At 47.0% G+C, this 57,671-nt stretch carries 52 protein-coding genes and 1 riboswitch (2 of these 53 running past the window's edge); of the genes, 9 read left to right on the top strand and 43 right to left on the bottom strand.

Annotated elements, in window-relative coordinates; all coding sequences use genetic code 11:
- From NSQ58_RS20770 to NSQ58_RS20750, 5 genes are all read right to left on the bottom strand, one after another.
- Positions 1-126 carry the beginning of a queuosine precursor transporter gene (locus NSQ58_RS20770; protein ID WP_023987659.1) on the bottom strand. The gene continues 573 nt to the left of window position 1, outside the view, so the window shows 126 of its 699 coding nt (coding positions 1-126); its start codon is at positions 124-126; the stop codon falls past the left edge of the window.
- 250 nt (positions 127-376) lie between these two features.
- A complete protein-coding gene (locus NSQ58_RS20765) occupies positions 377-1,774 on the bottom strand; it encodes an L-cystine transporter (protein WP_341058130.1) in 1,398 nt (465 codons plus the stop codon).
- 243 nt (positions 1,775-2,017) lie between these two features.
- Positions 2,018-3,922 (bottom strand): beta-glucoside-specific PTS transporter subunit IIABC, encoded by a 1,905-nt coding sequence (locus NSQ58_RS20760; RefSeq protein ID WP_068939932.1) that lies wholly within the window; start codon positions 3,920-3,922, stop codon positions 2,018-2,020.
- Positions 3,923-4,092: 170 nt separating this feature from the next.
- Entirely contained in the window at positions 4,093-4,926 is an 834-nt protein-coding gene (gene licT / locus NSQ58_RS20755; protein WP_023987656.1) for a BglG family transcription antiterminator LicT, read from the bottom strand.
- A gap of 205 nt (positions 4,927-5,131) precedes the next feature.
- Positions 5,132-6,403, bottom strand: a complete 1,272-nt coding sequence (locus tag NSQ58_RS20750; RefSeq protein WP_341058129.1) for a PTS transporter subunit EIIC — start codon at positions 6,401-6,403, stop codon at positions 5,132-5,134.
- 502 nt (positions 6,404-6,905) lie between these two features.
- Between NSQ58_RS20750 and NSQ58_RS20745 the strand changes: the two genes are divergently transcribed.
- Positions 6,906-8,606 carry a methyl-accepting chemotaxis protein gene (locus tag NSQ58_RS20745; protein WP_341058128.1) on the top strand — a complete coding sequence of 567 codons (1,701 nt, stop codon included), beginning with the start codon at positions 6,906-6,908 and terminating at the stop codon, positions 8,604-8,606.
- Between the two features lie 219 nt (positions 8,607-8,825).
- On the opposite strand, the gene NSQ58_RS20740 is transcribed toward NSQ58_RS20745, so the two are convergent.
- The 10 genes from NSQ58_RS20740 to cobD all read right to left on the bottom strand — a co-directional run bounded on the left by NSQ58_RS20740 (position 8,826) and on the right by cobD (position 19,292).
- Positions 8,826-10,445, bottom strand: coding sequence for a cobyric acid synthase (locus NSQ58_RS20740; RefSeq protein ID WP_028543011.1), 1,620 nt, complete (start codon positions 10,443-10,445; stop codon positions 8,826-8,828).
- A gap of 38 nt (positions 10,446-10,483) precedes the next feature.
- Positions 10,484-11,353, bottom strand: coding sequence for an adenosylcobinamide-GDP ribazoletransferase (gene cobS / locus NSQ58_RS20735; protein ID WP_023987652.1), 870 nt, complete (start codon positions 11,351-11,353; stop codon positions 10,484-10,486).
- A complete protein-coding gene (cobU, locus tag NSQ58_RS20730; protein WP_023987651.1) occupies positions 11,350-11,916 on the bottom strand; it encodes a bifunctional adenosylcobinamide kinase/adenosylcobinamide-phosphate guanylyltransferase in 567 nt (188 codons plus the stop codon). Before cobU ends, cobS begins: the two co-directional genes overlap by 4 nt.
- Positions 11,913-12,983, bottom strand: coding sequence for a nicotinate-nucleotide--dimethylbenzimidazole phosphoribosyltransferase (gene cobT / locus NSQ58_RS20725; RefSeq protein ID WP_028543012.1), 1,071 nt, complete (start codon positions 12,981-12,983; stop codon positions 11,913-11,915). Before cobT ends, cobU begins: the two co-directional genes overlap by 4 nt.
- A gap of 43 nt (positions 12,984-13,026) precedes the next feature.
- Positions 13,027-13,860 (bottom strand): ABC transporter ATP-binding protein, encoded by an 834-nt coding sequence (locus NSQ58_RS20720; protein ID WP_028543013.1) that lies wholly within the window; start codon positions 13,858-13,860, stop codon positions 13,027-13,029.
- Complete coding sequence (locus tag NSQ58_RS20715) at positions 13,857-14,903, bottom strand: FecCD family ABC transporter permease (protein WP_209941360.1); 1,047 nt, start codon at positions 14,901-14,903, stop codon at positions 13,857-13,859. Before NSQ58_RS20715 ends, NSQ58_RS20720 begins: the two co-directional genes overlap by 4 nt.
- The gene (locus NSQ58_RS20710) at positions 14,900-15,907 is read right to left on the bottom strand and encodes an ABC transporter substrate-binding protein (RefSeq protein WP_071559002.1); all 1,008 of its coding nucleotides are present in this window, start codon (positions 15,905-15,907) and stop codon (positions 14,900-14,902) included. The genes NSQ58_RS20715 and NSQ58_RS20710 overlap by 4 nt, the downstream gene beginning before the upstream one ends.
- 209 nt (positions 15,908-16,116) lie before the next feature.
- Positions 16,117-16,310: riboswitch (cobalamin riboswitch) on the bottom strand.
- 121 nt (positions 16,311-16,431) lie between these two features.
- The gene (locus NSQ58_RS20705) at positions 16,432-17,184 is read right to left on the bottom strand and encodes a histidine phosphatase family protein (RefSeq protein WP_339201655.1); all 753 of its coding nucleotides are present in this window, start codon (positions 17,182-17,184) and stop codon (positions 16,432-16,434) included.
- A 43-nt stretch (positions 17,185-17,227) separates the two neighbouring features.
- Positions 17,228-18,199, bottom strand: coding sequence for an adenosylcobinamide-phosphate synthase CbiB (gene cbiB, locus NSQ58_RS20700; protein WP_023987645.1), 972 nt, complete (start codon positions 18,197-18,199; stop codon positions 17,228-17,230).
- Complete coding sequence (cobD, locus tag NSQ58_RS20695; protein ID WP_053324909.1) at positions 18,189-19,292, bottom strand: threonine-phosphate decarboxylase CobD; 1,104 nt, start codon at positions 19,290-19,292, stop codon at positions 18,189-18,191. The genes cbiB and cobD overlap by 11 nt, the downstream gene beginning before the upstream one ends.
- 164 nt (positions 19,293-19,456) lie before the next feature.
- On the opposite strand from cobD, the gene NSQ58_RS20690 reads away from it, so the two are divergent.
- Positions 19,457-20,458: a lipoate--protein ligase gene (locus NSQ58_RS20690; RefSeq protein ID WP_053324908.1), complete on the top strand. Its 1,002-nt coding sequence runs from the start codon at positions 19,457-19,459 to the stop codon at positions 20,456-20,458.
- A 162-nt stretch (positions 20,459-20,620) separates the two neighbouring features.
- The gene (locus tag NSQ58_RS20685) at positions 20,621-21,421 is read left to right on the top strand and encodes a Cof-type HAD-IIB family hydrolase (protein WP_023987642.1); all 801 of its coding nucleotides are present in this window, start codon (positions 20,621-20,623) and stop codon (positions 21,419-21,421) included.
- Between the two features lie 138 nt (positions 21,422-21,559).
- On the opposite strand, the gene NSQ58_RS20680 is transcribed toward NSQ58_RS20685, so the two are convergent.
- Entirely contained in the window at positions 21,560-22,471 is a 912-nt protein-coding gene (locus NSQ58_RS20680; protein WP_013309297.1) for a DMT family transporter, read from the bottom strand.
- A gap of 132 nt (positions 22,472-22,603) precedes the next feature.
- Here NSQ58_RS20680 and NSQ58_RS20675 point away from each other — a divergent pair, with 132 nt between their 5' ends.
- Positions 22,604-24,097 carry an aminotransferase-like domain-containing protein gene (locus tag NSQ58_RS20675; protein ID WP_339201654.1) on the top strand — a complete coding sequence of 498 codons (1,494 nt, stop codon included), beginning with the start codon at positions 22,604-22,606 and terminating at the stop codon, positions 24,095-24,097.
- A 3-nt stretch (positions 24,098-24,100) separates the two neighbouring features.
- Here NSQ58_RS20675 and NSQ58_RS20670 read toward each other — a convergent pair whose 3' ends face one another.
- Both NSQ58_RS20670 and NSQ58_RS20665 read right to left on the bottom strand, forming a co-directional pair.
- A complete protein-coding gene (locus NSQ58_RS20670; RefSeq protein WP_339201653.1) occupies positions 24,101-24,871 on the bottom strand; it encodes an MBL fold metallo-hydrolase in 771 nt (256 codons plus the stop codon).
- Between the two features lie 165 nt (positions 24,872-25,036).
- Positions 25,037-26,098, bottom strand: a complete 1,062-nt coding sequence (locus tag NSQ58_RS20665) for a sulfate/molybdate ABC transporter ATP-binding protein (RefSeq protein WP_023987638.1) — start codon at positions 26,096-26,098, stop codon at positions 25,037-25,039.
- Positions 26,099-26,318: 220 nt separating this feature from the next.
- Here NSQ58_RS20665 and NSQ58_RS20660 point away from each other — a divergent pair, with 220 nt between their 5' ends.
- Positions 26,319-26,720, top strand: coding sequence for a secondary thiamine-phosphate synthase enzyme YjbQ (locus tag NSQ58_RS20660; protein ID WP_023987637.1), 402 nt, complete (start codon positions 26,319-26,321; stop codon positions 26,718-26,720).
- A 173-nt stretch (positions 26,721-26,893) separates the two neighbouring features.
- Here the strand turns inward: NSQ58_RS20660 and NSQ58_RS20655 are convergent, their stop codons facing one another.
- The 3 genes from NSQ58_RS20655 to NSQ58_RS20645 all read right to left on the bottom strand — a co-directional run bounded on the left by NSQ58_RS20655 (position 26,894) and on the right by NSQ58_RS20645 (position 29,617).
- Positions 26,894-27,475, bottom strand: coding sequence for a TetR/AcrR family transcriptional regulator (locus NSQ58_RS20655; RefSeq protein WP_023987636.1), 582 nt, complete (start codon positions 27,473-27,475; stop codon positions 26,894-26,896).
- A gap of 5 nt (positions 27,476-27,480) precedes the next feature.
- Positions 27,481-28,113 carry a YigZ family protein gene (locus NSQ58_RS20650; protein WP_023987635.1) on the bottom strand — a complete coding sequence of 211 codons (633 nt, stop codon included), beginning with the start codon at positions 28,111-28,113 and terminating at the stop codon, positions 27,481-27,483.
- A 148-nt stretch (positions 28,114-28,261) separates the two neighbouring features.
- Entirely contained in the window at positions 28,262-29,617 is a 1,356-nt protein-coding gene (locus tag NSQ58_RS20645; protein WP_013369975.1) for a glucose-6-phosphate isomerase, read from the bottom strand.
- A gap of 250 nt (positions 29,618-29,867) precedes the next feature.
- Between NSQ58_RS20645 and NSQ58_RS20640 the strand changes: the two genes are divergently transcribed.
- The gene (locus tag NSQ58_RS20640; RefSeq protein WP_071639971.1) at positions 29,868-30,767 is read left to right on the top strand and encodes an NAD(P)-dependent oxidoreductase; all 900 of its coding nucleotides are present in this window, start codon (positions 29,868-29,870) and stop codon (positions 30,765-30,767) included.
- 108 nt (positions 30,768-30,875) lie between these two features.
- Here the strand turns inward: NSQ58_RS20640 and ppnP are convergent, their stop codons facing one another.
- The 4 genes from ppnP to NSQ58_RS20620 form a co-directional block, all read right to left on the bottom strand.
- Positions 30,876-31,190, bottom strand: coding sequence for a pyrimidine/purine nucleoside phosphorylase (gene ppnP / locus NSQ58_RS20635; RefSeq protein WP_341058124.1), 315 nt, complete (start codon positions 31,188-31,190; stop codon positions 30,876-30,878).
- A 213-nt stretch (positions 31,191-31,403) separates the two neighbouring features.
- Positions 31,404-33,449, bottom strand: coding sequence for a transketolase (tkt, locus tag NSQ58_RS20630; protein WP_028543021.1), 2,046 nt, complete (start codon positions 33,447-33,449; stop codon positions 31,404-31,406).
- Positions 33,450-33,865: 416 nt separating this feature from the next.
- Positions 33,866-34,765 (bottom strand): formyltetrahydrofolate deformylase, encoded by a 900-nt coding sequence (gene purU, locus NSQ58_RS20625; RefSeq protein ID WP_023987631.1) that lies wholly within the window; start codon positions 34,763-34,765, stop codon positions 33,866-33,868.
- Between the two features lie 22 nt (positions 34,766-34,787).
- Positions 34,788-35,915 (bottom strand): deoxyribonuclease IV, encoded by a 1,128-nt coding sequence (locus NSQ58_RS20620; protein ID WP_023987630.1) that lies wholly within the window; start codon positions 35,913-35,915, stop codon positions 34,788-34,790.
- A 297-nt stretch (positions 35,916-36,212) separates the two neighbouring features.
- Here NSQ58_RS20620 and NSQ58_RS20615 point away from each other — a divergent pair, with 297 nt between their 5' ends.
- Positions 36,213-37,127, top strand: a complete 915-nt coding sequence (locus tag NSQ58_RS20615) for a TIGR01777 family oxidoreductase (RefSeq protein ID WP_340981466.1) — start codon at positions 36,213-36,215, stop codon at positions 37,125-37,127.
- A gap of 201 nt (positions 37,128-37,328) precedes the next feature.
- On the opposite strand, the gene NSQ58_RS20610 is transcribed toward NSQ58_RS20615, so the two are convergent.
- The 15 genes from NSQ58_RS20610 to NSQ58_RS20540 all read right to left on the bottom strand — a co-directional run bounded on the left by NSQ58_RS20610 (position 37,329) and on the right by NSQ58_RS20540 (position 54,638).
- Positions 37,329-39,131, bottom strand: coding sequence for a DUF6382 domain-containing protein (locus NSQ58_RS20610; RefSeq protein WP_068939890.1), 1,803 nt, complete (start codon positions 39,129-39,131; stop codon positions 37,329-37,331).
- A 63-nt stretch (positions 39,132-39,194) separates the two neighbouring features.
- Positions 39,195-39,707 (bottom strand): A24 family peptidase, encoded by a 513-nt coding sequence (locus NSQ58_RS20605; protein ID WP_028543024.1) that lies wholly within the window; start codon positions 39,705-39,707, stop codon positions 39,195-39,197.
- Positions 39,708-39,801: 94 nt separating this feature from the next.
- On the bottom strand, positions 39,802-40,797 hold the full coding sequence (locus NSQ58_RS20600; protein WP_068939888.1) for a TadE/TadG family type IV pilus assembly protein: 996 nt from the start codon (positions 40,795-40,797) through the stop codon (positions 39,802-39,804).
- Positions 40,766-42,982, bottom strand: coding sequence for a hypothetical protein (locus tag NSQ58_RS20595; RefSeq protein WP_341058122.1), 2,217 nt, complete (start codon positions 42,980-42,982; stop codon positions 40,766-40,768). The genes NSQ58_RS20600 and NSQ58_RS20595 overlap by 32 nt, the downstream gene beginning before the upstream one ends.
- A gap of 40 nt (positions 42,983-43,022) precedes the next feature.
- Positions 43,023-43,691: a TadE family protein gene (locus tag NSQ58_RS20590; protein ID WP_023987624.1), complete on the bottom strand. Its 669-nt coding sequence runs from the start codon at positions 43,689-43,691 to the stop codon at positions 43,023-43,025.
- Complete coding sequence (locus NSQ58_RS20585; protein ID WP_023987623.1) at positions 43,691-43,882, bottom strand: Flp1 family type IVb pilin; 192 nt, start codon at positions 43,880-43,882, stop codon at positions 43,691-43,693. Before NSQ58_RS20585 ends, NSQ58_RS20590 begins: the two co-directional genes overlap by 1 nt.
- Before the next feature lie 13 nt (positions 43,883-43,895).
- Entirely contained in the window at positions 43,896-44,780 is an 885-nt protein-coding gene (locus tag NSQ58_RS20580) for a type II secretion system F family protein (RefSeq protein WP_081391235.1), read from the bottom strand.
- 6 nt (positions 44,781-44,786) lie between these two features.
- Positions 44,787-45,578 carry a type II secretion system F family protein gene (locus tag NSQ58_RS20575; RefSeq protein WP_028543029.1) on the bottom strand — a complete coding sequence of 264 codons (792 nt, stop codon included), beginning with the start codon at positions 45,576-45,578 and terminating at the stop codon, positions 44,787-44,789.
- Positions 45,575-46,822 (bottom strand): CpaF family protein, encoded by a 1,248-nt coding sequence (locus NSQ58_RS20570; RefSeq protein WP_341058120.1) that lies wholly within the window; start codon positions 46,820-46,822, stop codon positions 45,575-45,577. Before NSQ58_RS20570 ends, NSQ58_RS20575 begins: the two co-directional genes overlap by 4 nt.
- 15 nt (positions 46,823-46,837) lie before the next feature.
- The gene (locus NSQ58_RS20565; protein WP_160789642.1) at positions 46,838-48,004 is read right to left on the bottom strand and encodes a ParA family protein; all 1,167 of its coding nucleotides are present in this window, start codon (positions 48,002-48,004) and stop codon (positions 46,838-46,840) included.
- Positions 48,005-48,521: 517 nt separating this feature from the next.
- Positions 48,522-50,849 carry a histidine kinase gene (locus NSQ58_RS20560; RefSeq protein WP_028543032.1) on the bottom strand — a complete coding sequence of 776 codons (2,328 nt, stop codon included), beginning with the start codon at positions 50,847-50,849 and terminating at the stop codon, positions 48,522-48,524.
- Positions 50,850-51,068: 219 nt separating this feature from the next.
- Positions 51,069-51,956 (bottom strand): metal ABC transporter permease, encoded by an 888-nt coding sequence (locus NSQ58_RS20555; RefSeq protein WP_053324904.1) that lies wholly within the window; start codon positions 51,954-51,956, stop codon positions 51,069-51,071.
- Positions 51,953-52,882 carry a metal ABC transporter permease gene (locus tag NSQ58_RS20550; protein WP_023987615.1) on the bottom strand — a complete coding sequence of 310 codons (930 nt, stop codon included), beginning with the start codon at positions 52,880-52,882 and terminating at the stop codon, positions 51,953-51,955. The genes NSQ58_RS20555 and NSQ58_RS20550 overlap by 4 nt, the downstream gene beginning before the upstream one ends.
- A gap of 5 nt (positions 52,883-52,887) precedes the next feature.
- Positions 52,888-53,652, bottom strand: a complete 765-nt coding sequence (locus NSQ58_RS20545) for a metal ABC transporter ATP-binding protein (RefSeq protein ID WP_023987614.1) — start codon at positions 53,650-53,652, stop codon at positions 52,888-52,890.
- 14 nt (positions 53,653-53,666) lie between these two features.
- Positions 53,667-54,638, bottom strand: coding sequence for a metal ABC transporter solute-binding protein, Zn/Mn family (locus tag NSQ58_RS20540; protein WP_341058119.1), 972 nt, complete (start codon positions 54,636-54,638; stop codon positions 53,667-53,669).
- A 236-nt stretch (positions 54,639-54,874) separates the two neighbouring features.
- On the opposite strand from NSQ58_RS20540, the gene NSQ58_RS20535 reads away from it, so the two are divergent.
- The gene (locus NSQ58_RS20535) at positions 54,875-55,651 is read left to right on the top strand and encodes a DUF3153 domain-containing protein (protein WP_075153921.1); all 777 of its coding nucleotides are present in this window, start codon (positions 54,875-54,877) and stop codon (positions 55,649-55,651) included.
- A 192-nt stretch (positions 55,652-55,843) separates the two neighbouring features.
- On the opposite strand, the gene NSQ58_RS20530 is transcribed toward NSQ58_RS20535, so the two are convergent.
- The 3 genes from NSQ58_RS20530 to NSQ58_RS20520 all read right to left on the bottom strand — a co-directional run bounded on the left by NSQ58_RS20530 (position 55,844) and on the right by NSQ58_RS20520 (position 57,269).
- Entirely contained in the window at positions 55,844-56,269 is a 426-nt protein-coding gene (locus NSQ58_RS20530) for a thiol-disulfide oxidoreductase DCC family protein (protein ID WP_023987611.1), read from the bottom strand.
- A gap of 130 nt (positions 56,270-56,399) precedes the next feature.
- Positions 56,400-56,726, bottom strand: coding sequence for a hypothetical protein (locus NSQ58_RS20525; protein ID WP_025722703.1), 327 nt, complete (start codon positions 56,724-56,726; stop codon positions 56,400-56,402).
- A 123-nt stretch (positions 56,727-56,849) separates the two neighbouring features.
- Positions 56,850-57,269 carry an organic hydroperoxide resistance protein gene (locus NSQ58_RS20520; RefSeq protein ID WP_341058118.1) on the bottom strand — a complete coding sequence of 140 codons (420 nt, stop codon included), beginning with the start codon at positions 57,267-57,269 and terminating at the stop codon, positions 56,850-56,852.
- A gap of 137 nt (positions 57,270-57,406) precedes the next feature.
- Here NSQ58_RS20520 and NSQ58_RS20515 point away from each other — a divergent pair, with 137 nt between their 5' ends.
- On the top strand, positions 57,407-57,671 hold the 5' portion of the coding sequence (locus NSQ58_RS20515) for a manganese catalase family protein (RefSeq protein WP_341058554.1). 5 nt of this gene lie beyond the right edge of the window; 265 of the gene's 270 nt are visible here — the first part of the coding sequence; the start codon lies at positions 57,407-57,409; the stop codon falls past the right edge of the window.

Raw genomic sequence — 57,671 nt, 5'->3', positions numbered from 1 at the left:
GTTGGCTAGTACAGTAGCAACACCAATCCAGGCGTACAGCCCTTTTTTACCGAACAACCGAAAACATAACAAAAAGAACATAAAATTGACGAGGACAAAAGCTGCCCCCCATAACAGATTAAACATGAAATCCTCCTAGTTTTGATAGCGCGGGATGGTTGCGAACCGCGGTTCATCCGAAGCAAGCCGGAAAAACATTATTTTAATGTATCATAGATTAGGATTCGTGAACAGCTATAATTTACACTGTCCTAAACTCAATACAAAGAGCCGACCTTATGGCCGGCTCTTTGTATTGAGTACATTCTGTACGTGTGTTATATAGGCTACAGATGCGATAGGGGAATGCATCGTACACCTTTCGTTTATCATTCACTTAGGAGTGTGCCGTTGCATCCAAATCCATGCCATGATTGTTGAACACGTCTTGATCGTTCTCCTTAAGCACCTTGCCTGAAATGAGACCTGCGGTAATAGAATCATTGACATTTAACGCTGTGCGTCCCATATCAATCAACGGTTCGACTGAGATGAGCAATCCTGCCAATGCCACTGGAAGATTCATGGTGGAAAGCACGATCAGGGAAGCGAAAGTGGCACCACCGCCTACACCCGCCACGCCAAACGAGCTGACCGTAACTACCAGAATAAGCGTGAGGATAAAATCCCAGCTCGTTGGATCAATACCCACGGTTGGAGCAATCATGACCGCCAGCATTGCCGGATAAATACCAGCACAGCCGTTTTGCCCAATAGTCGCTCCCAAGGTCGCAGACAGATTCGCGATGCCGTCGGACACACCAAGCTTTTTCGTTTGTGTTTCAACATTTAACGGAATGGTCGCCGCACTGGAACGAGAAGTAAAAGCAAAAACCAGTGTAGGCAATACCTTTTTCACATACGTCACCGGATTGTAGCCGAACAAGGCCAGCAAAATAAGATGAATGATAAACATGACCAACAGAGCCACATAAGAAGCGAGCACAAACTTGATTAGCTTCAAAATTTCATCCGGATTGGTCGTAGCTACTACTTTAGTGATCAGTGCTAAAATGCCGTAAGGAGTCAATCTCAGCACCAGAGTTACAATCCGCATCACTACAGCGTACACTGCATCGATCACTTTACGGAAGGTTTGCGCCTGTTCTGGTTTTTTACGATCCAATCCAAGCACAGCCACACCGATAAAGGCCGAGAAAATGACCACCGCCAGCGTCGACGTACGACGTGCTCCCGTCATATCCTCAAAAGGATTTGAAGGAATAAATTCCAGCAACTGCTGTGGAATGGTCATGTCCTGAACTGTTCCAAGGCGCTCTTCCATCTTCAACCCCTGTGCTTGTTCCTTCTCCCCACCTTGAATCTCAATTGCCTTTAGATCAAACGACAAGCTGGTTACAATACTAACTGAAGCAGCAATTGCCGTTGTAATCAGTAGTACTGCAATAATGGACACGCTGATTTTGCCAAGGTTCTGTCTTCCCTTCAAATTCATAATAGCCGAAATAATCGACACCATGATAAGCGGAATAACTACCATTTGCAGCAAACGGACATAACCATTACCTGCGAGGTTGAACCAATCAACTGATTTTGTAATGACCTCTGCGCCTGCACCATAGGCATATTGTAGAACAGCCCCGTAGATCAGTCCGAAGCCAAGTCCGGCAAATACCCTTTTTGTAAAGGAGATGTGCTTTTTCTGCATCCAGACCAATACGCCTAGCAGCAAAAGCAGCACGATTACATTTAAAATAATAAAGAAGGTATCCATGTATTATTTCCTCCAAACTTATACTTAATATGTTTTATAAGGTGATCCTTCAATCCGAAGATTACTATATCACAAAACCAACTATTTTTGTAGGTTTTATTACAATAAAATAGTTAAGCAACTTCCACTTTGGGTTTTATTAAAAATGCCAAACAGCAAGCCTTCATCTTTCGAAGGCTTGCTGTTTTTTGTCCTGAACACAACGACATGTATTCAACTTAGGCGTAAAATTTTTATCAGCCGTTAGACGATCACTGTGTATAACAGTTCCTGTTCCTTAACCACTTTATGCTGATTATCAGCGGACTCCAACTCGCTAAACTGAGCTACATTCGTAACAATAACAGGCGTTATCGTTTCGTAACCAGCCTTGCGGATTTCCACCAGATCAAACTCCAGCACGAGGTCTCCTACCTTCACGCGATCTCCTGCTTTAAGATGAGGCGTAAAATGAAGTCCTTTTAGTTTAACCGTATCCATCCCAACGTGAATGAGCATTTCAAGTCCTGAATCACTCACCAATCCAACAGCATGCCCACTTTTGGAAATGGAGAACACTGTGCCATCCACTGGGGAAACAACCCGGCCTTCGGATGGTTCAATAGCCCAACCTCTACCCATGATTTCTTGAGAAAATGCAGGGTCATTGACTTCACTGAGCGGCTTAACTTCACCCATAATCGGGCTGTATACCGGGATTTTCTCACCTTTCGGCAGTGAGGACACAGCAGATTGTGCTATTTCATCAGTAGAGATGTTTCCGGCAGCGTCTGTTGTTGCTTGTGGTGCTTCTTCGTTCTTTTCATCTGTAAAGCCGATCAAATAGGTAACAATCGTAGCAACCACAAATGCAATAATGAGACCAAGGATTGCGTATAAGAAAGTCGGTCCAATAAACATCGCCAGACCAGGCACACCAACCAATCCACCCATGACATACGCTTTTGTACCAAACAAGCTCATGAAGCCCCCGCCGACAGCTCCGCCGATCAACGCAGCAGTAAATGGTTTTTTAAACCGCATATTTACACCATACATTGCAGGCTCAGTTACACCCATAATAGCTGTCAAGCTCGTCGAGAAAGCCACTGTTTTGACTTTGGCATTTTTTGATTTTAAGAATACACCCAGTGCAGCACCAGCCTGTGCCAAGTTGGCTGCTCCCATAATTGGAATCATGTAGTCAAAGCCCAACGTTGCAATCGATCCAATCATAATAGGAACCAACGCATAGTGCATACCTGTCATAATGATCAGGGAGAAGGTACCGCCTAGCAGCAGACCTGCAAGTGCACCTGTATTTTCAAACAACCAAGAGATACCGCCTGACAGGCCATTACCAATAATGGAGCCGAGCGGCCCTACAGCAACCAAAGTCAAAGGTACAATAATCAATAAAGTCAATGTCGGAACAACGAGCAACTTCAGTGATGCATGTGTATACTTATCAATGAATTTTTCAACATAAGATGCCAGCCAGACCGCAATAACGATTGGAATAACGGTCGAAGAATACGTGGCCGCTGTCACCGGAAGACCAATAAAGCTAACCTTCACGTTAGATGCCAGTAAAGCTGTAATCGTCGGGTGCAAAATGGAAGCACCAATCGCCGCACCAATAAACATATTACTGCCGAGTTTTCTAGCAGCACTGACAGCCAGAATAATAGGCAGGAAGTAGAACGCACCGTCACCTATTGCCGCTAAAATCGTATAGGTTTGACTCTTATCGGACATCCAGTTCATGGCCACTAAAAGAGCAATGATCCCTTTGATCATACCTGCGCCGGTGATCGCTGGCAAAATCGGTGTAAACATACCCGCTATAAAGTCGAACAGTTTGCTGATCGGGTTTTGTTTTTTCTTAGATGCAGTACTTGCTCCTGAGTCACTTTGCGGAGCCTTGGACATGTTGCTCACCAACGATTTGTACACGTTAGCTACATCATTACCGATAATAACCTGAAACTGGCCGCCACTCTCCATGACTCCCATGACGCCATCCGTTTTCTGCAACTGCTCTTTCTGAGCTTTCTTATCATCATGAAGGTTGAAGCGCAAGCGGGTCATGCAGTGAATGACCTGCTCTACGTTTTCTTCACCACCAACCAGTGTAAGTATCTCTTTGGATAATTGATTTCGATCCATGAGGTGTTCCTCTTTTCTTTTAAGGTATAAAATAAAATGCGCAAATGGGCAATAAAAAAACCTGAATACAGAAAGCAGACAGCTTTATAAAAAGCCAATCTTCTTTCAGCATTCAGGTTTTGCCTTCTGGTTTAGAAGTAGCAATCCTAAATCCCTGATCATACATAAAATCATTGATTTTTAATGATACGCTCGATATGAATGGTGAGATACAACATCTCATCCTGGGACAAGCTTCGACCATAGATTTTAGTGGTATAATCTCTTATTTTTTCCGCGCAGGCGTAAGCATTCTTATACTGAACCTTAACCATATCATGAAGGGAATTATCTGTATTTTGTACAGGGGTCCCATTCATTACCCGTTGAGCAAAAAATTTGAGATGTGTAATAAAGCGGTAATAGCTTAACGACTCTTCATCCAGATCCATTACAAAAAAGCGACTTACAATATTTATGATATCCTTGACAATGTTAGTCAGGGTTATCGTTTCGCGCATTTCGCTATTAAGCTGTGCATTCACCAAATGTAAGGCGATAAATGCTCCTTCATCATCTGGAAGTGTAACTCCCAGCTTGTCCTGAATCATGTGCAATGCTTTGGTCCCAATCGTGAATTCCTTACGGTACATTCGCTTGATTTCCCAGTAAAGTGCATTTTTGATATCCATACCCAAGCGATAACGCTCTATGGCAAAATGGATATGATCCGTCAGCGAAATATAGATGCTGTCATGCAACTCTACACCAAGTATCGTTTTGGCATATTGGATGATTTCATCAGAAATTTCAACATATTCAATAGGGATATCAGACATCAGGGTCATGAGTTTGCGGGAAACCTCGGTACTTTCAAGTTTGAAAATTTTCTCGATTTTCTCTTCTTCAATCTCATCGCCTGTGTTTTTTTTAAAAGCAATTCCTCTTCCCATAATGACTAATTCTTTCTGCTGTTCATCAATGACCGTTACGACGTTATTATTCAGCACCTTTGCTATCTTCATTCCATCACCTTAAGCCGCTTGGAGTAGTAAAAAAAGGCAATACCAAAACTGACACATAGTGCCTGCTTATGGTTTTGCCCGATACGCTCAGTAACAATCCACGATTGTGCAGTTTTGAATAACTGACACCATAATATCATATAAAGACTGAGGTGACAAGTTTTTTTGTAAACACTTTCATGAGGCTTTTGGGCGTTGGCACGCCTTAGCTGCCAGGGCTCTTTTCCACAACCGAGTTCGGAGAAGGAGAAGCATTCATGCCAGATGTGGACACTACTTGCGAATGCTCATCTTTTTCATCCACAAAGCCCATAAAATACGTAATTACGCCAGCTGTAACTAGTGAGATTAACATTCCCAAAATAGCATATATAAATGTAGGACCGACGAATAATCCCAAGCTGGGCAGACCTGATATACCACCAATAGCCGTTGCTTCAGTTTCAAATAAACTCATAAATGCACCACCGAGAGCCCCTCCGATCAACGCCGCAACAAAAGACTTCTTAAAGCGCATTGTGACTCCATACATCGCCGGCTCAACCACCCCCATCATGGCAAGCAAGCCTGTCCAAAAGGCCAGCGTTTTCACTTTGACATTTTTGGATTTAAAAAGCACGCCAAATGCTGCACCTGCCTGGGCAAGTACCGCTGCCACTACCACAGGAAAGACATGATCGTAGCCCAGTGTTGCAAGCGAGCTGATCATAATCGGTACCATTATATATTGCATACCTGCCATAATAAGCAAAGACATCGCGCCCCCGAGCAGCAGCCCTGCAAACACTCCTGCATTATCAAATAGCCATGCGAGTCCATCCGATAAATGTTGACCGAGATAACCCCACAACGGGCCAAGAACGAACATCATCAAAGGTATAAAAATCATCAGAGTCAAAGTCGGGACAGCCACTACTTTAAGCCAATAGGGGGTATGCTTGTCTAACCATTTTTCCACATACGACGCCATCCAAACGACAACAAGCATTAGTATTATGGAAGAAGCAGACTGCCCGTCTATGACTGACAAGTCGCCAAAGCGAACCTCCTCACCAGACTGGAACAACTCTGTCAGGCGGGGATGCAATACTGATGCTCCGATGGCAGCCGCAACAATCATATTGCTGTTCAGCTTTCTTGCCGCACTTGCCGCAAATAGAATGGGCAAAAAATAGAATACCCCATCGCTGATAACCAATAAAATGGTATACGCCTGTTGATCAGATAACAAACTACTAAATACCTGTTGGTCTGAAAACAAAAAACCTAAGGACATGAAAATAGATATTAATACCTTGATCATTCCCGCCCCAATCATTGCCGGCAAGATCGGAGTGAATACGCCTGATACATAATCTAATAGACGACTTATCGGATTTCTCCCTGTGGCAGCTCTGTAACTTCCGGAAGTCTGCTCCTGTTCATCTTCTCCCCTGACCTGCGAAATCATTTCTTTGGAAAGTAAATCCCGATTCATAACTACCTTTTCCCCTTTTTATATGTATATTGAAGACCACTTTCGAACTTACCAAACCAAGCTTAGAAGAATATTGTAATAAAAGCGGTATTCCTTATGCTACTTATATTACTTCTTTTTTACAATAGTTTTAAAGAAGGAGTAATCTATTCGTTTTTATGCACCTGATAATTTACATCTAACTTACATCTAAACACCTAAGACCATAGTTATATATTTTTTGTTTGTTTTTGGGCAAATATGACTATTCAACCGCCTGTTAATTATGTAAAATAGGTCTAACCTACTTTTTAGTAAATCATGGATTACTTCCCTTTCACATTCTTGTCCCTTGAATACAGCTGAAATATACATAGAATCCGAACATTTTCAGTCTTTTCTTCAAGCAAGGAGAGGAAAACAAGTAGATCATGGCGTGCCTAGTATCTTATTGGACAAGCGGCCTACATCAAGCAGGGGAATTCGTCTGATTTTATTACCATCATGTGAGAGGAGAATTTTCATGAAGAGTTTTAATCGTTCCATTGGCGCGAAATTACGAATTATGTTTTTGCTGATTCAGCTCTTTGCATCCCTTTTGTTCAGCATCAGTTTCTATGCAATATCCATGAGTATCATTAATAACAGTGTCATGCCTCAGGTAGACCAATTGCTAGAAACTGGAGCTAAAAATGTGTATCAGGATCTCAATATTTCCTTAGCCGTTCAGGCCCAACAAGGAAGCGGTTCTGATTCCGGCTCCGCTATACAGATGGAATCCTATCTTCAGGACAAGGTCGATACTCTCAAATTAGAATCGGCATATATCGCGCTAGTAAAGGATGGTAAAGCCGAAGTCGTCGCACGGAATGTAAAATCAGTATACAAGGTCAAGGATGCACTCATTCCTGTAGAGGATATTAAAAAAGCAAAACAAGGCGAGATGAATATCAGTGAAATTTACAGCGATTCGTACGGAGTACACAAAACCGCCTTCTTTGCTATATCGGGTAGTAATCTAGTTCTGGGTGTGAACGAAGATGTCGGATTCGTACAGGAAAAATCCCAACAAATTTTATGGATTTGCATAGGTATTACAGTGGCAACGCTCCTGCTGGGCGGAATTATTTCTACCCTCGTGATACGTAAAGTTGTAGAACCCATTGCTGAATTGGTTCGTCATAGCGAAAAAATCGCTCAAGGTGATCTTTCACAAGAAGCGAAGGTTCATGGAGTCAATGAAATTGCCCAACTTGCCCGCAGCTTCCAATCAATGTCTCATAACTTGAAAGAAATGATCGGCCATGTGCTTTCTACATCCAGTGCGGTTGTTGAAGGATCGGACGAGCTGCTTCGTCGGACTGAGGCTATGAGTGTAAAAGTGCAGGACTCTACAGTTGCCGCAGAGGAAGTAGCAAAGGGCAGTACCAGCATAGCTACAACTGCTGCTGAAAATGCACAGGCTATGGAGGAAATCGCTCAAGGTGTTCAGCACATCGCCTCCTCTGCCAATGATGTATCCGATCAAATCAGTGAAGCAACCAAAGAAACGGTTAACGGTAATACGCTCGCTCAAAAAGCTGTAGCTCAAATGTCACAGGTAGGACATGCTGCCGATGAATCGCTTCGATACATCCATAGTATGAATGAGCGCTCAGAAGCCATTGGCAGTATCGTTTCGGCTATTTTCGATATTACGAAGCAAATTCAAATGTTGTCCCTGAATGCCTCCATTGAAGCTGCCCGTGCGGGCGAACATGGACGGGGCTTCGCCGTAGTAGCTGGAGAAGTACGCAAGCTTGCCGAGCAATCTAAAGAAGCCACACAAGAAATTTCTGACTATTTGGTTACCATTCAAGAAGTATCGCAACAATCTGTGGACTCTGTGACCCAGGTTAGCCGTGAAATTCATTCAGGAACGGAAATGGTTCAACAAGCGAGCTCAGCCTTTAACCAGCTAAGTGAGCTTATGCAAAAGATCAATGCTACGATTCAAACGGTATCTGCAGCAACGGAGCAAGTATCCGCCAGCTCGGAGGAAGTATCTGCTTCCGTGGAAGAGACAGCTCTCATCGCTGCCAATGCACAGCATATGATTCAAGAAATCGGTTTTAACGCCGATGAGCAACTGAATGAAATGGAAAGCCACAGCGAGGTTGTTCGCCAATTAAGCAAACAAGCAACCGAGCTGCAAAAGGCAGTTCAAAAATTTAAAATTACGTAAGCCGATACAATAGAGGATTTTGCAAAAATCCCATAAGCGACTTCCAATGGACAAGATGTAGATCGAAATGGTTTAGTTCGTCTATATCTTGCACTTCAGAGCGACTGGAATCGAATTTTGCAAAATCCTGAATAAAAAGAGGTATCTCACAGTCTTGAAAATGGCTGTAGAGATACCTCTTTATTTTTTAAAAGCGATTTTAATAATCATCCATGAAGTTTATGAATTCATTCCCATAATACGATAAATTTGCTCCATATCTAAATGAGCCCGTACCACCTCTGCGACACGGTCAAACTCTCGTTCCTTGGCTTCACGTACAGTAAAAGTGCTTTCTAAAGGTGCCAAGCCCTTAGCTTGTCGCAATCCATCCAGCCAGCACCGGCGAAAACGGTCATTATCAAACACACCGTGCAAATAGGTTCCCCATACTTTACCGTCTGTCGTACCCCAGCCTTCCTCAAAAGCTGTTCCTTCGCCACGCCGGATATGGAATAGCCTTTTCATTTCGCTTAGGTTAAAAGTTATATCTGTAGGTTCGTATGGTTCCGTAACATACTCCGTAACGCCCATATGTATTTCATAGCCTTCAATGCTTGGCTTAGAGGCAGAACCCGAATCAGGCGCAGTACTAAGCAAAAGCGGGCAATGATTAGACAGGGTTCCCTGTACGCGTACGGTTTGCTTTTCCTTTAAAAAGGTCGTGGATAGAGCCAGCCAACCTAACCCTTCTGCCTGCTGCGGCAACCCAGATTCGACGGCTTGGGGATCAAATAGCGCTGTACCCAGCATCTGATAACCTCCACAAATGCCAACTAGCTGTGTGCGTCCAGTATTCATAGCCTGCCGAATGTCTTTCTCCAGACCTCTCTCACGCAATTCCAGCAGGTCTCCAATGGTGTCTTTGGTCCCCGGTAAGATAATGGCGTCCGGTACGCCCAACTGTCCGGATTCTGTGACATAACGAACACTCACATCCGGCTCTGCGGCCAGAGCATCCGTGTCCGTAAAATTGGAAATCCGCGGATATCGTATCACTGCAATATCCAGTTCTTTATCCTCTGCTGATCGCTTGGGCTTCTTATCCAGTACTACCGAATCCTCTGCTTCAATGCGAATGTCTGGTAGATAGGGCAATACACCGAGTACAGGAATGCCCGTCCGTTCTTCCAGCCAGTCTAATCCCGGTTGAAGCAGAGACAGATCACCTCTGAATTTGTTAATGATAAATCCGCGGATACGCTGTACTTCATGGGGTTCCAGTAACTCGATGGTTCCTACGAGAGAGGCAAAAACACCCCCCCGGTCGATATCTGAAATAAGCAACACTGGTGCATCCGCCCAACCTGCCAAATTCATATTTACGATATCTCGGTCCTTCAAATTAATCTCTGCCGGGCTGCCTGCCCCTTCCATAAGGACAATATCATAGGTATCACGCAACCGATTCAGAGCATCCATAACGGTCTGTTTGGCTTTTGGCAAAAAATCCTTCCGGTAATCGGAGGCGCTCATATAGGCATAAGGTACACCGTGTACAACAATTTGTGAGTGCATATCTTTGACTGGCTTAATCAGAATCGGATTCATGTCAGTCGTGGCCTCAATACCGCAGGCCTCAGCCTGCACCCCCTGAGCGCGTCCAATTTCCTTGCCGTCCTCAGTAACATAAGAGTTTAACGCCATATTTTGCGACTTAAACGGTGCGGGACGATATCCGTCCTGCGTAAAAATACGGCAAAGCGCAGTTGTCACCACGCTTTTGCCCACATCCGACGCTGTTCCTTGAAGCATCAATACGGCTGCCGGGTTCGTGCAGGACGGTTCGAAAGTTGACAATTGCCTCTTCCCCTTTAACGAATTCATTTCAAATCTGGTCACAACCCGTACAAAATTACAATAAACAACAATAAAACAGTCTCCAGCAATTCGTTTAAAGTTCCGTATATATCTCCCGTAAGTCCACCCAAGCGGCGGTTAATACGGTTTGCCGTGAAGGTTCCAACACCGTAAGCCAAGACCGGAATCAACACAAAACCTATCGAGATTGGAAGGCTCTCAGAATATGAAAGGAACGTCTGTATGGTTGATCCTGCCAACGACAGATTCCCAGTATCCCTTGTTGCTGTAGCCAAACCTGCCAGAAGATATTGTCCTACGGCAGCACTCAGGGTCACTAATACAGCCCAGAATACGGCTAACCCTACGCGGCCACCACTCATATCAGCAAAACGCGCAGCCAGCCCATCATCATTACGGGCTTTAGGCCAGCGCTTCATTGCATGTACCATAAACCAGCGGCTCCAAACCATCGGAAGCAGCAGTAAGCCAGACACATTCCGTTCAACCAACACTGTATACAGCAAAGAAGCCTTGAGCATGAGTAGCAACACACAAGCAATAACGCCCATTGCTCCTACACGGCTATCCTTCATAATCTCCAGCATCCGCTCACGGGATCGGTAGCTGAACAAGGCATCAGCCGCGTCCATCCACCCGTCCAAATGCAATCCGCCCGTCAACCAAACCCAGACAACAAGCGTAAGAATCGCACACGGCAACGGCGGCAACACCATAGAAGTAAGCGCCGCAAAGCCCCAGACAATGATGCCAATAACCACTCCGACCAGCGGATAATAACTTGCACTGCGTTTAAGCAAATCCGGGGAAAAATCCAATTCCGCCTTCACCGGAAGACGCGTTAAAAATTGAAAAGCCGCAGCAACAGCCTGACGTTCGCGGCTCATAGCTTATATTCCAACTGTTTGAGTTCTACGGGAATGCCCGCCGTCACCAAAAATACTTCATCACAAAGACGGGCAATCCGCTGATTCATAACCCCACTCAAATCCCGATACAGCCGACCAAGCGGATATTCGGGCACAATACCGTCACCAACCTCGTTGGTCACGATGACGAGCTGCCCCGGATACTGCTCCACAGCTGCCGCCAGTTCATTAATGGCAGCTCTGGACGCAGCTTCGCCGTCCTCGCCTGCGGCCAGCAGCACGTTCGACAGCCACAGGGTCAGGCAGTCGACTAGCACCATAGGCGCGGGTGATGGCTGCGACGCTTGATCGCCGCCAAGCCGTCGCAGCAGCTCCGGCAGCGCCTTCGCTTCCTCCAGCGTCTGCCAGTCGTATCCGGCAGACTCGCGCTGGACCCGATGAAGGGCGATGCGCTCCTTCATCTCCATGTCATAGGCTTGCGCCGTTGCAATGTAGCAGGCGCCAGGCGCGCGCGACATGCATAATCGCTCGGCAAAGCCGCTTTTCCCGCTGCGTGCCCCGCCAGTCACGAGCGCTTTCATCGCTGCGCGGCTCCCTGACCGTCCGATACGCCTGCATCGGCAAAGGTCGCCATTTCGCGCATAATGCGGCACGCCGCATCAATCAGGTGCAAGCTAAGCGCACCGCCTGTGCCCTCCCCGAGCCGCATGTCCAAATGAAGCATGGGCTCCAGCTTGAGCTGCCGGAGCACCGCCGCGTGCCCGCGCTCGTCCGAGGCGTGCGATGCAAGCATGTACGCAGCGCTTGCAGGCGCAAGTGCACGCGCTACGAGGGCGGCTGCGCCTGAAATAAAGCCGTCCAACACAACTGGACAGCGATGTGCGGCTGCCCCGAGGATGACTCCTGCCAAGGCGGCAATCTCTAGACCGCCGACCTTAGTGAGTACGTCGAACGCATCATTTGCATCTGGCTGGTTCACGTCCAATGCGCGGCAGACAACCGATATTTTACGGGTAAGCCCAGCCATATCTACACCCGTCCCCCGGCCTACGATAACTTCCGGCTCCAGTCCGGTGAGAGCACATACGACCGCAGCGCTGGCTGTCGTATTCCCGATGCCCAGCTCTCCGGTAACGAATAGCCGTGTGCCACCTTTGACCGCTTCTGCTACGGCTTCTGCTCCGGCCAAAACCGCCTGTTCCGCTTCTGTACGCAGCATCGCTGGCCCTTTAGCTATATTCGAAGTACCCATGCGTACCTTACGGTCCACCAGATTCGCGTGAGCGACATCCGCATTCACGCCAACATCTACCACCTTGACATCTGCGCCCGCATGGCGTGCCAGCACATTAATTGCCGCGCCACCTGACAGCATGTTATACAGCATTTGCTGTGTAACCTCAGCCGGAAAGGCACTGACTCCCTCTTCACACACCCCGTGATCCGCAGCCATGACCATAACCGTTTTACGATCAAATTCAGGCTTGTCCACTCCTGTAATTCCTGCTAGCTTGATGGCCACACTTTCCAACTTTCCAAGACTTCCCGGTGGCTTTGTTAATTGGTCCAAATGGGCTGAAGCTGCCGAGGCCGCCACCCCATCCGGCTGGGCAATGCTATCGATCAGCTGACGCAGCTTGTTGTTCATAACTTCCACTCCCTGCTCTTTTTAAGTGTGTTTCATCGTTTATTTAATCTGCTGTATCCGAAGCACTCCTGCGCAGCAAGAGCTGCGGCACACCGCTATCGGGATGCGGAAGCATCACAGGCTCAACACCGTATACTCGTCGAATCCGATCCTCGGTTAATAACTTCGATGAAGCTCCCAATCCTTCAACCATTCCATCTTTGAGTACAAGCAAATCTTCGCAAAATTGGGCTGTCAAGTTAAGATCATGCAAGACCGCAATAATCGTCACACCCGTTTCTTGGCGCCAATCTGCCAACAGTTCCATAAATTCAAGCTGATAGCGCAAGTCCAGATAGGTCGTAGGCTCGTCCAGCAGCAATATTCGTGGCTCCTGCACCATTACTTTTGCCAAAGCTACACGCTGTCGCTGTCCCCCACTCAAGCGGTCCAATGCTCTGTCCGCCAGCGTGGTAAGACCCAATCGCTCTAGCACGCGATCCGTGATCGCCTCCACATCAACACCCTTTTCCCTGCCTAGCCAGTCCTGATGAGGAAAACGTCCCATTTCTACGACTTCCCTGACGGTGTATCCCACTGGAGGAAGCCCTTCCTGTTGGAGTACGGCTATGAGTCGGGAAAGCTCTTTTCTGCTGTAGCTACCGACCTTTTTGCCATAGATATGAACGTTTCCCGAAGTTGGCTGATCTACACCGGAAAGCAAATGCAGCAAGGTGGATTTTCCACTGCCGTTCGGACCAATAATCCCCCACCAAGTTCCTTCGTCGACGCTCCAGCTTATATTCTTTAACGCATGGAACTCTCCATAGGCACGTGTTAGACCCGCTACCTCTAACGCCCGATCACGTACCTTCTGTTGTTCACTTTGTTCTGTCACAGCATTTCCCCCCTGCGCAGCTTCTTGTTCCGGTACAGGAGATATGCGAAGAACGGTGCCCCAACAAAGGCCGTCATCACGCCCAGAGGAATTTCCGTGGGGGCTAACAACGTGCGAGCCGCCGTATCTGCCCAAGCCATAAAAATAGCTCCACCGAGCGCAGATAATGGAACAATCATCCGGTAATCAGGCCCTGTCACCAGACGAATGATATGCGGTACAACGAGTCCCACAAAGCCAATCACTCCACATACCGAGACAGCGGCTGCTGTCAGTAGCGTGGAAATGATCAGAACAGATAGCTTCGTCGCATCTACATGAACTCCCATGTGAGCCGCCTGACGTTCACCCAAAGCCAAAATATTCAGCACACGTGCCCGATTCCATAGAAATACCAGTCCTATGACCACATAAGGTAAAAGGATTCCTGTATATGACCAACCGCGCAGGCTAAGACTTCCCATCGTCCAGTACAATATTTCATTGACCGTCTCCTTCGACATGGCTGTCAGAAAGGAAACAACCGCCCCCAGAAAGGATTGCATCACCACACCCGACAAAATGAGACTTTGTGTCGGAATTTTTCCACCTTCCCGTGCCAACGTCAGCACCATCCACAGCGTCAGCATTCCGGTCGTAAATGCCACTAGCGGCAGCGTCCATATGCCAACAAATGAAAATTGAAGGCCCCAATAAATCAGTACTGCCGCTCCTACCGAAGCCCCCGAGGATACCCCCAGTGTATACGGATCAGCCAAAGGATTACGCAGCACACCCTGAAATCCGGCTCCCGCCAGCGCCAGCGCTGCTCCTACCAACATTCCCAGTAACACTCGTGGCAATCTGACCTTCAAAATAATTTGCTCTGAGGATGTATTCCAATCCGGTGTAAACGTATCGCCTAACCACGGAAGGTGGTTAACCAGAATGCCCGTGATCTGGCTGACCGGAAGCTTGGCCGAGCCGATGCCAAGACAGAGCAGTAGCGTCAGTAACAGCAGGACAAGACCTGTTCCTCCAAAGCCGATCAGTTTACGGTTCATTTGAAAATTTCAGGATACACGCCCTTGGCCACTTCCTTGAGACCTTCCGTTACGCGTGGACCCGGACGACTAATCAAATTATCATCCACGGCAAATACCCGGTTGTGGCGAACAGCCGATATTTGATCCCATCCACTGCGAGCTTTAATGATTTCGCCGAGCGTTTGACCAGTTTTGTCGTCCTTGACACTTTTGCTGTACAAAATCACGTCAGGGTTCGCAGCAATAATATTTTCCTCACTAATTTGGTACCACCCCTTCTGCGTGGCACCTACATTTTCGCCGCCCGCTAACGTGATCAGCTCGTCCATAAACTCGCCTTTACCAACTGTCCAGCCTGGTGAAAACTCGACGTATACCCGCAGCTTCTGCCCTTTACCGATATTTTTAATTCCTTCTTTCACTTCAGCTACATCTGCTCTCATCTTGTCAGTCACCGCTCTCGCTTCTTTCTGATGATCGGTGATTTTCCCATACAATTCGATGTTAGCCATGACATCTTCAACTGTCTTCGGTTCCGTTTTAAAAATCATAATTCCCATGTCGCGCAGCTTGGTCGTAGCCTGTTCACTAAGTGATATCCCTGCAAAAACGACTTCCGGGTTAGCAGCAATGATCGCCTCTTCGTTCGGTTTCATAATACCGCCCACTTTAGGCTTTTTCGTAGCTGCTTCCGGGTAATCAGAGTAGTCGGAGACGCCAACAATTTCCTTATCCAGCCCGATGGCGAACAGCGCCTCGGTTTCTGCCGGGGAAACGGAAACGATTTTATCCGGCGCTTTTTTGAATGTAAATTCCTGTCCTGTTGTATCCTTAACCGTGAGTGGGTAAACTGTTTTGCCCGGAGGCTCTTGTGCGGTTACGGTCTTTCCTGGCTGCTGTGAAGAAGTCTGATTCTCTTTATTTTCAGCATTTTTCCCATTAGCGCCACATGCACTCAGCACAACTGCCAAAATCAGAACCAATAGACCTGTTGTCCAAACCTTTATTTTTTTTCCTGCCATGATTTGCACCCCTTCATAAAAAAAATCGTTAAGAGCGTTACTTGAGCATCATCAGATATCTTCTAAATCCAGCCTTCTTTTCCTATCAAAAAACCCCCGCATCCTCATATCAGGACACAGGGGTCACGTTAGCGCAGATCGTGCGCAGGCGGCAGCTTCTTTCCGCATGGACAGTCACTGCGAACACGTCATCCTTTCCTCGAAGGATTATGGTGACAGGCGGACGGGCAGGTATCCTGACTTATGGTAAGATGCATGTCCTGAAATTCTTTCATATGCTTAGTAGCACATAAAGCAGGACTAACGGGCATGTTTCCATTTACAGTGGCGGGACCGCGCCGGACTCACACCGACTTCCCTTTTAACAGCGCAGGCAAGGGAAACCATAGTTTCATCACGCTGCGCCGACCTCGTCTGCTGGATATTTGATAAGTGGTAGTCAAGCCGTTCTTTTACTTGATGATTATAGGTTAAAAAGAGGCGGCTTACAACCCAAACAGCCTCTTTATCCGCAGGTGTCTAACCTAATGAGGAAGCATTTCTGCTATGTAATTGTGCCGTCCTGCCAGCCTCAATTGAATCCTAAATGCTTCTCCCGGCCTCGGATTCAGACTCCAAAAATCATGACCCGGTATCAGCATGCAAGCCAACTGACGAATTACGCCACCATGCGTAACGACCAAAACAGAGAGCGGCGCAGCAGTCAAACCCATGGGTTGAACTTCCATAGCAACACGCCATTCATACAGAGAGTCAAGAAATTTCCGTAGACGATTCACAAAATCTGTCCAAGACTCTCCTCCAGGAGGGGTTATCCGTTGTGGCTCATCAATCCAAGCGCGATACAAAGACACATCCTTGAGCATGTCATACGTTTTTCCATCCCACTCGCCAAAATGAAGCTCTCGCAGACGTGGTTCCATCATAGGAGACATAGTAGATAGGGAATCTCCAGACGTCAATTCTGATTCTGGCACAATGATCTGCAAGGTCTGGCGACATCGCATTAAATCGCTGCAATAGATTCGAGCAAAGGACTGCCCTTGCAATTTTTCTTGCAAAGGCTTTAATTCCTGCTCTGCTCCCGGTAGCAAACCTAAGTCGGAGTGTCCCAGATATCGACGTTCCTTGTTCCATAAGGTTGTGCCGTGACGAACTAACACGAGTTCCATGTCCCAATGCAGATCTTCTTTAGCATCATACGGCACCTTATCCTCCTGTGAGTTCGGACTTTGTGCGTATTCTACTCTCCTTTTTGCTGCTATATCTTGTTTCAAGAAATGTCACTTCCTGCTCGATCATTATTCAGTGTGTCACTCCTCACCGCACCCATCCCAAGGCAAAACAACCTGCGGCTCCTAACAAACACAATCCTACAAACATACTGGACACGGCGAACATCAGCTGGATCGTATGCCGTATATCTTTCGACTCTAGCGGTCGTATCCAATCGCCCATGTATGCACGAAAGGAGCGCACGCCATGATACACATTATAGCCTCCAAGACGAATCCCCAGTGCACCAGCAACAGCCGATTCCGGGAAGCCACTGTTCGGGCTTGGGTGCAGACGAGCGTCTCGCTTGACTGTGCGCCAGCTTCTTGCAGCATCTCGCTTGTACATCCACGCCGCTACCACAAGCATTGCCGCTGTCAGGCGTGCCGGAATGTAGTTAGCGACATCATCCAGACGTGCTGAAGCCCAGCCTAAATGCAGATACTTTTCATTTTTATAGCCAACCATGGAATCGAGCGTATTCACAGCACGATAAGCCAGCGCCAAGGGTGCTCCCCCGATCAGGGCATAAAAAAGCGGGGAAATAATCGCGTCCACGATATTTTCAGCGACCGTTTCAACCGTACCGCGTACAATCTCAGGCTCATCAAGCTGTTGCGTATCCCGCCCAACTATCATGCCCAGCTCCCGCCGTGCCGCAGCCAGGTCATCCGCCTGCAACGCTCGGTATACTGCCATTCCTGCGTCCTTTAGTCCTTTGGAAGCAATCGTGGTCGCAATCAGCACCATTTCTACGCCGACAGACAACCACGGATGGATCCAGGCAAGCAAGTGCAATAGCGCCCAGGCGAGCGTAAAGGAGCCTCCCGCCACAATGAGTGGAAGCAGTATACCCGCACGTTTCAACCCCCGGTCACTTCGGGCCTGGCGGCGAATCACTTTTTCCAATGCTGAAATGGCATGTCCCATACCGATGACTGGATGTGGCAACCACCTCGGGTCACCGATCAGCCTGTCCAAAAGATAGGCTGCCAGGATAATCAAGCTAACTGTCACGCCGCTGCTCCTCCTCCAGCACTTCACCCAATACAGACAGCAGCCTGTCGTTGGCTTCTGCATCCTTGACCGCAATTCGAAAATGGCTCGTCGTCAGTCCCGGATACATAGCACAGCTACGTATAAGAATTCCGCGTTGTCCAAGCGCCTGCTGAATCGCCGATGCGCTCCACGTACCCGGCGCCCTTGCCAGCACGTAATTGGCTTCGCCGGGAACGACACCGCAGCCCCATTCCGCCAAGGCGGTCAACAGGCGGTTGCGCTCCGTAGCAATCAGCTCCTGTGTTTGGTGCTCATATGCTTGCCCACTTCTCAAACACGCTTCCCCAGCCAGCAACGCCAATCCATTCACACTCCAGGTCACCTGTTTGGCCGTCATTCGCCGGATATAATCTGGATGAGCAATCGCATAGCCCAATCGCAAGCCAGGAATGGCATAAAATTTGGTCATTGACCGGATCAAAATCACATGAGGATAACGATCCAGCACAGGCAGTAGTGAGATTCGCCGTTCCAGCGGGATAAAATCAATGAATGCTTCATCCACCACCAGCACGGTACCCGTTTTGCCAGCCGCTTCTGCCAGTTCGCACAGCTCCTGCTTACCATATTGCACACCGTTTGGATTATTCGGCTGCCCAAGAAACAAAACATCTACCTGCTCCATGAGCTGAAGGATGTCCTCCACGTCCGCCTTCCATTGAAGCGAGGCCTTCCCGTACACCCGGTTGACCTCAGCTCCGAATTTGCCAGCCAGCTCCGCATATTCTGAAAAACACGGCTCCACTGTACCCACACGCTTAGGAGCCAGTCCCAATAGCAGGAGCGCCATACTTTCAGCCGCTCCGTTTCCGATACTTAACGACTCCGGTGGAACATGCAGTCGCCGTGCGAGCATATTTTTAAAATTCCGATGCCCAGGGTCTGGATAGCGAATCACAGTGTCAAATGAGTGTTGCAGCGCCTCAAGCACCTCCGGCGGTGGACCAAGCGGATTAATATTTGCACTAAAATCTACAAAATCAGCAGCAGCCCCGCCGAATGTCGCCGCAGCTGTTTCCCTGTCACCGCCATGACCGTAAACCTCTATCATTACCTCTCATCCTTTCCGGCCGTTTCCAATCATTTAGCTCCATTATGAGGCTGCTTTTTGCGTCCCGTCAATGCAAATGAGCTTTTGTGTACATGGCTCACTTGGGTTACAATAGAAGGAGGCACACATAAAATTACACAGTTTGTATATACGGAGGAATGGACATGCTGTTCATCGACAACCAGGGCATACACGATCCAGCCATTAATCTTGCCATTGAGGAGTACGCGCTCAAGCATCTTCCGCTGGACGACAGCTATCTGCTGTTTTACATTAATCAGCCTTCTATTATTATAGGCAAGCATCAAAATACCATTGAAGAAATCAATGCCGAGTTTGTCAGAGATAACAATATTCAAGTCGTTCGTCGCCTGTCCGGCGGCGGTGCTGTATATCATGACCTCGGTAATTTAAATTTCAGCTTTATTACCAAGGATAACGGGGAGTCCTTTCATAATTTCCTCAAATTTACGCAACCCGTTATTGATGCTCTGCGCCAAATGGGAGTAGAAGCTGAAATGACAGGCCGCAACGATCTGCAGGTCGGAGAACGTAAAATTTCAGGAAACGCCCAATTTGCCACACGCGGACGGATGTTCAGCCACGGTACATTGATGTTTAACCTGAATCTGGACAATGTGGCTGCATCGTTGCATGCCAATCCCGAAAAATTCAAATCCAAAAGCACTAAATCCGTCCGCAGTCGCGTGGCTAACATCAGCGAACTGATGGACCGTGAGATGACCATAGAGCAATTTCGCGAGGAACTGCTGCGTTTCATATTCGGTGCAGAATTGGATCAGGTACCTCAATATAAGCTCACCGATACCGATTGGGCCAAAATCCATGAAATATCCAAAGAACGCTACCAATCGTGGGATTGGAACTACGGTCTATCCCCCGAGAGCAATATCAAGCACACACGTAAATTTCCGGTCGGCATTATTGATATCCGCATGGATCTTAAGGAAGGCTATGTCCGTGATATTAAAATCTATGGGGATTTCTTCGGCGTGGGTGACGTTGCTGATATTGAAAATATCCTGCGTGGCAAGCGCTATGATGAAGGTGAGGTACGTCAAGCCTTATCCTCTCTCGATTTGAAGCACTATTTTGGTAATATTGAGCTGGACGATTTTGTTGGACTTGTATTTTTGGAAGACTAACCGTTACTTTTTCCCATCGTTTCAAGCCAACACTTCAGTGGTTATAAGGGGACAGGCTCTTATAGGGGCCGTCCCCTTTTCATTGCGATATTGTCATTTTGAATATTATAAGATACAATTTTAACATTGCCCCATGATAGAGATAAAGGAGAGAATACCGATATGTATAAATTAATTGCCATTGATATTGATGATACACTCATTAACGACCAGAAAGAAGTTACACCGGCGACACAACAGGCATTAGAAGCTGCTGTAGCGAAAGGTGTGGTGGTTACCCTCGCTACTGGACGAGCTTATGCCTCCGCACACAAAATTGCTCGACAAACTGGTTTGAACGTGCCAATCATTACGTACCAAGGAGCTTTGGTTAAAAACCTGCTGGACGAAAACGTGCTGTATGAGCGTTATGTTCCACTCGTGGCTGCACGTCGCCTGTATGAATTCTGCGTAGAACGCAATCTGCATCTGCAAACGTATATAGATGACAAATTGTACACACGTGAAGATAATCAGAAAATCAAAGATTACACAGAACTGAACAACACGGAATATTTTGTAGAGCCTGTATTCAGTAAAGTTATAGAGCAGCCGGCTCCTAAACTGCTGATCATCGACGAGCCGGAAGTGTTGGATGAATTAATTCCTGAACTTCGCGAACTGCTTGGCAATGAGGTTCACATTACAAAATCCAAGCCTCATTTTCTGGAAATTATGCATCATGAAGGCACCAAGGGCCATGCGCTTACCTTCCTTGCAAACCATTTTGGCTGTGAACTGTCGGAAACGATTGCTATCGGCGACTCTTGGAACGACCATGAAATGCTTGAATGTGCTGGTCTCGGCATAGCGATGGAGAATGCCATTCCTGATTTGAAAAAGCTGGCTGATTACATCACTCGTAGCAATAACGAAGACGGTGTTAAGCACGCCATCGACAAATTCGTACTCAATGTTGAATAAGCAAAAAGTGCCTGCTCCCATAATACTTAAATAAAGTAATACAACAACAAAGCCTCCAAACGTCGCATGATCAGTAACATACGACAGTTTGGAGGCCTTTTCTGTCAGATCATATAATAACCTGACCGCTATAAAATATCAGGCAGCAGAACGTACCTTGCGCCTGTTCACCAGACGGATAATTCCATTGTTCATAAGGATTAGTCCGGTCACAATGAGCAGCACCCCAGCCAGCATCCACCAGCTTACATGCTCTCCATACAACAACGCTCCCAAGCCCACCGCAATCGGCGGTGATATATACAGCCACGTCGTCGGAAACAGGGGATTTGTACGCTCCATGAGCCAGTAGAACAGTGTATGTGCAATCATTGAACCAAACAGGATCAGATAAAGTAAAGACCCCATGGCAGGAAGGTACTGCCACCCCTCAGAACTCCACGGTTCCGTGATCGCAGACAGTAACAGCAGCATCCATCCCCCATGGATCATTTGCGCCGCATTCAGGGCAATTGGGTTCGTTTCACGAAATACATCCATCACTCGCTTGGAATAAAGAGCTCCCCCGGAATAACACAGCTCCCCCAGCAAAATGACAAGGCATCCCGCCAGCCACAGACCACTGATCTGAACCGCCAATCCGGGCAGCACAACCAGTACCACACCAAGAAAGCTGATCATGCAGCCAACGACCGTAATCCGTGACGTTTTTTGCCGTAGCAGTACAGATTGCAAAATGACGATCATCATCGGCCCGGTAGCTGACAAAATAGCTCCGATCCCCGAGCTGACATATTGCTCTGCCCAATACAAGGCTGAAAATGTACCGAAGGTCGTTCCTGCTCCAATCAGCAACATTTCCTTACGCCATAATAACGACCATCGTACTTTTCCGGTCAGCTTCATAGCAATGAACAATATCGCCCCTGCCGCGAAAAAACGTACACCTGCCGATAGGAATGGTGGAAGTCCGGCTTCCACTCCCACTTTTATGGCCAAAAACGTTGTGCCAAAAATAAGACACATTACTGTAAACGCGATACCTATCATGATACGTCCCTCTCCCTTCAGTTGCTTTTAAGCATACAGGGGGACGAACAGAACAGATGTATAACTACAGAACAGTTGTATACGTTTTTAAAGTGCTATATAGTACAATACACAGAAAGGAGCGTGGACAGCATGGGTAAGAACAACAGCGAACTACTCTTTCCAGCCGATCATGCCTTAAAGCTGTATGAGCAGGTTATCCATTATGTAACTGTGCGGATTGATCGCGGGGATTGGCAAACAGACATGAAGCTGCCGTCCGTACGAAGCTTGGCTCAGGAGCTGGGTGTACATCGGCTAACTGTTTTCCGGGCATATCAGGAGTTGAAGCAACGGGGACTGGTCTATGTAAAAGACAAATCAGGATATTACGTTCATGCTTCCCAAGCGACTGGGCATGCAAAATATGCTGGCTACTCGGGACATTCGTCCATTGACCTCACGATTCACTCCGAATCTGCCCATGCGGCAGATGATCCGTCAGTTTCAGCCTGGAGAGGAATGGATGGACTTAGCCGCGTTCAATCGGTAAATGCGAATTTCCAGTTTTCCAAAGCGCTGATTGACCCCTCTCTCCTGCCCAACCGATTTTGGGGAGAGCTGATGATACAGGTATTTGAAAAGCATCCGAAAGTAGCGGCCACCTATTCCGCTGTACAGGGCGATGCCGAGCTTCGGGAGGCCATGGCGCAGCATTTTAGCGTGGATAAGCATTTTGCTTTATCACCGGATGAAGTGCTGATTACCTCCGGAGCACAGCAAGCCATTGATTTAATTGCCCGATCTCTGCTCCGTACAGGAGACCGTGTATTAATCGAACGCCCTGCCTATGGCCCCGCTATGGAAATATTCCGTAGACTAGGCGCACGTCTGACTATGACTGATATTCGACCAGAAGGTTATGATATGGACCAGATTGAGTGGTGCATGAAAACGGAAAAACCACGCCTCTTTTATATGAATCCAACATTCCACAACCCGACGGGCTTTACGGTCCCCGATGAGCAGCGCAAACGACTGCCTGAACTAGCCGAGCGCTATGGCTGCCTTATTGTTGAGGATGACAGCACCTATGACATTAGCTTTGGGCAAAAGCCCCCTTCTCCGATTTTCGCCTATGATGTTTCGGGAAGCGTCGTCTACATTCGAAGTTACAGTAAATATGTCGCACCCGGTCTACGAATCGCAGCCGTGACCTGCCGACCACAGCTCATGAACAGCCTGCTGAACGTCAAAGCGTTAGTGGACAATGGATCGCCACTGCTGAATCAAAAGCTGTTTTTAGAATACTTTCAATCTCCACGTATGCAGCAGCATATTAAAAAGCTATGTATCGCGCTCCAGATTCGTAAGGAAACGATGGAAGACAGTCTCCGCGATTCCGGTTGGACGTGGACCAGCCCGGCAGGGGGACTCAACCTGTGGCTCCAGCTGCCTTCTACGTTGAAACCTAATGAATTACTTGCCAAAGGTATACAAGAGTCCGTATCCTTTGTCACCGGCAATGTGTTTGATCCCATCGGCGCAGAGGGTAAAACGCATATACGGCTGTCTTATTCATACGCCAACGAGCTACAAATCAAAGAAGGAATCTCCACACTTCTACGTATCAGTCAAACGATGTAAAGGCTATTCTAACGGCAAACTCATGCCGGTGTGTGCCAAGCTAATCCCTTCCAGAAGCCCATAGTTGCGTGTGACATCCACATCATGGGACATATGTGTAAACACTGTGCTTTCGGGTTTAAGCCTTCCTATAAGCTCCTGAGCCTCCAGCATGTCATATACGGAACGGGTGGCATACTCGGCCTCCTCATGATAAAAACTCGTTCCCAGGACGAGCAAATTCAGATTGTGCAAGGGCAGAATTTCCGCCTCATTCAATCCAATCGAATCCGAACAGTAAGCCCACGAGAAGCCGTCCTTTTCCAGACGATAAGCGTAGGCATATCCGTTCTTCCCGTGATTCACACGCCATCCCCGGATATTCCATCCGCCAAGTTGGGCTCCCTGGTCTACTGGAATAAGATCCAAGTTTCCAGAGAGCCAGGAAAATTGACACAAGATCGTGTCAATCACTTCCTGTGGCGCGTACAAGCGACCTCTGTTCCCAGTCCAGCGACAGGCATCTGCCCATTCTGGTAATCCTCCAATATGGTCAAAATGTGCATGTGTCACAAGGATCGTAGGGATATAACGCAGACCGCGCAATTCTAGCTGTCTGCGCCAGTCCGGGCCACAATCAATCATAAAGTCCTCCGTCGCGCTTTCGATCAGCACAGACGATCTCAATCTTACATTCGCCCCTGTCGTGCGAGCTTCTGTGCATACGAGACAATCACAATATACACGCGGAACCCCCATTGCATCCCCCGTGCCAAGAAAAATAAGCCGATTCATGGTTTAACTCCTATCTATATGGGTCTTTTTACTACTATTATAACGAACAGACCGATTCTACGTAAATCATCTGCGTAAATCCTTCCAGCGTCCAACGCCAAAAGGAGCATGCCCAAAGCCGTGAAATCCGGCTAGACATCCCCTCATGCATGATCGTATTTATTTTTAGATGATGATAGGCATTGGATCTTCCTTCAGGCGGTTTTCCACCATCCAGCTGGACTGGTCATTATAGAGATAGGCTCGATGCACCAACACTCGCACCTGCTGACCAGGTTCCAGCGTAGACTTCTCCAGTGAGCGGTATGTCATGAGACGATGATCCCCGACCTGTACTTCAACCATCCACTCACTTCCACGAAAATGCAAATGCTTCACTATGCCTTCCTCGGTCGCCGACAGAAGCGTAAATTCCTCGCTTGGCCCGACATCAATATACTCCGGACGGATCAAGGCACGTGTTCCCACTCCAGCAGCTTCTTCGAAGCCTCTAAGACTGCCTGCCTGTTCAATCACTGTAGATTCCCCAATAAAGGAAGCCACGAACGGGGTACCCGGTTTTTTATAAATATCCCAAGGCGTTCCTTTCTGCTCCAGTCGTCCCTGATTAATCACCATAATTTCATCCGCTACTTCAATCGCCTCATCCTGATCATGGGTGACAAAAATTGAAGTAATGCCCACCCGCTCAATCAACTCTCGCAGCCAGGTGCGCAGCTCCTGACGAATCTTGGCATCAATAGCCGCAAAAGGCTCATCCAGCAGCAACAGTTGAGGCTCTGGTGCCAAAGCACGCGCAAAAGCAACCCGCTGTCGTTGTCCACCTGACAACTGATGCGGATAACGATGCTCAAAACCTTTGAGCCCCGTTAGTTCGACCAACTCTGTGACCCGTTCCTTGATGCGGGTTTTGGAGCTTTTTTTCACTTTCAGGCCAAAGGCAATATTGTCGTAGACGCTCATGTGCTTGAACAAAGCATAGTTTTGAAATACAAATCCGATTCCACGTTCCTGCGGGGACAGCTCGTTTACCCTTTTTCCATGAAAATGAATTTCTCCCGCATCCGGTTGCTCCAGACCCGCCAAAATGCGAAGAATGGAAGTTTTCCCCCCACCACTTGGACCGAGTAAGCCAATAAGATGGCCCGCCTGAATATCAAAAGATACGTCCTTTACTGCATGAAAATTACCGAAATGCTTGTTTAATCCTCTTACTTCCACATGCATATTCGTACACTTCCTTTCCGCTTCTGGACCTGTTCAGGCACAGCAGCAGCCTTGCTTACCGCAAAGCACGTACCTCATTTGAAACATTTAATTATTCCAATGCATATACTTTGTTTTTTCTTATGTGATACTTTATCAAAGGAAAGTAATTTTCGTCAACTCTATATATTATCTTAGGAATTAAAAGGGTAAAGTATTAAGAAGAAAGGAGATGGAGTCATTGCTGCATACTTTAGAATTATCCACTACACGGCGAGATGAAATGCGCGATATTACACGAGAGGTTGCTTCATTGATCGAAAAAAGCGGGGTACAACAAGGAACCGCACTTGTTTATTGTCCACACACGACAGCCGGCATCGCCATTAATGAAAATGCAGACCCAGATGTCAAACATGATGTGATGTTAAGACTAGATGAAGTTTATCCGTGGGAGCATCCCCAATATCGCCATATGGAGGGAAATACAGCGTCCCACTTAAAATCCATTACGACAGGCCCCTCACAAACAATCATCATCCATGATGGAAAGCTGTTGCTCGGACGATGGCAGGGACTTTATTTTTGTGAATTCGACGGACCACGCAGACGCCAATACCATGTAAAGATCATGGAGGGCTAAAGGACCGGGTAAAAAAAACAGACCATGATGTTTTCCTACTGGATGCATCATCGTCTGTTAAATCCTTAGTCGCTTTCGCAAAGTACCGTAATGATAAGTTACCGTCATGAAGTGCATACACCCAGAAAAGCGCCCTACATGTTCATGGCTGAAGCGTGTGAATGCAGGTACGCTCATAGGTGTCTGCACAGCAGCTTTACATGTGCTAAAGCAGCGGGCCTAATTTCTTCAAATGTTAAACCGTCCTGAATATAAAAGGATACAAAGCCATGCATGGATAAAAACAGGCTTTTCGGTACCCTTGAGCAATCTTCCTCCGAGTGCCCCTGACCACTCAATTCTTGACGGATCATAGACGCAAATAGTTCCACACAACGATTTTGCTCTGTGCGACAGTATGCAAATAGTTCTTCATCGTGCATCATAAACATAATTTCGTACTGATATGGATTTTCCAAACCAAAACGGATAAATTCCAGCATCAAGTACTCCAGTCTGCTCAAGCCATCATCAGACGTACCTGTTGCTGCTTGCAGTAGAATCCCACGCAATGTATTAAAATCTTCAATCACAATGGCATAGAACAGTTCAGCCTTCTCTTTAAAATGATAATATAACGAACCATGACTGTAACCCAGATGCTGGCCAATGCTGCGCATTGAAATCGCACGGTAGCCCTTGGTAATAAACAAGTGCCTGGCCGCTTCCAGAATCCGCCCTCTTGACAACTCCTGTTCTACTGCTCTTCTAGCCATATTATTTATTCCCCTTCAATAAAGTAAAGCTGCTCTCCCTCCGACACAAGCGATTGCCCCTGCGTCAAGTCTGTTATCCAGTTGCTGAAGGATTCCGCATCACCAGCCAGCGGCAGACAGGTTAAGGTAACTTTATCCGTAAACATTGTTTCTCCAGTGCGGATGCTGCGATTGCGTAATTCATTTTCCACTTTGCCCAACCAGGTATAATCCAATTCTACAAAAACTTCGCGATGCAGCACACGCGTAATTGCATCCCCTGCCTCGATTGCTGCAACAGCACCATCTGAATATGCGCGAATCAGACCGCCTGCTCCCAGCAAAATCCCACCAAAGTAACGGGTAACAACAATAGCGACATTTTTCAGCTTCTGGTTGCGGATCACCTCCAAAATAGGCTTTCCAGCCGTACCACTCGGTTCTCCGTCATCCGATTGCTTTTGGATTTCGTCTCTTTCCCCAATCATGTAAGCAGAACAATTATGGGTAGCGTTCCAATGCTCTTTTTTGATACGTTCTATGAAAGCAGTTGCTTCTTCCTCAGTTTGAACAGGCTGAATATGACCGATAAAACGGGATTTTCGGATCACAATTTCCTTGTTGCCGGCACCGCGTACGGTTCGGTATTGTTCCAACATACACGTATAACCTTCCTTACTTCATTTTACAAGAAAGCAGTCCCCCGCTTCTGGCAGCTGGTGAACTGCTTTCCTGTACTTTAATTGATGCTATACACTATAACACTTCTGACCGAAATCCTGTTTCGCATCAGAGATTACAGCACTCTTATTCAGACAATCTCGCTTCAAGCTCAGCTTTTTCTTTTTCGAAGCCTGGTTTGCCAAGCAGCGCAAACATGTTCTTCTTGTAAGCTTCTACGCCCGGTTGATCGAACGGATTTACGCCCAACAGGTAGCCGCTAATGCCGCAAGCTTTTTCGAAGAAATAAGCAAGATAGCCGAAAGAGTAAGGGCTCAAGTCAGGAATATTTACAATCAGGTTCGGTACTTGTCCGTCTGTGTGAGCCAGCAATGTACCTTGGAATGCTTTTTTGTTTACAAAATCCACAGTTTTGCCTGCCAGGAAATTCAGTCCGTCCAGATCATCCTCATCTGCTTCGATGGTGATGTGACTAGGTACATTTTCAACTTGGATTACCGTTTCGAAAATGTTGCGGCTGCCTTCCTGAATGAATTGTCCCATGGAGTGCAGGTCTGTCGAGAAATCAACAGAAGCAGGATAAATGCCTTTGTAATCCTTGCCTTCGCTTTCTCCGTACAACTGTTTCCACCACTCGGATACAAAATGAAGAGACGGCTCATAGTTTACGAGAATTTCAATTGCTTTACCTTTGCGGTACAAAGCGTTACGAACAGCTGCATATTGATAAGCCTCGTTCTCAGCTACATTCGGGTTGCTGTACTCTTTGGAAGCGTCTGCCGCCCCCTGCATCATTTCCTCGATGTTAATGCCTGCAGTAGCAATCGGCAACAAGCCTACTGCTGTCAGCACGGAGTAACGACCACCCACATCATCAGGAATAATGAAGGATTCGTATCCTTCCTCGTTAGCCAGTTTTTTCAAAGCGCCACGTTCTTTATCCGTCGTTGCATAAATACGCTTGCGTGCTTCTTCTTTACCGTATTTTTTCTCCAGAGCTGCACGGAATACGCGGAATGCGATAGCTGGCTCTGTTGTCGTACCTGATTTAGAAATGACGTTCACTGAGAAGTCTTTTCCTTCAATCAGTTCCAACAGATGATTTACATATGTAGAGCTGATGTTGTTGCCTGCAAAATAGATAGCTGGACCCTTGCGTTGATCTTTAGGCAGCGCATTGTAGAAAGAATGCGACAGCATTTCGATAGCAGCACGTGCTCCAAGGTAGGAACCGCCGATACCGATTACGATCAGTACCTCGGAATCGCTTTGAATTTTAGCAGCAGCCTTTTGGATGCGCGCAAACTCTTCTTTATCATAATTAGTAGGCAGGTCAATCCAACCCAAGAAATCGGAACCTACACCGGTTTGGTTGTGCAGTTGTTCATGAGCCAACTTGATAGGCTCTGCAAAATAATCAATTTCGTGCTGACCTACAAAGGAGAGTGCTTTAGTGTAATCAAAAATAACTTTTTTAGACATGTTTGGAACCTCCTGTTTGGTATTACTAAGACCATGAATACGAACATAAGGACTTAGGAATAGGATACTTTAATTTGCTGGGCCTGACAAGCTTGCGTTACCTGTGTATCCCGTGCTTGACAGCCCTTCTTGTAGATAGGGTAGCATGCCCATGCTACAATTAACTGAGATCAACCTGTTTCAATATTCAATTCAAGCCGAACTCGCATCTGCATCGGACGGCAACTTCCAACAAGAAAGGTGATTAGCAATGAAAAACATCGGATTTATCGGACTGGGCACCATGGGCGCCCCGATGGCATCCAATCTGCTAAAGCAGGGATTCGGAGTCACAGTTTATAATCGTACCGCTTCTCGCTGTGAACCACTGGCAGAGCAAGGCGCACGTACAGCTTCAACTCCTCGTGAAGCAGCTGAAGGTCAGCACTTGGTCATTACCATGGTCAGCGATGATCATTCCATTCGTGACATCTATTACGGCGAAGACGGCGTGTTTGCCGGTCTTACGGCTGGCATGACTGTGATGGACAACAGCACGATTTCACCTGATCTGGTCAAACAACTGGCCGCCGAAGCGGACAAGCTGGGCTGCTCCTTCATTGATGCTCCCGTAACAGGCAGTAAGCCTGCCGCTGTAGACGGCACACTCGTGTTCATGGTTGGCGGTAATGCAGAAGCCATTGCGGCACAATCAGATGTTTTTGATACGTTGGGCAAAAAGGTACTTCATATGGGACCTAATGGCAGCGGAGCCGTAGCCAAGCTCGCTCATAATACGATGGTTGGTATTCATAACCTCGCTCTGGCTGAAGGCTTTGCTATCGCGGCTAAATCCGGCATCCCGGCAGACAGCTTCCTTGAATTGGTGCAACTCGGATCGGCAGGCAGCAAGGCCGCTGACCTGAAAGGGCGCAAAATCATTGAACATGATTTTAGCAACCAGTTCTCACTTGCCTTGATGCTTAAGGACTTGAAGCTTGCTTCTTCACTAACAGACAGCCTGTCCATCCCTGCACCTATGTTATCCATTGCCAAAAGCCTGTTTCAAGCCGGGCAAACGCAAGGCTACGGCGACGAGGATCTATCCGCTGTCGTGAAGACATACGAAGCATGGATTGGCCGCACCATTGGTGGTCAACCTCTCGAATAAGCTGTACCTTTCTTTGTAACCATACGGCTGTGCTTGTGTACATATGGCATAGCTTTAGGGTAAGCACACTTGGCTTGAAAGCTGAGTGTGCTTACCCGTTTTAGCTTATTATTCGGGATAAGAACAGCAATAATCAGTTACACTTCGTACTTCCAGCTTGAATGAAGACTTTGCAGGTACGTGAAAGGTTGACGTCCCTTGTATTTCCAGCCATTCCTCAGTACCTGGAAGCAACACTCTCAAATCCCCTGCCAAAATCTCCATGATCTCACGGGAATCCGTGCCGAACTCATACGTTCCTGGCAGCATAATACCCAGTGTAACCTTACTGCCGTCATCCAGGATGACTGTACGGCTTGTAACCTGACCATCGTAATAAACATTTGCTTTTTTAACTACGCTTACTCCATCGAACTGTGTCATTCGTTATCCCCTCATCTGCTCTCAATGGTTGAATGAATATTGTGCATCATAACATAGATTTGATTCCAGCTTCAGTATGAAAATACACACTGTATCACCGTATGCTATACACTGGAATTCAATAGTGATTTTTTTACAAAACATCAACTGTATGAAACAAACAGCCGTAAGCCTTTCTCAGGTTACGACTGTCTGTTTTAGATGCTAGGTGTTTTATTTCAACAAAGCTTTCACACGACTAACAACATTCTCTACCGTAAAGCCGTATTCCTTAATCACGCGGTCGCCAGGTGCGGATGCGCCGAATGTGCTGATACCGAGAATGTCGCCTTGGTCGCCAACATATTTTTCCCAGCCCAGTGGATACGCCATTTCTACAGCCAAACGAGCTTTCACTTCTGGCAGCAGAACGGAATCTTTGTATGCTTTGTCTTGTTTTTCGAACAGATCCCAGCTTGGGAAGCTGATAACACGTACTTGGATACCTTGTTCTGCCAGTGCTTCCTGAGCTTTAACAGCCAATTGTACTTCGGAGCCTGTAGCCAGAATTTGAGCAACCGGTTTGCCGTCTGCTGCATCTGCAACCACATAAGCACCGCGTTTGATACCTTCGCGTGCATGCTCAGCACTAGCAGCCAGGATTGGCAGGTTTTGACGAGTCAATACCAGAGCAACCGGGTTTTTCTTGTTTTCCAGCGTGTAAGCCCAAGCAGCAGAAGTTTCGTTACCGTCCGCCGGACGAATTACTGTCAGGTTCGGGATAATACGCAGGGAAGCCAATTGTTCGATCGGCTCATGAGTCGGACCATCTTCACCCACAGCAATACTGTCGTGAGTCAAAACGTAGGTTACAGGCAATCCCATCAGAGCTGCCAGACGAACGGCTGGACGCAGATAGTCTGTAAATACGAAGAATGTACCGCCGAATACTTTTACACCTTGGTGCAACGCCATACCGTTCATCGCAGCAGCCATACCAAATTCGCGGATACCGAAATAGATGTTACGGCCGGCGTAGTCTTCTGGCGTAAAGTTCGTCAGGTTGTTCAAATGTGTCATCGTGGAGCTCTCCAGATCGGCAGATCCGCCTGTCAGGAAAGGTACGTTTGGAGCCAATCCGTTCAGAGCATTACCAGATGCTACACGAGTCGAAACGGCTTTGTCTCCAGTCGTGTATTTCGGAAGATCACGATCCCATCCTTCTGGAAGATCGCCGTTTACAGCTGTTTCGAACTGCGCTGCCAAATCAGGGTGAGCAGCTTTGTATTTCGCGAACTGTTCATCCCATGCTTTGTTCGCCGCGATACCGCGCTCTTTTACTTTAGCAAATTGCTCGCGAACCTCTTGTGGTACGTGGAAGTCCTCTTCGTATACCCATTTGTAGAAATCTTTAGTCAGCTTGGCTTCTTCTGATCCCAGCGGGGAACCATGAGTACCACCGTGTCCGCCTTTACCTTGTTTGTTCGGGCTTCCGTAGCCGATGACTGTTTTCACTTCAATCAGCGTAGGGCGTGTCGAGTCGCCTTGCGCTTCTTCAATGGCTTTTTGGATGGCTGGAAGGTCGTTACCATCTTCTACGCGCAGTACTTGCCAGTTGTAAGCTTCAAAGCGTTTGGCAACACTTTCGGAAGAGGACAGGTTAAGCTTGCCGTCCAGTGTAATATCATTGGAATCAAACAATACAATCAGCTTACCCAGTTGTAAGCGACCAGCCAGCGAAGCAGCCTCGTGGGAAATACCTTCCATCAGATCGCCATCGCCGCAGATCGCATATGTGAAGTGATCTACAACTTTAAATTCGTCTTTATTATATGTTGCACCCAGTTGAGCTTCAGCCATTGCCATACCTACGGACATTGCGAGACCTTGTCCCAGAGGTCCAGTTGTAGCATCTACACCAGCAGTGTGCCCAAACTCAGGGTGTCCCGGTGTAAGGCTGCCCCATTGACGGAATTGTTTCAGTTCTTCCATAGGAAGATCATAGCCGCTCAGGTGCAGAAGGCTGTATAGCAACATGGAACCGTGTCCTGCGGACAATACAAAACGGTCACGGTTAACCCATGTAGGTTGATCGGGATTATGATTCATCGTTTTAGCAAAAAGTTGGTATCCCATTGGCGCGGAGCCCATCGGCATCCCAGGATGTCCCGAGTTTGCTTTCTCGATGGCGTCAATTGCCAACGTACGAATAGTTGTGATGGACAAATTGTCGATCGTGGAGTTTTCATCCTTTTGAATCGCTTGGTTCTGGTCAGTCATGGTTTGCCTCCTCATATTGTATAAAGTATGTCAATTGCATTCGGTCATACTCTCCAACATCACCGTCCGATATAGAAACGATGTCTATTGAAGTGAGTGAATCTGCTTGAATGTTTCAATATGACTTATACATTCTTAAGTATTGTACCATCTGCCGTGAAAGTTTGCCAGATCGTTTATAAAGATGATTGTGGAAATGTAGTACCGAGTCCTCATATAAATATACCCGTAATGTATTAACCTCATTTAAAAAATTATAAAATCACAAAAAAATATTATGTACTGACTGTTTATTAAGGCGAGTAACTCACATGAGGATTTTGCAAAATCCTTACATAAAAAAACAAAGCCCGTTATACAGCGGGCTTTGTTCAACAAAAAATATATACTCACAAATTTTTTCTAAAATTTTAAGATTAGTTAAAAACGACCGTTTTGTTCTCATGAACCAGAATACGATCCTCTGCATGCCACTTCACGGCTCTTGCCAAAACGACCCGCTCTATGGTGCGACCGATCCGTTTTAGCTCATTTACATCATCTCCGTGGCTTACACGCTGCACGTCCTGCTCAATGATCGGTCCGCCGTCCAATTCTTCAGTTACATAATGCGCAGTAGCACCAATAATTTTCACACCGCGATTATAGGCTTGGGCATATGGCTTCCCACCCACGAATGCCGGCAGAAAGGAATGATGGATATTGATAATCCGGTTGCGATAATGCTCAATAAACTTGGGAGAAATAATCTGCATGTAACGGGCCAAAATGATAACGTCAATGTCTTCGCCAATGACCTCTAGTTGGCGGCGCTCCGCCTCCGGTTTGGTATCGGCGGTCACTGGAATATGGTGATATGGGATGCCAAACGATTCCACATACTCCTTCATATCCGGATGATTACTAACCACCAATGAAATATCCGCGTCCAGATCCCCTGCCTGCCATTGCCACAGCAGTTCTACCAAACAGTGATCTTCTTTGGAAACGAAAATAGCCAGTTTTTTCTTGCGGCTAACCGCAGAAATCGTCCACTCCATACGGAATTGCTCAGCAACAGCGGCAAAATCCTGCTCCAACTGTGGCTGGGTTGCACTCAAATTCGGCAGATCAAATTCAATCCGCATAAAAAACATACCGCCGGACGGGTCCATTGTATATTGATCAGATTGAACGATATTGGCCCCATGCTCGTACAAAAAACGGGACACGGCCGCTACAATACCTGGTCCGTCTGGACAAGATACAAGCATACGCGCGCGGTTTTCATGGGCAGACAGAGTGCTATTTGGCTGATGTTTTACGTGAATTTCCATGTGGCTATTAATCCCCCTTAGCTTATACCGTCACTGGCAAATGACTGCCGGCAAACCAGGCAATCAACCGTTGATTAATGTGTTCTTCGCTCAAATCTGGAAATAGTGCTGCTTCCGTTATCATGTCATACAGACGCTCCAACGGCTCACGTGGATCGGCTTTTCTTGCTTTGGCATCATTTTTTAGCAGAGCCCAGGTGTCCAGCACAAATTTACGGACATCCACATCCTGTTTTTTGAAAAACGAATGCAATTGCTCTACCTGACCCACAAACTCATCCCCAAAGCGCTCCTTTACATTTCCGCGAAGCAAGGCAATTTCAACCTCATACATCGGACGCTGAGTTTTGGCTTCCTTGCCAATCCATGGCGTCTCCAAAATAAACGGACGCCCTTGAAGTGCTTCATGATGCACCACATTATGAATGGTCTGATAGCCAATCCAGCCTGATCCGATAGGAGTATGTCTGTCTTTATGAGCGCCAACTGGATTTTTACTATCATTGATGTGAACAACTGCGATGCGATTCAAGCCGACAATACGGTCGAATTGCTCCAATACACCGTCCAGATCATTTACGATATCATAACCCGCATCGTGAATGTGACAGGTGTCCATACAAACCGTAAGACGCTCGTTATGCTCTACTTTATCTATAATGGAGGCAATCTCCTCAAAGCTACGACCCATTTCCGTTCCTTTGCCTGCCATCGTTTCAAGCGCAATGTTAACATCTGTCTCCTTCACGCCGTTTAGTACCTCGTTCAAACCATCAGCAATACGCCCGATTCCGTATTCTGCATCCTTATCGGTAAAAGCGCCTGGATGCAGCACGATATTTTTCACACCAATCGCGTGTGTGCGTCGAATTTCCTCCTGAAGAAAGCTGACTGCAAGCTCATAGGTATTTTCTTTGTAAGAGCCAAGGTTGATGATATACGGGGCATGCACCACGATATCTTCCATTCCCTTCTCAGCCATTAACTGCTTGCCTTCCTCCAAATACATGGACTCCATCGGCTTACGACGCGTGTTTTGCGGTGCTCCCGTGTATATCATAAAGGAGCTGGACCCGTAAGAAGACGCTTCTTTTGTAGCGCTGAGCAGACCTTTGTCCGAGAAGGACACATGAGAACCAATTTTCAGCATGATCCTGATTCATCCCCTTATCCTGTTATGCTTGTCTTATTTTAATTTAATCATTTTAACGTGATTATTGAAATCAAACAACATAGCTTTTATGGCAGCTTTCTTAAATGACTCTATTAAGGGAACACGTAGATAAAGTACACATCAGAATTTATGTTAGTCAAACGAGGGTAAATAAAATCATGGATTGACATCCTTAACCGTATAAAGGTACATTCATATGAAGTTTTTTTCTCAAAAAGGGTTATATTCTATAACAGATGTATTTTTTTGTGAATCGGAAGGAGAGCTGGCTCCATGAACATCATCGTATGTGGAGGAACTGGATTGGTGGGGAGTGCACTGGTCAAAAGCCTGCTAGACGACGGATACACCGTGAAAGTCGTTACCCGCAAGCCACTGGTAGGACACGAAGCGAGCCCCCGCTTGCAATATATGAGTTGGAACGAATTAAAACAAAAGCCTGAAGTACTGGAAGGCACAGATGCGGTCGTTAATTTAGCAGGCGAAACGCTGAATCAGCGCTGGACGGATAAGTCCAAACAAAGAATTCTTCAATCACGACTGCTATCTGTTGCCCGGTTGGCTCAAGCATTGAATGCTCTACAAAAAAAACCGAAAGTAATCATTCAGGCTTCGGCTGTTGCCGCCTATGGTACATCCCTGACCGAAACATTCGATGAAACGAGCCCGCGTCGTTCGGAAGATTTTTTGTCTCAGGTGGTTGAGCAATGGGAGGAAGCCGCCAATGCCTACCCTTCTGATGCCCGTTTAATTAAGTTACGCATTAGCCTTGTGCTGGACAGAAAAAAAGGGGCATTCCCACTCATGAAGATACCTTATAGCTTCGGATTCGGCGGCAAAATAGGCAGCGGTCATCAATGGATGAGCTGGATTCATATTGAGGATATCGTTCGTCTGATCACGTACTGCATCCATACGACGGAAATCGTCGGGGCAGTGAACGCATCTTCACCATACCCAGTGACGAACGACCAGTTTGGGAAAACCGTGGCTCAGGCATACCACCGTCCGCATTGGTTTCCCGTTCCAGGCATTCTCGTTCAAAAACTGCTCGGTGAGATGAGCACCCTTGTCTTGGATGGCCAAAAAGTACTCCCGCACAAAGCGCTGGAGCACGGATTTAAGTTTAACTATCCTTCACTTAAGGACGCTCTAAAGGAACTCCATTCTTCCCAAAAACAGCATTGAATTCAAAAAGAGGAACTCCAGGCTGGTAGGTAGTGTCACTACCAGCTTAGGGTTCATTTTTTAAGTCAGACACAATCTATCGAGCAGACTGCAAGTTTTTAAGATGCCTCATTTTATTCCTATGAATAGTCCAATATTCATAAAGGAAGAAGCCCTGAATATAACAGGCCTCTTCTTGACATCTATCCATATAACCTTCATTTATGATGCATTGGAGGATTTAAAAGAGTCCAACCGATAAGTATAAGAGACTCCAGCAATTTTAAAAGTGTCTCCCTCATTCAGGATGTACTCCTTATAAGGCACCATAGGCTCTCCATTCAGAGCAGTTCCGTTCGTCGAGGATAAATCCTTAACAATGTGGCTATGTTCTCCTGTAACTATGCAAAGCTCAATATGAGAACGGGAAGCTCCATCCGTATGCTCCACAAACTGGACCAATTGCGGATCTCTCCCGATGATAAAGCTGCCTGCAACGAATTGGTCTGGCTGCAACCGGATGCGCTCGGTCCCTCCACTACCTGGTGGCTTGCGATCCAGGCAAGCAATCGGTGATTGCTGAACAGGTGAAATCTGTATCTCTTGATCTGGACGAAGCAGCATCGTTTCCTGCTTAGATGCAGCATTTAGCAGCTCCGTTACCCCGGAGAGAGACTTATAATAAGCCTCACTGGTATCACTGGCTTCCAATTCATTTCCCCGTCCCGCACCTTTCCACGATGGCTCGTGTAGGTCATAGTTTGCTGAAGTGTTCTCCCTATCTTCCGTAACTCGGTTTCCCGCGCTTTTAGATTCTGAGTTTGGAAAAGTCCATCTCCAGCTCTCCTGCCCTTGATCACTCGAATCGGAAGATTGCTTGTCTTGATGATGACGTCCCGCTACAAATCCGGTCAGCTTATCTACCTGATAACGATCATTTTTCCGCTGTGCTGAGGAAGAAGTAGTTCCTAACCATTCCGAATCCAATACAGGTACTGAATCGCTGTACATATGAGATGAAGCTCGATTGCGCTCCCATTTCCCCGTCCAGCTTATATAAGCAACAGCGGCAAGTACCAAGGTCAGCACCACGGAAATGATCAACGGTACCGTCTCTGGATGATCCAGATAAATATAACGCCACACGATGGCCGAAGCGAGCAGACATCCGAGAGTAATGTAGGTTTTATATTTTTGCAATCCAGGCTCCACATCTTCTACTTCGTTTTCTGTTACAAGCTCAGAATTCTCCTCTGGTTTCACGGACGGTTTGAGCCGATTGATCCGTTTAAGCTCCTGAATCTCCTGCAGAGTCTCCCGATGCTCTTGCCCGTATGTTCCGCCACGATCAGTATAGTTCCCCTGTGAGGTATGAGCAGATATGATAGGGTCGGCTGATGAAAAAGCTCGCCCTTCCATACTTTCTCCCTTCACGCTAGCACTCTCTGTACCAGCCTTCATTCCTTGCAATAGCAGTTCCTTTAGCAATCCCAATTCAAATTCATTTCTATCACACAGATCGAGTATGCGTTGTATATATTCTCCCTGAAGGTGGGCCACACGAGTCATTAAACGAATAACCATCTGCTTAAATTGACTGCCTGTTTGCCCTGCATACTGTACACTGCGTAAAGGAACATAGGTTAAACTGGCGGTTTCCCTTGTACCTGAACCACTTAGAAAAATATAATCCTCGTGCAAAATAAACTGGCGGATATCTAACATATATTGCGGGCTGCGATGGAGGGCATCTGCCACTTCAAAAAGAATCCGGTAGAAATCAGAAGTCGACACGCTCCCACCTTTCCATAACTGGGAAAGCATGCGTTGCCCCGAAATATCGTAATGTAACTCTATCTGAAAATCGACTTCCTTTATTCTAAGTTCCAGCAAACCGGGAATCCGATTACCAGTCATCATTCCGGTCTGTACGGAATTTAAATCATCGGTCTTGAGCCCGTCTTCCTTGTTCAGAATCATAAATGTCCCGCCGTTCCGGGCAAAATCCCTGCTTAAACCAAACAATTCATGACCTCCTTAACAATTTCCTATCTCCATGAGGTAGCATGATCTCCCCCAGCGGACATGTCATGGCAAGAAGTAAAGATAAGCACTGATCGCTCCCGGAATGACTGCGGTCATAAAAGGAAACCTGAGGTGCGCTTCATTTCCACCGGTCAGCGCTTTGCCGCTGCGAAATAGAAAAAATCCTCCTAAATTAAAAGCCACGCGCCGCAGTCTCATGATGGTTTCCCTCTTCCATAGCAAAATTCCTATGCCAATAATACCTGCAAAAAAAATCGAATATAAAGCTGACTGCCATGCAAAAGCGGCACCTGTCCATGCTCCAATCAAGCCGAACAGCTTTACATCTCCTGCACCAACAGCTCCCATCCAGTACAAAATCAGCATGAACCCAAATCCGGTACCCAGTCCAGCAACAGCAAATAAAAAACCGTGCCACCCTCCAAACAGAGTATTGAACACCAAGCCTACCACTATGCCGGGCAATGTAAGCTTATTAGGGATTTTCATGCTACGTAAATCCGTAACTAACGCAATCGCGAGCAGAACTCCGCATACAATATACATCCACGTCAATGCGATCTTCCCCCTTTATAAAATAGAACTAGCAGACTACCAAATCACTTTCCATCGTAGGTATTCCTGTCCGTCTATGTCGAGTCGATCCTATCTATCCATCAGCTGGCTTTTCCACGGTAAACGGAACTTCTATACGTTGACCGTCCTCCGTTTCAATCACAAAGCTCCATTGACCAGGTGTTGTGTTCGTTCCCACAAACCAGTTCCATTCAATAATCCCGTCCGCATTGGCAGAGGTCCAGCCCAAGTGCTGGGCCGTGCTTTGACCCGACTTATAAAGTACAGAAAGATTAGCAGTCGTCTCAGGCTCAACCTTGGCCTTGATCAAATTGTACACACCCTTCACAGCAGGTTCAGGCTTGACGAGCAACTGTATGGAATGCTGCGCATCCTTATCCGCTGTTGCCTCTCCTGTACCTGTCCCCTCCCCTGTGTTCCCAATCCAGAGACGTTCCTCTGCCGCTGCCTGAAGCACAATGCTGCGATACAGAAAGGGAACCTTCATCGGCAGTTCATACGATAGCTCTACTCTAAAATAAGGGTCCTTAGTTCCTGTAAGAGCAGGTACATGTACGCTCGTTATATGAATACGGTCATACTCCAGAATGCTTTCCTCCATAAAAGGCTTTAGCATCGGCTTCAGAACAGGATCGAGTGCAGCTTCCGTAAATCGCCCCCGCAGTTCCTCCATCGGCTTTTGACCGCCCTGAACAGCGCTTTCTACCCAATCACCAATTGGAGGTGGCAACTGGGCAGCGAATTGGCTTGCATATTCACTCATAGATAACTTGGGCAATTCATCCAGCGGTTCACGGACTGCATCTATTTTCGCGGACGCCGCCTCCACGGCTAGAGAAACTGGGTAGATTTTAGTCGAAATCTGCTTAACCGCTTCTGAAGCGGTGTTCTGCAAGGCTGTGGATACCAGCGTCATCTGAACCATATAAATGAGAAAAATAATAAAAAACAGAAACATTGGCAACACCAGTGACGCTTCTAAAACAATACTTCCTTGTTCACATTGCTTCTGCCCACAAACTTTCCGTAAACACCGATTAATAGGAAAAATGCGCTGTTTTTGTGACATAGTACACACTTCCCTTAATACTCTCGCCTTCTTTTGAGGCGGTCCCGAGCATCTTCATTACCCCAGGTAGAAACCACAGCCTCATCCCATTCTTGACCTCACCCGTTGCATACGTTTGCCGCTCAGCAGGATTGACATCTGTATTCAGGCGGATCAGAGCAAGCATACGGGACATTTTTCGTTCATTATTGCTATGGAGCATCAGGAACAATCGCAAATGATCCTTGTATGTCAGTCGAAATTTCAGAAAATCAGACAATGGCACGTCTCCCTTTTGTGCCAGCATAATCATATCTTCTATCGCTTTTTCTACTCCATATAACAAAGCTGCCGCCAAAACGACCAGCGGATTACCTTTTGAGCTGTTTTTAACCAATCCCTCCATTGTTCGAATGGCAAGTCTCATAGCAAAAATTTCTCCATAGGCGGATGCCAGATTACCCGTCGGATTATGGAAGCCATACAGGATATACTCAACTTCCTGATTATTCACCTCCAGCTGATCTCCCAAAATCTGTGCAGCATTTCCCACATTTCCACCCGATCCGGCCAAACTGCCAAAACGGCTAAAATCCACATGATGGAAGTAAGAAAGTGCGTATTCATTCTGGTAAAACTCGTCTCCCAGTTGAGTCAGTAAATTGGATGCCGACCCGTATAGACCATCCATACTATCCATGGAAGCTCCCGCAGCATCATAGGTGTCATAGGGCAAATCAGCGGATACAGATGGACTGGATGTAGACTGGTTAAACGAAATACTTTCATTGTAATACCGCTCCAGATTTTGGAATTGTTCTGCACTTTGTTTACCTTTGGAAAGAACCTCAATGATCCGATAGGCTTGTTTGAGCTTGTTTTTCGCCTCTTTTTCCATTTTCTTGCGTTCTTTGTCCGGTCCACGTCGCGTATCCATCATTTTGACTTCACCGTCGAGTACATTGGCAGGTCCCGCCCAAGCATACGCATTCAAGTATTTATCTATCTCTTTGAGCGTTGATGCGACTTCTTGCTTGAGCATGTCTGCATTCAAAAATGGATCTGTATAAAAAGATAAGGTACGCATCATGCTCGTTATTCTATTGTTAGCAGTATTTATAGAAGTCCGTTGCTTTTCGATTTCTGCTTCCCATTGCTCAAATTCCTTGTCTGAAATCAACAAATCCTCTGCTTTTTGCCGTGCGCTTCCTACCGACGGATCTGCGTTGGAGCCTGCTCCGCTGGGAGTAGGGGCTGCTGAAACCTCATCGTAGCCTGCATTGGCCGCCCTCTGCTTATATTGGGCAATGACTTTGCGCATCTCTTCATTAATCTGTCGGGCCTCATTTAACGGTTCCTTGGCTTCCAGAAGCAGCTTATCATGTTCTTCTCCAGCCTGAACCATGATCTGACGCAGGCGATCAAGCGCTGCCCTCGCTCTACGTGCATATTTTTCCATCTGCATGATTTTAACGTCGTCCACACTTTTCTTATTGTCTTCATATACATGTACGTAATGCTTATATTGAGCGGCAATATCGGCCACAACCTCAAGCGGGTCCCATATATACTGATTGGGCATATAGGTGCCCCTCTGTTTAATAATCCGCTTGCGAACCTCTTCCATATAAGCTCCTGCCTTACGCTGCTTCTCCAGCATGTCATCCAGTTTGGCCTCTCGTCTGTCGTACAGCTTTTGCAGCCTTTTCAGCAAATCTACCGTATGAGAAGCCTCTTTCATATTTTGAGAGAGCGGCTTTAGCTTTTCGAGCACTTCAAACGTAAAATCGACAGGTGCTTTATACTTCATTTCTTCACGGATCTGCTCGTTAAATATGGCATATTTACCAAGCTCCCTTTCCATTTGCAGGGAACTAGAATCCAGCTTCATATTCATAAGCGGTAGCGTTTCTGCGCGTGCGGTACGCCGCGCGCTGTCATTCAGCACTTTGACCATAATTTGTTCTCCGCCGCCTTCGCCATAAGCAAACAAACCGTACTCCTGTTGTAATGTCGGATCATAAGCAGACATCACTGAACGAACCGCCGCATGGGTCAGCCGTTCGGTCTGCACATGCAATGCAGCAATTCTCGCGTAATCAATAAATACAGCAATAAAACCGAACATGACCGCCAAAATCAGAATTAAAAAGACCGTGACAGCACCTGATTCCCCGTCCTTTGTGTTGTGTCTCTTACCAAACACCCGCTTCCTCCTTTCCAGTTACATTCCCGTTACTTACTTCTCACTGACCGTTTTGACCATATTGCATCAGTACTTTCCCTACAACTGCCGAATCTACCTTTTCACCTGATCCTCTGCCCATAAACTTCGCACCATAATAACGGACCAACTCCACCGTACGAATCCATTCCACAGGTTCGACCACGCCAGAGCTCATTTCCCCTTGCAAATCCGTCTGATCTAAAAACTGATTCAACAAAGGTACCTTCACTATCTTATTTAACTTTGTGGTCACCTTACGGTGAATCATACTGTTCTCATATGTCATCTGCCCCTGCATGCCCGCAGGCATTCTATTTTCTGCATTGGACAGCTTCTGAGCAGGTAACGAGCCTCCCCCATTGCCGCCCGGCACCTGTACACTTTCCTGATTGTTGGCTCCGGTCCAGCCAAACAGGGCTCCCAGCATAACATCATCCTTCAGGCGCCAATAGAGAGAATCCCGTTGCCCTTGTGTAAATGCTCCCGTACGTGGGTCCTTGAAGCTGTTATCCCAACTGTAAGCGGCCCTTTCCGAAGCAGTAGCAGCGACCTGCACCAATATAGATTTTTGATATATGTACAGGCAAAAAAATAACATCACAAAAATGACCAGCAGTAGAATGGGAAAGACGAGGGAAGCTTCCAAGGAGAAGCTCCCGTCCTCTTTTTGTGCTAATTTACGCAGCATTATGAATCCATAAAATCGTTACTTTTTTTATCCGCCTTTTTCAAAAGCCCTTCTACAATTTTCTTGATCTGATCCTTAAAAATAATTGCCACCGCAATCAGAATGGCAATGATCAGGATCATTTCTAACGTACCCAGACCATCCTCATCCTTGTACAACTTACGAATACTGCCTGTTACTAATATCATCATCGTTGTATTCCTCCTACATATTCATCATCATTAAAGCCGGAGCGCCCACCAGCACAATTACCGTTAGCAAAATCAGCGCCATCGGGAATACTAGCTTAGATGAAGCCTGCTCCCCTCTTGTGCGGCTAATTGAAGTCCGCTTGCCCCATAACGTCTGGGATAACTCACGTAAAGCCATCACGAAATCGCTCCCGCCGCGCCTCATATTCAACAAAACTGTCGTCGTAAATACTGTCATTTCCTGAATACCACAACGTTTGCTCAGGTGCTCAAATGCCTGTTGAAAGGAATAGCCGCTTTCCCATTCCGCCACCGTCTGCCTCAGTTCTCGATACAACGGATGTTCCGTATCCGCCCCTTTACGTTCCACGCAATGTAGCAATGCCCGTTGTACCGTCTCACCTGCACCTACTAAAAGCATCATTTTACTCAACAGTTCAGGCAATTCCATTAAAATTTGCTGATCCCGCTTCTGTACTTTCCCATGCAAATCCTTGATCAGCGCGATGGGTACCAGAATACCAAGTCCCAATCCGAGCACCAGCCCGGTCGCATCCCCGCCCACCATAAGCGATATTAAAGCTCCACCAGCAGCCATTATATATCCGTAACCCAACATTTCTGTCAGAAAAAGCATCGTTTTTTCTCCGCTGTTGCGCATACCATACAGCTTCTGCACCGAACGCTGGAGCTTGAACATCAGCAAAGGCAGCCTGTGAGTAGCACGTGAAGCATGAATCATGTGTACAAATGGGACTGAAAGTCTTTGCAGCCGCAGTCCCTCCAGCTTCATATGGCGAAAATGCGCATACTTAGCACCATGCATCTGGTTCAGCACCACCCAGCCTCCCACTTGCAGAACCAGCATGACCAGACAAACCAACATCACCACACCCATCTCTCCTTACACTTCAATCTTCATAATGTGATTGATCCACACAAGACACCCACCAAGCACCAATAAACAAAAGGTTGATAAAATCATACCTGTACCGCTGTATAAGGGCATCATGTAATCACTCGCTGTCATCGTCATAAACAATACAAACAAAAAAGGCGCTGCAAACATAACCCTCGATTCAAAACGTTTCTGCGCAATCATTACACCGATCTCCTGCTGAATTTCCAACTTCTCACCAATGACACTTGAAGCTCGTCGTACGACTTCCACCAGATCACCTCCGGTTCGCTTGCAAGCCGCAAATACGTCCGCAAAATTCGTAATATCCTCCATTTGCGCCCGACGGGCCAAATCCTGCAAAGCAGCCTCCACAGGCTGTCCGATTTCGAGACAGGCGGTAATAATGTTAAATTCAAAAATCAGGTCGTGATCTCCATCCGGACTAAGCAATCTCAAATCCTCTACAGCCTCACGAAAACCATTCTCCACCGACCTTCCCGCTGAAAGAGAAGACGAGAGCGAATATAACGCCTGCTTGAATTGGATGCTTAGAGCAGACCTGCGTCGTTGCAGCAAAAATTGCCTAAAATAACGAGGCGTCACCACAGCCCCGGCAGCGCACAGCAACGATAATATCCATTGGTGATAAAATAGAAAGCCGATCATCGCAAACAGCACGCCACTAAAGAATATGCACAGACTTTTTTGTACTGTCGATAATGTATACACCGTATAATCTGGCAGAGAAGGGACCTCATGTGATACTTGCTTGGCAGTCGTTTTTCCTGGCTTCACGCTGATACTCCTCCCCTGTGCCAGCTTTCCGGATTGATCCCGGCCATTTGCAGCTTCAAAGTATGTTGCAGACCCTCGCCACAACGTTCCAGACCTCCTACGATTCGCCCGTTACTTTCTCCTCGTTCCTGAAAACGATAAAGGGGATTAAGCGTCACCTCACCATTTTCAAAACCAATCACTTCGCTAATTTCCAGTACTCGTCTGGATTTGTCGCGCATCCGTGACAGATGAACGAATATATCAATGGCCGAGCTGATCTGCTGCCGTACTACTCCAAGCGGAAGCTCTGCCCCTCCGAGCACCATCGTTTCCAGCCGGCTGACCATATCGCGGATATTATTCGCATGCCCAGTTGACAACGATCCATCGTGTCCTGTATTCATCGCTTGCAGCATATCCAATGCCTCACTTCCCCGGACCTCACCCACCACAATGCGGTTGGGCCGCATACGCAGGGAGGAACGAATCAGATCACGAATTGTGATTTCTCCCTTCCCCTCGGTGTTCGCATTCCGTGTTTCCATGGAAACTAGATTAGGGACCGTCACAATTTGCAGCTCTGCTGAGTCTTCAATGGTAATAATCCGTTCAGACGACGGGATAAACTGGGATAATGCATTCAGAAAAGTTGTTTTACCAGACCCCGTTCCTCCGCTTATAAAAATGTTGTACTTGCTACGTACCAAGTCCTTGAGCATAGCAGCGGTTTCTACATCAAGCGCACCCATTTGTATCAAGTCATCCATCGTCATAGGACGCTCGGGAAACTTCCGTATTGTCATCGTCGGACCCTTGAGAGCAACTGGAGGCAACACAATATTTACGCGTGACCCATCCTTTAACCGGGCATCCACAATGGGGGAAGCCTCATTCACAATTCGGTTCACCCCGGCTACAATCGTCTGGATTAAATCCTCCAGCCGCTCGCGGGACTCAAATTGATCAGGTACCTGCATCACTTCACCAGCCCGTTCCACAAAAATTTCCCGGTGACTGTTAATCATAATTTCCGTAACGGTCGGGTCATCAATCAATGGCTGGAGTACATCCAGCCCACGGAAAGAGTTAAAAATCTTGCGGACGAGTGCATGCTTCTCACGGGAAGTTAAGCCCACCAACTCTACATCGTGTAAAATTCGATTTTCAATATGCCGTACCAGATCTGCATCCTTTACCGAAGACGTTACGTCCAGCCCGTTTCGGATATCTGCTCGCAATGCCTTAAACCATTCCTCATTCATGTTCATCAGCCCCTTTTAAGACCAAACGGCGGGCGGATGTGTTACACTGTCCACATTCAGCAGCTCGTGGCACAGATGACGAATTTCCCGCTGATAAATCGGTGAACTAAGCAGTAGCTCATGGTGCTGCATCTGCTTCCATGAAGGTATATAGGGTAACGCTCCGTTTATCTCCATGAAGTCACGAGGTAATGAGTTGATCATAGTTCCCATATAGCGGTTCACCACAAAGCTGGTTTTGCATATCATGTCTTCAAGCCCTTCAGGCTGCGTGGTTTCTAAAACATCCAGCCATAATCCGCACTTGTGCATGCTCATTAAATCGTCTGCCAGCAGCCAAATCAGCTTATGACTAGCTTCAAGCACGGCTTGAGCCCGATCACCTTTTTCAGAATCGCCATCTACGATCACTACATCATACTGCCCACTTTCGGCAACCGTTCGAATCAGCTCTTTCGCTTCATCACAAGTCATGTCCGTCAGCTCCTTGCGATTATAGACAGGCTGAAAAGTATCCGCCTGAATTTCAGGGCGACGAATACAGTAGGAAGCCATGGATAATGGAGTGTCCTCACTCCCCTCCGCCTTGAGATCATAGAGCAGCCTGGACAGCCCTTCTCCTTCTGCTCCGCTAGCACTGCCTGAACCAGTGAACAACGAGCTTGAATCCACCGTCTCCAGATTCAGATAGAATACCGAATATCCCTCATTCCCCAGCTGTTTGGACATATTGAGTGCGGCCGTTGTCTTGCCTAGTCCACCGGAAGCTGCTACGATGCCGATAATCATTCCACCTTCCCGACTGTTTACACTTTTCCGACCGTTCGACCTCTGTCTAGCCGTTTCCAAAATAAAACCGACCAGCTCAGATAAAGGCTGATACTTTAATAAAGGCTGTCCATATTCGCTCACTTGTTCTCCCTCATGCAATACCAAACAAGGAATATCAGCAGCTTCCCTGTCTGTCCATAGATTCAAAAAAGCCGCTTCACCTACCACCACATCCGGTCTTTTCATTCCACTGGTTTCCATCATGTATTGATGAAATGCCTCCGGTTGCGAAAAAGCCGTGATTCTCAGCCTTCTGGCGTACTCGCTTCCGTGAACATAATTCAGCAGCGGCTCAATATAATCCCGGCTTTCTACGGCCAATACCACTTTCACTGGAACTATAACGCTCATCCCTTTCCCTAACACAACAACGCAAAAAAGCACCGTTCATCCATCCGTAAGTACATACGGTTGGTGAACGGTGCTTCCGTCACGTGCAATCTATTTACTGGTAGAATAGCATAGCGCTTATATTAGAGCAAGTATTTTTTGTGCAAGTATCTTCCAAAATCCTCGTACTAGGAGAAGGCGGGCAGTCTAGCCCCGCCTCCTAGCATCTTCATCTTAGTAGAATTTGTGGTGACGACGATGACAGTCATGATGACGATGATGGCGGTGATGGCGACGTTTCCGGCAATGACATTTCTTATCAAAATCTTCATGTTTCCGGTGATCATGTTTAAATTTAGGTTTAAACTTAATGACAGTCACCTTAATGATCTTCTTAAAGATACGTTTTTTTGGCTTACGCAAATGACAATGTTTAAACATTTTTAATTCGCCTCCATTTCTTTGAGATAGAATATACTATGGAAGCAGCGAACCATCGGTAACCATCATATGACTATTTATGAATTTACTGGGCGAATTAACGATCTACCTCCAGCTTAATATCCGGATCATAATCCGCCACAATTAGAACATCCATATGACGTGCTTGACGGAGAATCCTCGGCACAACCGCAGCCTTCCCCCAACGGCTACTTCGGGAAGACTGCCCCACGATGAGCTGCGTACCTGAATATCCTTCCACTGGAGCAATCAAAATGTCGGCAATCTCGCTTCGGCTGGAAACAAGCCGTATCTCAAAGGTTCCCCCCAGTCGGTGGGTCAGCAACTTTAGTTGTTCCAGACGAGGGTTCAGTCTCTCGGGCATACGCTCACCGACATGAACATAAGTCACAATCCACACAGCCTTCAGACGAAAGGCGATACGAAAACCGCGGCGAATCAGCCTTTCAGCATTTTCGCTTAGCGTCACGCCTACGAAGATCACTTCCTCCCTGCGCCAAGGTCCCCGAAGTGATTCGTGTCGATCCCAGGATTCCAGCCGCTCATCTACGTCATCTGCCAATTCCCGCAAAGCAAGTTCACGCAACGCAATCAGATTGCCCAGTTTAAAAAAATGGCTAAGTGCCTGTTCCACCTTCGCAGGATCGTATATTTTGCCCTCACGCATACGCTGCTGCAACGATTTGGGAGCCACATCAACAAGCTGTACTTCATCGGCCAGACGCATCATATGGTCGGGAACAGTCTCTCTCACTCGTATACCAGTAATCTGTTCTACCGCATCATTCAAGCTCTCCAGATGCTGTACATTCATTGTGGATATCACAGAAATACCTTGTTCCAAAATGGTAAGCACATCCTCATAGCGCTTAGATCTCATACTTCCGGGAACGTTGGTATGTGCCAGCTCATCAATAAGCACCACCTCGGGATTACGCCTGAGAATGGATTCCGTGTCCATTTCTTCCAAGTGTGCGCCATGGCGCTCGATGGACTGACGGGGTATCATCTTCAGAGATCCTACCTGGGCCAGTGTTTCTGCTCTTCCGTGCGTTTCCAGCAATCCGATAACTACATCGATCCCACTCTCCAGCAGATCATTCCCCTCTCTCAGCATCGTGTATGTTTTGCCGACCCCCGGAGCAGCGCCAATGTATACCTTGAGCTTGCCCCGCAGGATTTTGGCTGCCTCAGCCTGTGCTTCCTCAACGCTCAAACGATGATACGGATCGTTATCTCCCTCCTCCTGTCTCATTGTTGGCAAAATCCGCTCACCCTCCTGCTCGGCCCGGTCCGCAATCAGCAGCAAATCCATATTTTTCATTCGTTTTAAAATCCCGTTCACAAGCGATCCTTTCATCAGCTCCTGCCACGGCGTCTGCCGAGAATGCCCCATAACAATTCGGGTAACATTGTGCGTCACCGCATAATGAATCAGTTGACGAGGCAACCTTCTGCGGGAAAAAAGCGGGATTTCTTCAAATGTTGATCCGATCTTGTCAGCCAATTTCTCAATTGAACGCTTGAAGGCTGCTGATTCCTTGGACAGTTTGCGCTTCGAGCTGACAAAGGAGACCACTAGCATATCTCCACCCAACCGCTTGGCGACCTGTTCCCCCCTACGTACATAAATGGACCCATTCCAATGATATTGGACAGGTACCAAAATACGCTCTGCGGCTCCTGATGCCCCGTGCAAGCCTAACTCTTCCCGGTGCCGTTCCAGCGAATCGTTCACATCCTCTGCTACCAATCGCAGGGCTAGCTCACGCAATTTACCCAGATTTCCCCGGTGAAACATCTCAGGATTGGGCGTATGCATATAGCCTTTCGCCAGCCGTTCCAAAATCATCTCCGGGGTGGCATCAATCAGACGAATTTCATCCGCCAGCTCCAGTGTATCAACCGGAACCGTATATTCCGCTTCAAAGCCTGTCAGCTGATATACCCACTCCGTAATTCCTTCGAGTTCATAAACATTGACCGTCGTAATGACACTAATTCCCTGCTCCAGCAAATACCGAATATCCTCCAGCCGTGTTGGAAATAGGGCGTCTTTCCGGTTATGATGTGCCAAATGATCCACCAGTACCACCTCGGGATTTCGTGCCACCAAAGCCTCCACATTCAGATCCTTTTGCTCCTCACCATCTTTTATCCAATGAATGCTAGGCACTCGTTCCAGCGTGCCGACCTGTTCCACGGTCACAGGCCGCTGCATGGTTGAGACCGCACAAATCACAACATCAATACCTTCATGCTGCAGCGATTGTCCCTCCTGCAGCATATGATACGTCTTGCCCGAGCCACTGACCGCACCCATGTATATTTTGAGTCTACCTCGATGCAGTTTGTTAATCGAATCCAGTATTTCCTCTGGTGATTTACGTTTGAAGCTCTCCACTTTCGTTCCTCCCCACAGCGTGCCGCTTGTTTGTTCCGTCCATTCTTATATGGTTGTAATGAATGTACTCCCGTGTCCCAATCAATTCAAGATGATCAATCAAGCTTGCCCCAAAAAAAGCCGCACAGGGCAGTATAAGCGCAAAAAAACGTGCATTCAGGTCTCTTATGCCTGAATGCACGCTATTTTGGGTAACTCATATGGGATCACTTCCTACAATCACTTGCTATCTTCGCCAACGATCCCCCGTTGTTGAAATAACTTTTGCCATACCACACCGTGAGACGGGGAAAAGAGAAAAGCCAAAAGCAGCAACACACCCGATATACACAGCATACATGCCGCAATAGAAGCATCCAATACACTTGCTGTGTAAAAGCCTGCGACCGAGCTGATGGCTCCAAATCCGACGCTGTATACAATCATATGGGACAACTTCTCCGTCAGCAAATAAGCGGTAAGCGGCGGTACAACGAGCATGCCAACCACCAGAATTGCACCCACGCTCTCAAATGACGCCACCGTCGTTAGCGAGACGAGGCTCATCAGCAGATAATGAAAAAAAACAACTGGAATGCCTAATGAAGCTGCCAAGGCGGGATCGAAGGAAGTGATTTTAAATTGCTTGAAAAAGCCCCCTATCACGAGCAAATTGATCAACAACATCGCGCCCGTAATCCACACAGCCCTCGGACCGACATCGAAGCCGGCTATTTCTAACGTATTCCACGGCACATAAGCAATTTCCCCATACAAAACGTGATCCATATCCAGATGGGCATTGGAAGCAAACACACTGATCAGCAAAACACCGATAGCAAACAATGTCGTAAACACCACGCCAATGGCAGCATCACTTTGCAGACCGCTTTGTTGGAATAGCTGAATCAGGTACACCGTTAGAAGACCCAGCACAGCCGCACCAAACATCATCCACACCGAATCCCTCGATCCGCTGATGAGAAAGGCAATGACAATCCCCGGCAATACCGCATGACTGATTGCATCACCGATCATAGCCATTTTTCGGAGCACGAGAAAGCACCCAACGATACTACATCCCCCTGCCACTAACATTCCCGTCAAAATTACATAAAATGAACTCATAGGGCACGCTCCTCCCTTGGCTGTGTTCCGACTGTCTGCTCCAGATTTTTTCTGGCGTTCAACCGAACGATAGCCTTGGAGATCATCCCGCGCTGCGGCGCAAAAATCAAGCTCACTCCAAACACCACAGTCGCACACAACACGCATAACGGTCCTGTAGGCAGATTTTGTCCCAGAGAGCTAATGACCGTCCCACCAAGGCCTGCTATAGCACCAAACAAGCCTGATAGGCATACCATGACACCCAGCTTCTCTGTCCAGTATCTTGCCGACACGGCCGGGGTAATCAGCAGGGCAGCCATCATAATGACTCCCACGGCCTGAATGCCAGCAACCACCGCAATGACAATCATTAGCATCAACAACTTATCCAGCAAACCTGCCGGAAAACCAAGTCCGCGGGCAAAGCCGGGATCAAAGCTGAGCAGCTTAAATTCCTTGAAAAATAATATACATATTCCGATGAGTACCACCGAAATTACCGCCATCGTATAGACATCAGACAATACCATTGCCGCAGCTTGACCAAATAGAAATTTATCCAATCCGCTTTGGTTGCCTGCGCCACTATGCTGAATTTCGGTCAACAACATAATGCCGAAGCCAAAAAATACCGACAGCACCGCTGCAATCGCGGAATCGCTTTTAATTCGTGAATACCGGGTTAATGCACTGATGGCAAAGGTAGCAACAATCCCCGCAATAGCGGCCCCAATCATAAATCCAAACACGGATTTTGTACCTGTGATCATAAAAGCCACACATACCCCCGGCAAAGCCGCATGTGCCAAAGCATCTCCCATGAGCGACTGCTTGCGCAAATACATAAAACTGCCAATCACCCCGCTGCTTAAACCGAGCAAAATGCAGCCCAGCAAAATCCACTGCATGTTTGGGTCGGTCAAAAGCGTTGCCAAGCTTGTCATACTGCTCACCTCACTCCGAGTATCGTACCGGAATCCGGGCCTGTTTTGAGTATACTCAGACGCCCGCCATACGTACGCTGCAGATTTTCCTCGGTAAAAATATCTGTCGTCTCTCCAAACGCCATCAGATGCCCGTTCAACAGCATAACCTGATCAAAATAATCCGTGACTGTAGATAAATCATGATGAACGACAAGCACGGTTTTACCCTGCTGTTTCAGATCGTTGAGCAATGAAATAATGGCTTTTTCTGTTGCAGCGTCCACACCGACAAACGGTTCATCCATAAAATAAAGCTGAGCATCCTGCGCGAGTGCTCTGGCTAAAAAAACACGTTGTTGCTGACCGCCAGACAATTGACTAATCTGCCTGTCTGCATATTTGCTCATTCCAACCTTGTCCAAACTCTCCATCGCAGCCTGACGATCTGCTGCTCCCGGACGCTTAAACCAGCCCAATCTGCCATACCGTCCCATCATAACCACATCCAATGCGTTCGTCGGAAAATCCCAATCCACCGACTCCCGCTGTGGTACATAGCCAACCTTGAGTAGCTGTTGCTTATAGGGCTTGCCGTAGACCAGCACCTCGCCCCTAAGCTTTGGAATCAGTCCAAGCGCTGCCTTAATCAGCGTAGATTTCCCAGCCCCGTTCGGACCGATAATACCAATCAGCTTGCCTTCCGGCACTTCAAAGGAAACATCGAACAAAACGGGCTTTTTTTGATAAGCTACCGATAAATCACGAACAACAAGTGGTGAATGCCCCATGTATCTCTGCCTCCTTATTTAAGAGCTTTAACAATCGTATTGACGTTATGCTTGACCATTCCAATATATGTTCCATCTTCTGTGCCCTCTTCACCCATGGCATCCGAATACAGCTCGCCACCGACCTTAATTATATGACCTTGCTGAGAGGCCCCCTGAATAACCGCATCTATAGCCTTTCTCGGAACACTAGATTCTACGAATATAGCCTTGATTTTATGTTCGACCAGATAATCTCGCAGCTTGGTCACATCTTGAGAACCCGCTTCTGACTCTGTGCTCATACCTTGAAGTCCTCTCACTTGAATGTGGTAGGCATCTCCGAAATAGCCGAAAGCATCATGTGCTGTGACAAGCACGCGCTGGGCTTCCGGTATACTGGCAATCTGCTCTCTCGTGTAATCGTCCAGCTCTCGCAGCTCAGTGAGATAGGCTTCTGCGTTGGCTTTATACTCCTCCGCATGAACAGCGTCAAGCGCCGATAATTCATCTCTGACGGTTTCTACCGCAGACATCCAGTTCTGTACGTTAAACCAGATATGTGGATCATGCTCAGATCCCATTTCCGGACTACCTGCACGCAACTGATCCTGTGCGATGTTTTTGGACACGGGTATGACGGGTTTTTGCTTGCTGATTTTCTCCAGAATGTCCTGCATTTTTCCTTCCAGATGCAACCCGTTATAAAAAATAACGTCGGCCTGATCCAGCTTGCGCATATCTCCCTGAGAAGCCTTGTACAAATGCGGGTCAACGCCTGACTTCATAATTCCCGTGACCTCCACATGATCACCGCCGACCTTGCCGACAATGTCAGAGATCATACCGATGGTAGCCGTAGCCTTTATTTTTTGTCCCGCCTCTCTCGCAGTTCCCTGCTCCTTCTTCTTAGCATCGGTACATGCAGTCGCTAGAACTAGAGCTAGAGACAACACTCCAACCGTCGTTACCCATCGCGGCAAAGCCTTCTTAAACTGCTTGTTCATGTTTTAAAATCCTCCTTTGAATATTCGTTTTGGGACAAACTATTTCCTTGATTCAATTATTTTTTATCAATACTATATTTTAGAGTATACACTAAAGTTTTTACCTAGGGAAACATTTTATAAAATATAATTCTTATGTATTTCGTTATACCGTTCGATTTTCGTTCTCCCAATGTGTAATATATAGAAGATATCCAGTCATTAAACCAAAGAATACATATAAAGAGGTGCAGGTCATGGAGCCAACAGGATACAGCCCTTATCGGAACAAACGTCGGCAAGTTCGGATACGAAAAATACTGCTCATTTTTATGCTGGTGTGCTGTCTGCTTGCCCTAACTTCCTGTGCTCGAGGTGACATCCATGTAGATGTTCATCTCGATCAAAGTGTAGATATGGATGCAACGTTCAGTGTAAACAACCAGACACTGATGATGTTGGACAATCCCGGGCTGCTAGATCGATTAGTCAAGCGTATTCAAAGCAACAATGTAGATGTACAGCCGCTAGCTGAACAGGGAAGAAAGGGATATCAAATCAAGGGACATTATCAAGGAGATTGGAGCACAAACAAAAAAAATCCCAGTCAGGGATTAAATCTACCTGAGGGATTAGAAATAAAGCGTGCTGTGAGTCAACATTTTTTCACAACGAATATTGATCTTACCATGAAGCTCGATCTACCACGGATGCTTCCTAAAGAAGCTCAAGGACTGAGTGACAAATTTGAGCAAATGAATGTGTTTGCGCGCAAATTACTGGAGCGGCAGCTGGATCTTAACTTCAGCCTATCCTTACCCATCCAACCTGCTACCAATAATGCGGACCGTGTGTCGGAAGACGGAAAAACACTATATTGGGACATTGCTCCTTTGGAATCTAACGAGCTAAAATTGTCTGTTAACGTACCCAATGTACGACATATCGTGTATGTAGCTGTTACGAGCCTGATACTGATCGTGATCGCTGTGATCTTACTAATTCGTAGACATCGCTCCAAAAAAGAAACTTAAAAAAGCAACTAAAAGTGCGTGTTCAAAAAGTCGGCTTTTCAGGACCGAGAAGGTTGGATGAAGCTAGGGACTGAGTAGCGGAGCGTAGACAGATCTACGTGAGCAACGGAAGGCCCGGCTGAATTCAAGATTCGACGTCGAATCCGCTTCTTGATTAGCTTCGTTATGGAAAGACGACTTTTTGAACAACCTCTAAAAAAATCGTTGTCTAATTTCTGGTGGGGGGATCTGACATTGATCCTCTTCATCCTTGCCAAACCAACGATATCGGTTACGCGCCACCCAGTTATAGACTGCATTGCGCACAAAGCGGGGAACCAGGATGAACACATAGGCCAGCGGATATGGAAAACGAAGACGTTTGGCAATTCGCAAAGCTGCGGTTGACCTTGTATAATACGTACCGTCTTCAATCAGCACGAACGTATCCAACTGATCTGTAGATAGTCCTCCTGCACGTAATAGTTCTTGTCCTGCCTCAGATTGCAGGGAACCAAAATGAAATGTTCCCTTAGGGTCACGCTTGATAATAAAGCGGGCCGCTCCCTGACAAAAGTGGCATACCCCATCCACCAACACAATGGAATGATCTGAATGGGCATGATCAGACTGGTTCATAAATGCATTTCACCTCCAGAGAAATCAACGGCATGAATACCAGCAACGCAACCATATGAATATAAACAAAAAAACGCCGAAAGTATCCGACGCTTGTTTAGAAATGTATAGTCTTTACCTGTTCGAAAAACTAGCTCAATGCTTTCTCAAACAGCTGTTTCGTATTAATTTGCTCTAAAAACTCCTCATGGAACTTATCCATACACTTGCAGATAAAATCCTTATGGCATACCGGGCAAGGCGTCGTTAGCAGTCGACTAATATTCGTCAAGGTCCACTCCGGATTACGTTGAGAAAAAACGCGGCACTCCGTTCCATCGGCCAAACTCATTTTAAACTCATAAAGCCCTTCTTTTTCGTTGCTGCCAGCCAGCGTGAAATTAACAATATTCGGTCTGTAAGACATCATATCACCCGTATTTTTCAAATTTGTTTCGTACCTGATGACCAGAATCACCTAAGCCATCTTAATGAATTTTGGCGATGATGTCAAATGGTCGCGAATCTCAGCTAATCAAGATCTATGTGCAAAAGCCGCCAATAAATCGGCGGCCAGAGTGTAAAAGTTATAGAAATGCAGTCAAATGACATTGAGCTCGACATCAATGTTACCGCGTGTTGCTTTGGAGTATGGACAAAAATCATGTGCTTGGCGTGCCAAATCTTCGGCCTGGGCGCGTTCAATACCAGGTATTTTCACATCCAGACGTACCGCCAGCTGGAAGCCGCCATCGCTTGGGTCCTTGCCGATAGATACGTGGCTGGTGACCTCAACATTATCCACCTTCACCTTAGCCTTTCGGGCCACGTTAGCCAATGCGCTCTCATAGCAGGCACCATAGCCTGCTGCAAACAATTGCTCCGGATTCGTAGCTTCTCCACCTGCGCCACCCAGTTCCTTCGGCGTACTGAGCTTATGCTTCAAAACCCCATCAGATGAAGCGACTGAACCGTCTCTTCCACCATATACCGTTGCTGATGCTGTGTATAATGCTTCCATGATTTCATCTCTCCTTCTCTATATTATTTGCATTCCGCAGGAATCTATCGTCATGTTAAGACATGATTACCTTCTCGTATGTACTTTAAACGAACTACACAAAATGAATCATTTAAAACATGGAAGTTAACTGATTTATTTACCGTTTAATTCCACCTGAAACGCGTAAATTCGAAGAAAAAGGATTGCACTGGGCTATTTATCGTTTCAGTCCGAATGACTACAAGGAAATTGATAAAATATGGAACGGCGTTCACCCGGAAGATGGACAACCTTTGTATGTTAAAGACGGTCCTCCCGAAGGAGCTCCCATCCCCGATTTGGAGGAAAAGCCAGAAATGTTCTCCCCAGGACTATCCTCGGAAGAAATTGAGGAACTGGCTGCACGGCTCTCCCGCAATA

It is taken from the genome of Paenibacillus sp. FSL M7-0134, assembly GCF_038007865.1.
Taxonomy (GTDB): domain Bacteria; phylum Bacillota; class Bacilli; order Paenibacillales; family Paenibacillaceae; genus Paenibacillus; species Paenibacillus polymyxa_B.
Note: the sequence above shows the minus strand (reverse complement) of the source record. Positions and strands in the feature narration are given on the sequence as shown.

Coding starts and splice junctions, on each gene's coding strand:
- NSQ58_RS20765 (WP_341058130.1), bottom strand. CDS start 1,774: ATGGATACCTTCTTTATTATTTTAAATGTAATCGTGCTGCTTTTGCTG.
- NSQ58_RS20760 (WP_068939932.1), bottom strand. CDS start 3,922: ATGGATCGAAATCAATTATCCAAAGAGATACTTACACTGGTTGGTGGT.
- licT (WP_023987656.1), bottom strand. CDS start 4,926: ATGAAGATAGCAAAGGTGCTGAATAATAACGTCGTAACGGTCATTGAT.
- NSQ58_RS20750 (WP_341058129.1), bottom strand. CDS start 6,403: ATGAATCGGGATTTACTTTCCAAAGAAATGATTTCGCAGGTCAGGGGA.
- NSQ58_RS20745 (WP_341058128.1), top strand. CDS start 6,906: ATGAAGAGTTTTAATCGTTCCATTGGCGCGAAATTACGAATTATGTTT.
- cobS (WP_023987652.1), bottom strand. CDS start 11,353: ATGAGCCGCGAACGTCAGGCTGTTGCTGCGGCTTTTCAATTTTTAACG.
- cobU (WP_023987651.1), bottom strand. CDS start 11,916: ATGAAAGCGCTCGTGACTGGCGGGGCACGCAGCGGGAAAAGCGGCTTT.
- cobT (WP_028543012.1), bottom strand. CDS start 12,983: ATGAACAACAAGCTGCGTCAGCTGATCGATAGCATTGCCCAGCCGGAT.
- NSQ58_RS20715 (WP_209941360.1), bottom strand. CDS start 14,903: ATGAACCGTAAACTGATCGGCTTTGGAGGAACAGGTCTTGTCCTGCTG.
- NSQ58_RS20710 (WP_071559002.1), bottom strand. CDS start 15,907: ATGGCAGGAAAAAAAATAAAGGTTTGGACAACAGGTCTATTGGTTCTG.
- cobD (WP_053324909.1), bottom strand. CDS start 19,292: ATGATAGAGGTTTACGGTCATGGCGGTGACAGGGAAACAGCTGCGGCG.
- NSQ58_RS20690 (WP_053324908.1), top strand. CDS start 19,457: ATGCTGTTCATCGACAACCAGGGCATACACGATCCAGCCATTAATCTT.
- NSQ58_RS20685 (WP_023987642.1), top strand. CDS start 20,621: ATGTATAAATTAATTGCCATTGATATTGATGATACACTCATTAACGAC.
- NSQ58_RS20680 (WP_013309297.1), bottom strand. CDS start 22,471: ATGATAGGTATCGCGTTTACAGTAATGTGTCTTATTTTTGGCACAACG.
- NSQ58_RS20675 (WP_339201654.1), top strand. CDS start 22,604: ATGGGTAAGAACAACAGCGAACTACTCTTTCCAGCCGATCATGCCTTA.
- NSQ58_RS20670 (WP_339201653.1), bottom strand. CDS start 24,871: ATGAATCGGCTTATTTTTCTTGGCACGGGGGATGCAATGGGGGTTCCG.
- NSQ58_RS20665 (WP_023987638.1), bottom strand. CDS start 26,098: ATGCATGTGGAAGTAAGAGGATTAAACAAGCATTTCGGTAATTTTCAT.
- NSQ58_RS20655 (WP_023987636.1), bottom strand. CDS start 27,475: ATGGCTAGAAGAGCAGTAGAACAGGAGTTGTCAAGAGGGCGGATTCTG.
- NSQ58_RS20650 (WP_023987635.1), bottom strand. CDS start 28,113: ATGTTGGAACAATACCGAACCGTACGCGGTGCCGGCAACAAGGAAATT.
- NSQ58_RS20645 (WP_013369975.1), bottom strand. CDS start 29,617: ATGTCTAAAAAAGTTATTTTTGATTACACTAAAGCACTCTCCTTTGTA.
- NSQ58_RS20640 (WP_071639971.1), top strand. CDS start 29,868: ATGAAAAACATCGGATTTATCGGACTGGGCACCATGGGCGCCCCGATG.
- ppnP (WP_341058124.1), bottom strand. CDS start 31,190: ATGACACAGTTCGATGGAGTAAGCGTAGTTAAAAAAGCAAATGTTTAT.
- tkt (WP_028543021.1), bottom strand. CDS start 33,449: ATGACTGACCAGAACCAAGCGATTCAAAAGGATGAAAACTCCACGATC.
- purU (WP_023987631.1), bottom strand. CDS start 34,765: ATGGAAATTCACGTAAAACATCAGCCAAATAGCACTCTGTCTGCCCAT.
- NSQ58_RS20620 (WP_023987630.1), bottom strand. CDS start 35,915: ATGCTGAAAATTGGTTCTCATGTGTCCTTCTCGGACAAAGGTCTGCTC.
- NSQ58_RS20615 (WP_340981466.1), top strand. CDS start 36,213: ATGAACATCATCGTATGTGGAGGAACTGGATTGGTGGGGAGTGCACTG.
- NSQ58_RS20600 (WP_068939888.1), bottom strand. CDS start 40,797: ATGTCACAAAAACAGCGCATTTTTCCTATTAATCGGTGTTTACGGAAA.
- NSQ58_RS20590 (WP_023987624.1), bottom strand. CDS start 43,691: ATGCTGCGTAAATTAGCACAAAAAGAGGACGGGAGCTTCTCCTTGGAA.
- NSQ58_RS20585 (WP_023987623.1), bottom strand. CDS start 43,882: ATGATGATATTAGTAACAGGCAGTATTCGTAAGTTGTACAAGGATGAG.
- NSQ58_RS20580 (WP_081391235.1), bottom strand. CDS start 44,780: ATGGGTGTGGTGATGTTGGTTTGTCTGGTCATGCTGGTTCTGCAAGTG.
- NSQ58_RS20570 (WP_341058120.1), bottom strand. CDS start 46,822: ATGAATGAGGAATGGTTTAAGGCATTGCGAGCAGATATCCGAAACGGG.
- NSQ58_RS20565 (WP_160789642.1), bottom strand. CDS start 48,004: ATGAGCGTTATAGTTCCAGTGAAAGTGGTATTGGCCGTAGAAAGCCGG.
- NSQ58_RS20555 (WP_053324904.1), bottom strand. CDS start 51,956: ATGAGTTCATTTTATGTAATTTTGACGGGAATGTTAGTGGCAGGGGGA.
- NSQ58_RS20550 (WP_023987615.1), bottom strand. CDS start 52,882: ATGACAAGCTTGGCAACGCTTTTGACCGACCCAAACATGCAGTGGATT.
- NSQ58_RS20545 (WP_023987614.1), bottom strand. CDS start 53,652: ATGGGGCATTCACCACTTGTTGTTCGTGATTTATCGGTAGCTTATCAA.
- NSQ58_RS20540 (WP_341058119.1), bottom strand. CDS start 54,638: ATGAACAAGCAGTTTAAGAAGGCTTTGCCGCGATGGGTAACGACGGTT.
- NSQ58_RS20535 (WP_075153921.1), top strand. CDS start 54,875: ATGGAGCCAACAGGATACAGCCCTTATCGGAACAAACGTCGGCAAGTT.
- NSQ58_RS20530 (WP_023987611.1), bottom strand. CDS start 56,269: ATGAACCAGTCTGATCATGCCCATTCAGATCATTCCATTGTGTTGGTG.
- NSQ58_RS20520 (WP_341058118.1), bottom strand. CDS start 57,269: ATGGAAGCATTATACACAGCATCAGCAACGGTATATGGTGGAAGAGAC.